The 41,778-nt window shown below is 46.5% G+C and carries 39 protein-coding genes, 1 tRNA gene and 1 pseudogene; 25 read left to right on the top strand and 16 right to left on the bottom strand.

The genetic code is table 11. The features are described 5' to 3' along the window. From QZ375_RS07065 to QZ375_RS07050, 6 genes and pseudogenes are all read left to right on the top strand, one after another. Positions 1–303: hypothetical protein (locus QZ375_RS07065; protein WP_295217334.1), on the top strand; the 303-nt coding region annotated here is incomplete at its 5' end. A gap of 223 nt (positions 304–526) precedes the next feature. Continuing rightward, the gene (locus QZ375_RS07060) at positions 527–862 is read left to right on the top strand and encodes a hypothetical protein (protein ID WP_295217332.1); all 336 of its coding nucleotides are present in this window, start codon (positions 527–529) and stop codon (positions 860–862) included. Positions 863–1,013: 151 nt separating this feature from the next. Further along, the gene (locus QZ375_RS07055) at positions 1,014–2,396 is read left to right on the top strand and encodes a recombinase family protein (protein ID WP_295217330.1); all 1,383 of its coding nucleotides are present in this window, start codon (positions 1,014–1,016) and stop codon (positions 2,394–2,396) included. After that, entirely contained in the window at positions 2,327–2,614 is a 288-nt protein-coding gene (locus QZ375_RS14270; protein WP_365728560.1) for a DUF4368 domain-containing protein, read from the top strand. Before QZ375_RS07055 ends, QZ375_RS14270 begins: the two co-directional genes overlap by 70 nt. A gap of 104 nt (positions 2,615–2,718) precedes the next feature. Continuing rightward, positions 2,719–2,886, top strand: a pseudogene (locus tag QZ375_RS14265) (hypothetical protein); the annotation flags it as partial. Positions 2,887–2,888: 2 nt separating this feature from the next. After that, positions 2,889–3,392 carry a hypothetical protein gene (locus QZ375_RS07050; protein ID WP_295217328.1) on the top strand — a complete coding sequence of 168 codons (504 nt, stop codon included), beginning with the start codon at positions 2,889–2,891 and terminating at the stop codon, positions 3,390–3,392. 205 nt (positions 3,393–3,597) lie between these two features. On the opposite strand, the gene QZ375_RS07045 is transcribed toward QZ375_RS07050, so the two are convergent. From QZ375_RS07045 to QZ375_RS07035, 3 genes are read right to left on the bottom strand one after another with little or no spacing between them, the layout of a single operon-like run. After that, positions 3,598–4,884, bottom strand: a complete 1,287-nt coding sequence (locus QZ375_RS07045) for a hypothetical protein (RefSeq protein WP_295217326.1) — start codon at positions 4,882–4,884, stop codon at positions 3,598–3,600. Between the two features lie 16 nt (positions 4,885–4,900). Next, positions 4,901–6,196, bottom strand: coding sequence for a dockerin type I repeat-containing protein (locus QZ375_RS07040; protein WP_295217323.1), 1,296 nt, complete (start codon positions 6,194–6,196; stop codon positions 4,901–4,903). 33 nt (positions 6,197–6,229) lie between these two features. Then, positions 6,230–7,159, bottom strand: coding sequence for a hypothetical protein (locus tag QZ375_RS07035; protein ID WP_295217320.1), 930 nt, complete (start codon positions 7,157–7,159; stop codon positions 6,230–6,232). A gap of 427 nt (positions 7,160–7,586) precedes the next feature. Here QZ375_RS07035 and QZ375_RS07030 point away from each other — a divergent pair, with 427 nt between their 5' ends. Together QZ375_RS07030 and QZ375_RS07025 are read left to right on the top strand one after the other, a co-directional pair. Then, complete coding sequence (locus tag QZ375_RS07030; protein WP_295217318.1) at positions 7,587–8,069, top strand: sigma-70 family RNA polymerase sigma factor; 483 nt, start codon at positions 7,587–7,589, stop codon at positions 8,067–8,069. Then, a complete protein-coding gene (locus QZ375_RS07025; RefSeq protein WP_295217316.1) occupies positions 8,066–9,544 on the top strand; it encodes a hypothetical protein in 1,479 nt (492 codons plus the stop codon). Before QZ375_RS07030 ends, QZ375_RS07025 begins: the two co-directional genes overlap by 4 nt. Positions 9,545–9,663: 119 nt before the next feature. Here the strand turns inward: QZ375_RS07025 and QZ375_RS07020 are convergent, their stop codons facing one another. Continuing rightward, entirely contained in the window at positions 9,664–9,810 is a 147-nt protein-coding gene (locus tag QZ375_RS07020; protein WP_295217314.1) for a hypothetical protein, read from the bottom strand. A gap of 49 nt (positions 9,811–9,859) precedes the next feature. Beyond that, positions 9,860–10,735, bottom strand: a complete 876-nt coding sequence (locus tag QZ375_RS07015; RefSeq protein WP_295217312.1) for a helix-turn-helix domain-containing protein — start codon at positions 10,733–10,735, stop codon at positions 9,860–9,862. Between the two features lie 141 nt (positions 10,736–10,876). Between QZ375_RS07015 and QZ375_RS07010 the strand changes: the two genes are divergently transcribed. Together QZ375_RS07010 and QZ375_RS07005 are read left to right on the top strand one after the other, a co-directional pair. Next, positions 10,877–12,232: a cellulase family glycosylhydrolase gene (locus QZ375_RS07010; protein WP_295217310.1), complete on the top strand. Its 1,356-nt coding sequence runs from the start codon at positions 10,877–10,879 to the stop codon at positions 12,230–12,232. 13 nt (positions 12,233–12,245) lie between these two features. Then, positions 12,246–13,415: a glycoside hydrolase family 5 protein gene (locus QZ375_RS07005; protein WP_295217308.1), complete on the top strand. Its 1,170-nt coding sequence runs from the start codon at positions 12,246–12,248 to the stop codon at positions 13,413–13,415. Positions 13,416–13,567: 152 nt separating this feature from the next. Here the strand turns inward: QZ375_RS07005 and ptsP are convergent, their stop codons facing one another. The 3 genes from ptsP to QZ375_RS06990 are packed head-to-tail and all read right to left on the bottom strand — an operon-like array spanning position 13,568 to position 17,623. Continuing rightward, positions 13,568–15,205: a phosphoenolpyruvate--protein phosphotransferase gene (gene ptsP / locus QZ375_RS07000; protein WP_295217306.1), complete on the bottom strand. Its 1,638-nt coding sequence runs from the start codon at positions 15,203–15,205 to the stop codon at positions 13,568–13,570. Between the two features lie 11 nt (positions 15,206–15,216). Next, positions 15,217–15,474 (bottom strand): HPr family phosphocarrier protein, encoded by a 258-nt coding sequence (locus QZ375_RS06995; RefSeq protein WP_295217303.1) that lies wholly within the window; start codon positions 15,472–15,474, stop codon positions 15,217–15,219. Between the two features lie 13 nt (positions 15,475–15,487). Then, on the bottom strand, positions 15,488–17,623 hold the full coding sequence (locus QZ375_RS06990; RefSeq protein ID WP_295217301.1) for a PTS transporter subunit IIABC: 2,136 nt from the start codon (positions 17,621–17,623) through the stop codon (positions 15,488–15,490). 209 nt (positions 17,624–17,832) lie between these two features. On the opposite strand from QZ375_RS06990, the gene QZ375_RS06985 reads away from it, so the two are divergent. Beyond that, positions 17,833–18,015: a hypothetical protein gene (locus QZ375_RS06985; RefSeq protein ID WP_295217299.1), complete on the top strand. Its 183-nt coding sequence runs from the start codon at positions 17,833–17,835 to the stop codon at positions 18,013–18,015. Positions 18,016–18,278: 263 nt separating this feature from the next. Further along, positions 18,279–21,140 (top strand): RICIN domain-containing protein, encoded by a 2,862-nt coding sequence (locus tag QZ375_RS06980; protein WP_295217297.1) that lies wholly within the window; start codon positions 18,279–18,281, stop codon positions 21,138–21,140. 257 nt (positions 21,141–21,397) lie between these two features. On the opposite strand, the gene QZ375_RS06975 is transcribed toward QZ375_RS06980, so the two are convergent. Together QZ375_RS06975 and QZ375_RS06970 are read right to left on the bottom strand one after the other, a co-directional pair. After that, positions 21,398–22,006 carry a hypothetical protein gene (locus QZ375_RS06975; RefSeq protein ID WP_295217295.1) on the bottom strand — a complete coding sequence of 203 codons (609 nt, stop codon included), beginning with the start codon at positions 22,004–22,006 and terminating at the stop codon, positions 21,398–21,400. Between the two features lie 173 nt (positions 22,007–22,179). Further along, entirely contained in the window at positions 22,180–23,520 is a 1,341-nt protein-coding gene (locus tag QZ375_RS06970; RefSeq protein ID WP_295217293.1) for a hemolysin family protein, read from the bottom strand. Between the two features lie 523 nt (positions 23,521–24,043). Between QZ375_RS06970 and QZ375_RS06965 the strand changes: the two genes are divergently transcribed. After that, the gene (locus QZ375_RS06965) at positions 24,044–26,098 is read left to right on the top strand and encodes an elongation factor G (protein WP_295217291.1); all 2,055 of its coding nucleotides are present in this window, start codon (positions 24,044–24,046) and stop codon (positions 26,096–26,098) included. Beyond that, positions 26,091–26,717: an AAA family ATPase gene (locus QZ375_RS06960; RefSeq protein WP_295217287.1), complete on the top strand. Its 627-nt coding sequence runs from the start codon at positions 26,091–26,093 to the stop codon at positions 26,715–26,717. The genes QZ375_RS06965 and QZ375_RS06960 overlap by 8 nt, the downstream gene beginning before the upstream one ends. A gap of 61 nt (positions 26,718–26,778) precedes the next feature. On the opposite strand, the gene QZ375_RS06955 is transcribed toward QZ375_RS06960, so the two are convergent. Continuing rightward, positions 26,779–27,492 (bottom strand): metallophosphoesterase, encoded by a 714-nt coding sequence (locus QZ375_RS06955; protein ID WP_295217285.1) that lies wholly within the window; start codon positions 27,490–27,492, stop codon positions 26,779–26,781. 214 nt (positions 27,493–27,706) lie between these two features. Here QZ375_RS06955 and QZ375_RS06950 point away from each other — a divergent pair, with 214 nt between their 5' ends. Continuing rightward, the gene (locus QZ375_RS06950) at positions 27,707–29,242 is read left to right on the top strand and encodes a D-alanyl-D-alanine carboxypeptidase (protein WP_295217283.1); all 1,536 of its coding nucleotides are present in this window, start codon (positions 27,707–27,709) and stop codon (positions 29,240–29,242) included. A gap of 18 nt (positions 29,243–29,260) precedes the next feature. Further along, complete coding sequence (locus QZ375_RS06945; protein ID WP_295217281.1) at positions 29,261–30,055, top strand: nitrilase-related carbon-nitrogen hydrolase; 795 nt, start codon at positions 29,261–29,263, stop codon at positions 30,053–30,055. A gap of 70 nt (positions 30,056–30,125) precedes the next feature. Here QZ375_RS06945 and QZ375_RS06940 read toward each other — a convergent pair whose 3' ends face one another. Then, positions 30,126–30,557, bottom strand: a complete 432-nt coding sequence (locus tag QZ375_RS06940) for an acyl-CoA thioesterase (protein WP_295217279.1) — start codon at positions 30,555–30,557, stop codon at positions 30,126–30,128. 227 nt (positions 30,558–30,784) lie between these two features. Beyond that, positions 30,785–32,572 (bottom strand): Na/Pi cotransporter family protein, encoded by a 1,788-nt coding sequence (locus tag QZ375_RS06935; protein ID WP_295217276.1) that lies wholly within the window; start codon positions 32,570–32,572, stop codon positions 30,785–30,787. 239 nt (positions 32,573–32,811) lie between these two features. Here QZ375_RS06935 and QZ375_RS06930 point away from each other — a divergent pair, with 239 nt between their 5' ends. From QZ375_RS06930 to QZ375_RS06895, 8 genes are read left to right on the top strand one after another with little or no spacing between them, the layout of a single operon-like run. Next, positions 32,812–33,078: a tautomerase family protein gene (locus QZ375_RS06930; protein WP_295217274.1), complete on the top strand. Its 267-nt coding sequence runs from the start codon at positions 32,812–32,814 to the stop codon at positions 33,076–33,078. After that, positions 33,078–33,665, top strand: coding sequence for a Maf family protein (locus QZ375_RS06925; RefSeq protein ID WP_295217272.1), 588 nt, complete (start codon positions 33,078–33,080; stop codon positions 33,663–33,665). The genes QZ375_RS06930 and QZ375_RS06925 overlap by 1 nt, the downstream gene beginning before the upstream one ends. Continuing rightward, positions 33,662–34,045 (top strand): hypothetical protein, encoded by a 384-nt coding sequence (locus QZ375_RS06920; RefSeq protein WP_295217270.1) that lies wholly within the window; start codon positions 33,662–33,664, stop codon positions 34,043–34,045. The genes QZ375_RS06925 and QZ375_RS06920 overlap by 4 nt, the downstream gene beginning before the upstream one ends. A gap of 23 nt (positions 34,046–34,068) precedes the next feature. After that, positions 34,069–34,596, top strand: coding sequence for an alpha/beta hydrolase (locus tag QZ375_RS06915; RefSeq protein ID WP_295217269.1), 528 nt, complete (start codon positions 34,069–34,071; stop codon positions 34,594–34,596). Between the two features lie 22 nt (positions 34,597–34,618). After that, positions 34,619–35,155, top strand: coding sequence for a flavodoxin family protein (locus QZ375_RS06910; protein WP_295217266.1), 537 nt, complete (start codon positions 34,619–34,621; stop codon positions 35,153–35,155). A gap of 23 nt (positions 35,156–35,178) precedes the next feature. Continuing rightward, entirely contained in the window at positions 35,179–35,661 is a 483-nt protein-coding gene (locus tag QZ375_RS06905) for an SMI1/KNR4 family protein (protein WP_295217264.1), read from the top strand. A gap of 41 nt (positions 35,662–35,702) precedes the next feature. After that, on the top strand, positions 35,703–36,983 hold the full coding sequence (locus QZ375_RS06900; protein WP_295217262.1) for a DUF4317 domain-containing protein: 1,281 nt from the start codon (positions 35,703–35,705) through the stop codon (positions 36,981–36,983). 3 nt (positions 36,984–36,986) lie between these two features. Beyond that, a complete protein-coding gene (locus tag QZ375_RS06895; RefSeq protein ID WP_295217260.1) occupies positions 36,987–37,877 on the top strand; it encodes a DUF4085 family protein in 891 nt (296 codons plus the stop codon). Positions 37,878–37,913: 36 nt separating this feature from the next. Here QZ375_RS06895 and QZ375_RS06890 read toward each other — a convergent pair whose 3' ends face one another. The 3 genes from QZ375_RS06890 to QZ375_RS06880 form a co-directional block, all read right to left on the bottom strand. Then, on the bottom strand, positions 37,914–39,086 hold the full coding sequence (locus QZ375_RS06890) for an Mbeg1-like protein (RefSeq protein WP_295217257.1): 1,173 nt from the start codon (positions 39,084–39,086) through the stop codon (positions 37,914–37,916). A gap of 22 nt (positions 39,087–39,108) precedes the next feature. Next, positions 39,109–40,452, bottom strand: coding sequence for an alpha/beta fold hydrolase (locus QZ375_RS06885; RefSeq protein ID WP_295217255.1), 1,344 nt, complete (start codon positions 40,450–40,452; stop codon positions 39,109–39,111). A gap of 80 nt (positions 40,453–40,532) precedes the next feature. Beyond that, positions 40,533–41,060, bottom strand: coding sequence for a hypothetical protein (locus tag QZ375_RS06880; RefSeq protein ID WP_295217253.1), 528 nt, complete (start codon positions 41,058–41,060; stop codon positions 40,533–40,535). Between the two features lie 461 nt (positions 41,061–41,521). Between QZ375_RS06880 and QZ375_RS06875 the strand changes: the two genes are divergently transcribed. Beyond that, a tRNA-Ser gene (locus tag QZ375_RS06875) sits at positions 41,522–41,611 on the top strand. Positions 41,612–41,778: the final 167 nt, after the last annotated feature.

The raw sequence follows: 41,778 nt of genomic DNA, 5'->3' as shown, positions 1-41,778 counted from the left end.
AGAACCTGTACACTTTTTGGCGGATTCCTGTATGTTTTATTATACTGCTTACAAGCGGTGCTTGAAAAAGATTTAGACGGATATATTGAATACAAAAAGAAAGTAAAAGGAACAAATTTTCAGACTGTCATCGTGGAAGTACGTAAGAAAATTTTGATTGACGCTATCAAAAACGGACTTACGATCAAAGAAATCTATCCTCTGCTGGGTTATCCTGAACCGTCTAATGTTTATTGGTTTTCTAAGCGGTTCTTGGGAATGCGTTTTAATGACTTTTATGATATGATTAAAAATGAAATATAATAATAGCTGCACCTGAACAGAGATGTTTGAGTGCAGCTTTTCTTTATCACGCAAAGTTCCACAAACCAAAAATGTCTGACGATTTGGGAACTTGAAAAAAGTGCCGATTTGCTTTTTCATTGCTTTTGTGCTATGCTGATTACAGCAAATTTACCAGCCTGTCTATGGATTCGGAGATGATGATATCGACAGACCATACACTGACTTCAAAACGCTGTATGCAGTGAACGATCAAATCAGAAAGATGATTCGTCATCAGGAGTATTCGGACAGACGTGAAAGACGAAGAATCATCACATATCATGATAATCTTTACATTCCGCCTGATCTGGAAGATGCACAGCTGCTTGCCATGCGGCAGGCACTTCTGAAATTCAAAGATCTGTATCTGGGTAAATTTGAAGTCCTGATCGGTTTCTATTGTGGAAACTATAAAACAATCAAAGCATACGCCGTAACATACGGCATATCCAGACAAGCAATGTCCAAAAAGCTGCATAAGGCTCTGGAACTGCTTCGTTTTCTGTGCTTTGAAGAACTTGAGAATCTTGAAAACTGAATATGAAGAACGCACCAAACCTGATTGCTGCAATTTTGTAACAAATTACGACGATTCAGCAACAGTTTTGCTTTTGTGGTTGTGTTTATTCCGCTTCTGCGCTAAAATAGAAAGAGCAATTTTAAGCCTGTCAGTATAGGAGGAAACAAGTATGCAGACAGGAAAAATCACTGCTCTATATACCCGATTTTCTTTTGATGACGGTATTGACACGGAAAGCGGAAGCATTGAGCATCAGAAAGCACTGCTTAAAAATTATGCAGAAACCAATGGCTTTACGAATCTTTCCTATTATGCGGATGACGGATATACAGGCACAAATTTCAACAGACCGGATTTTCAGCGTATGATGGATGACATCAGAAACGGCTTGGTCGGAACAGTAATTGTCAAGGATATGAGCCAACTGGGCAGAAATTATCTCATGGTAGGTCAGTATGTGGAAATTGACTTTCCGAAATACCATGTACGATTTATTGCGATAAGCGATAATGTAGACTCCGCCAAGGGAATGAATGAACTGCTGCCGATCAATAATCTGATGAATGAATGGTACAGCAGGGACATTTCCAAAAAGATTCGCTCTATGATGCGACAGAAAGGCAACAGTGGTCAGCACATCACTTCAAAATTGCCGTATGGGTATTACAATACACCGGAAAACAAGCAGGAGTGGCTGATCGATGGAGAAGCTGCTGAGGTAGTCAGAGAAATCTTTGAACTGTATGTTTATCATGCAATGGGAACAAAGCAGATCGCCATGCAGTTACAGGCTGAAAAACGTGTGGGAGTAGAATATCATAAGAAAATCCGTAAAGGCATTGCAGTCACTACTGAAAATATTTACTCCTGGTGCAGTGCGACTGTGGTTTCTATTCTCAAACGACAGGAATATGTCGGAGATACAGTCAATTTTCGTACAGAGCGAACCTCTTATAAGAATAAGACTGTGATCTACAATGGAAGCGATAAAATCAAGATCTTTCCGAATACGCACCCTGTAATCATCAGCCGTGAACTGTTTCAGATGGCACAGGACAGACGTGAAAAAACGATACGTCATCCGTCCAGACCGCACAAATACCTTTTTGGTGACTATCTGTATTGCATGGACTGTCATGCAAGAATGCACGGCAGACAGTGCGGTACAAAGCGTGAGAATACTCTTTATTGTTATGAATGTGCAACCTACCGAAAAAGCAAAGGGTGTTACTTTCACGGTGTTCCAGAAAAGTATCTTGAAGATGAAGTTCTGAGAGCTATTCAGAGAATCATCGGCGAGGCAAAATCTGATCCCGATGAATTTCACAGAATCATGCAGAAGCATTTAGAAAAGAAGTCTGATGACAGCAAAGCCGTTGTTTCAGCTGATCTTGAAAAGGCACAGCTTCGCATTGCAGAAATTGACAAGTACATTCAGGGCTTATTTGAAGCAAAAGTCAGAGGTGAAATAGATGGAGCTTTATTTGCAAGTCTGAAAAAACTTACGATGAAGAAAAAGAACAACTTAACGCATTCGTTGCAGAATTCATAGGCAAACTTCATAAGAAAAATGAATCTGCCAACAAGGTCAAACTGTTGATGCAGGCAATCAAAAAGTATGATGCCGTTACGGAACTCACTCCACAAATGTTGGTTGACTTTATCGAACATATTGAGGTTGGCAAATGTCAAAACACAAGCAAAAAGTTGCCGTTTTCAAAAAGAGATAACGCAATTTCGGTTTTTTTTCGGGGTATCGGCATCTTTTAATTAGCGAAGAGAGAGTTCCCTAAGCGTATTACGACCAGTATTTCGTGGAGCACAGTCACCCACCCATCATTGATCCGGAGGAATTTGAACTGGTGCAGGCAGAAATGCTGCGACGACAGAACCTGCGGCGGCAGTACAATGGAAAGAGCGTATTTGCTGCCCGGCTTGTCTGCGGAGACTGCGGAAATTTCTTCGGGGCAAAAGTTTGGCATTCCAACAGCAAATATCGCCGTGTGATCTGGCAATGCAATCACAAATTCCAAGGGGTGTGCAAATGCCAGACACCCCATTTGCAGGAGAGTGTCATACAGCAGCGGTTTCAGGCGGCAGTTCAGGAATTGCTGCAAAAGCGAAAAGCAATTCTGGAAAACTGTCAGGTAATGCTGGAACTGCTCACGGACTGTACGGATTTGGAGCATCAACTGCAGGACTGGAAACGCAGAAAATACGGATTTCGGAACAGGTACAGGGATATGTTCGGGAGAACAGTGAAATTGTGCAGGATCAGGAAAAGTATGAGAAACGGTATCAGGCACTGGTGGGACAATATGAACCGCTGCAGAAACAAGAAACCGCTCTGCAGGAACAACGAGCAGAGCGGTTGGCAAAACGAGAACAGATTCAGGACTTTCAAAGAGCATTGAGCGGACAAAATGGGATGCTGCTGGAATTTGACACACAGCTGTGGCTGGCTGCTGTAGAAAAAGCAGTGGTGCATCGAGATGGAAAAATCGTGTTTGTCTTGAAAGATGGGACGGAGTTGGTACAGAAAATTTGAGGGGAGTGGGGGTGCAGACTGCACTCCCTTTGCTTTGGGGTGTGCATTGTATCATTTGTGACGTGCGTTTCCAAATGTCCATTCGACACCGCCGTCTAGGATACCGCTTGTCTGGTCGAGATGCATATATCCTCCTGGCTGTGTTTATCTACAGGAGTATAGGGCAAAGCGTCTGTATCATTCAGATAAATTATATCGCTCACTTTCAGGAATTCTCCCTGCGTTCCGCGTAAAAATTGTTGAAAACATCTGGATTTCCTGTTAAAACTTCATATTCTTTTGCGAACGCACTATTGGCGTAGCAATACATGGTTTTTTCCGTAAAATTTGAATCTGATAATGCTACTCGAAAGACAAATGCATTATAGGTAACAGAATCAAGACTTGCTGTTTCTTCATTGGGAATCAAATTTTTTCCCCAAACAATAGATTCTGTACAATACCACACGTCGGAGGGGATTTGGTCGTCCAAATAAGGGATTTTGTTTATTGTACCGTTATCAAAAACCAGAGTACGGCTGCTGCAGTCAAATTCCCATGTTGCTCCGCCGTCAACTGTACCATATGTTTTTGTAAGATAAAGGTCTCCACCTGTGCCGGATTCCAGGAGAGTAACTGGATAGTGCTGATTGACCCAATCCTCATCTTTTCCGCTTTGATTTAGCTGATATGCATAAAATTTTTCGTATTCCGCTCCCATGACGCTGTTACGGTAGAGACAAACCTCAGGACCATCCTCACTTGTATATTGTGCGATACACGAATAAAGAAATAGATTCAGACCATTGGAATCTGTTCTGTCCGGCGGTTGAACGTCTCTTCCAAACACCACTTTTTCTGCTGATTGCCCGAAGTGTTCCATATATTCACTTTCGGCGATCATACCATTTCCGTCTACGGTGAGAGTTCGGGTTTCTATGTCATAGCTCCACGTTGCTCCGTCTGAATAAGTACCAGAAGTGGGAACATATTTTTCAGTAGCTGTACCTGTGGAGATAAAACGGTCTGTTTGATAAACCGAATAGTAAAACCAGGATTCCTTTTTTCCGTAGAAATAGACATTTTCGTTATTCAGCAGGCTTTCCAGATCCATGTTTTTGACGCTTTCGCTTACCTCCAGTTTTAAAGCACCAGCGGAACCGCCGAAGCAGTTTTCATAGAAACCCTCTCCAACGCCAGTGATACCATCTTCGATCACTGCATGAGTTGCTTCAAAAGGAATGCCATTTGCCATCCAGCCAGGGGTTTTGATGGTTGCACCATTTTCTACATATGCTTCAACTTTGCCCGTTCCGGAAATGGTCAGAGTTTCTGTTTCTGTATCATATGTCCATGTGACATCACTGCCCTTTGCACCGCATGTGCCGGAGTAGGTCGTCTGCTGCGTAACTGAGGTTGCAACAAGTGCAGTGCTGCCTGCTGCCTGAACTGTTCCGCCAAGCATGGAAACGGAAAGTAACAGTGCACTGAAAGTGATTATAGCTTTTTTCATTTTGACCTCCTTTCATCTAGGCAATGGGCAGAGAATCTTCCAGATGTACCAGATAGCGCAGGAGCGCAAGACCATCTTCCACAGAAATTGTACCATCACCGTTGCAGTCCATATTTTTTCTTTGGAGATCGTTCAGTGTGACACTGCCGTTTGCAACCTTATTCAGCAAAACAGCGTCAGTTACGTCAACTTTGCCATCCAGATTTGCATCGCCTACAAAGGATGTTTCCTCGTCAAGAAAGATGATATTTGCATTCAGACAATCTGTATTCAAATATTCGAGCTCTTCTTCGCTGAGTGTTTCCATATATGCTTGGAATTGCTGGATAAAAAGATCGTATTTTTCTGCAAAATCACTGTTTTTATAGCAGTAGATAGGCGCTTTTCTTGAGAGAAAATCACGCATGTATGTATTGTATCCAAGTTCTGTACTGCTTGGATCATCCGGAACAACAACATCAGCATTCAGTACATATGCATTTCGTGGTCCTAACACTGGGGTACTCATTAGATTAAAAATACCGCCGCTGATCGTCATGACTCCGCTTTGATAATCATATTCCCATGTAGCTTTGTTATTTGCAAAAATAGTGCTGCCGGAAGTTTCCCACAAAGGGTTTTTTGCTATATCAGTTACAACATACTTGTAGGAATGATAGGAAAAATATCTATATGCTTCAGAACCGTAAAGCACTTTGTAAGTACAATTGGCTAGTAAGGAAGCAGTGAGATTGGCTTCGGGTACGCTTTCGGGAATGGAAACGGTTCGGTTGGTCATAGGAACTTTATCATAGTTTGACCAACAGCTCAATTCAAATAAAGTTGTATCTATATATCCCAAATCGGTGATACCCTCTTCAAAAACAACATTTTGAATAATGCAATCTTCTGAAAGAATATGTTTCCAAACTCTTGATGCATAGTTATTTTCCTTATCAACCATAGAACCCGTACCTGAAAAGGTAAGCGTCCTTGTTGATTTATCATACTTCCATGAGATCAAATCGGAATCCTCCCAGAAAGTATTATATGTTCCTGTGTAGTAGGTGAATTCTGAGGGGGCGACATCTTCTGTAGAAAATGTGAGTTCTAAAGGAAGTGAGCCGTCTTCACGTACATCCCCGAATGCAAATGTATATGTAGCAGAAACTGTATCATTTCCACATGTGCCCGTATAAACCTCGTCATATCGGTAATCTGTTTCTTCTGTGGTGGAAGTGGCAACAGGTACGGCATTTGCTGCCTGAACTGTTCCGCCAAGCATGGATGCGGAAAGCAATATTGCTATAGAAGAAACAAAAGCTTTTTTCATTTTTTGCGCTCCTTTCCAGATAAGAGGATATGCTTAAATGTGCTGATTAATCCAGGTTACATCTGAAATATCAATAGTACCACTTTCGTTTGCATCTGCTGCCAGAACGCTAACAGGACCAGATACAGCATTATACTCGCTGCTGTTACTACCACCATAAGTAAAAGTAACGTCGTAACCAGTAAGCAATTCCAACAAATAAGAGGAATCTGCAGAATTGACAATACCATTGTGGTCATAATCGCCTAAAGCGTAAGTATGAATTTCAATATCGGAGTCTTGACCATTTGTAGAGTAAATTCCTCTAGTATCAATCATGAAAGCACTGTGAACAGACGATTCAGAAGTCGCTTCTGAAACTGCTTTTATTTTGAAAGAACAAACACTAGCAGAGTCACCAGCTGTATCAGTTGTTCTTTTTATTCTATCTTCGATCTTAATAAATTCATCCCCTGTGTCCTGATCGGTTTTCAAGGAAAATTCCATGTTGGAATAGTTACTAAAAAATTTGTACGGTTCCTTCTCGTCACATAAATACTTAACTTTATTATGATTCCATGAGATCTTTATAGATCCCTCCATGGTTGCCGCAGTATTCATTACAAGGATTACTGCTCGGTGAGGAGTGCTAGCAAGGTTGGATCCGCTATAATACGGACCACTGATTGCGTGCGTTTTTTTAGTCGACCTTGTAAGAGGCGTTGTTGTGCTTTCACTATCAATCAGCGAACGTCCCTCCATGTAGGTTTTCATGATTTCTCTTGCTTCATCCAATGTTGTACAGTTATCTACACAATACTGTGCAACATTATGAGCACGTTCGTCTTCAAAGGAATTCACAAATTCCTGCGCTTCCATGCTCTCAAATTCTGCCGCAAAAGCCGGTACAGAAGTAGCAGAGAGAGTTGCTGCCATTGCCAGTGCAGAAACACCAGCGGTCAATTTTTTCATTTTGTTTTTCATAAGAAATACATCCTTTCAATTTTATTTCAAGAAAAAACCATGTGCTGATTTTTTCTAATACTTATATAATAGCATACTTTTTTCTCGCCAAAATCAAAATGTCAAAAATAACGTGTTAAATGTAAAAATTAGCAAGGCATGAGGGAGTGCATTCCATATTTCTGATGTCTTTTTCTCCGTGAAGTATCATCCCTTATGCCCTTGCCGGACTTTGCGTGGAAAGCAGATTCTCCATTGTTTTCCTTTTTCTTCGACTTGGGGATAATTTATACAATTTATTTGACTTGAATTTGTGTATTCCTACAAAATTGTGCGGCTTTCGTTAGATTTTCTACTTTTTCAGTCGGTACTATATAGAAGGCTGTGATATAATAAAAATACTATCACGGCACTTCTGCCTACCATCATGATGAAATAGGATGAACTAATGAAAGATATCATAACAACGATAGTGGAACGATATTATGATTCCATCTATTATTACTGTGTTGCCAGGTTGGACGATGCAGATGCGGCTAAGGACTGCACCCAGGAGGTGTTCTGTGTCCTGGTAAAAAAGCAGTCTGTGTTGAAAGATCTGGAACATATCCGACCATGGCTGTACCGTGCGGCAGATATTGCGATAAAGGAATACCGCCGCAGTGAGGCACGCTGTGCTGCTGCACCGGAGGAAGTGCTGTCCAGGGAAAGTGTAACATCTGAGCCGGACTGGACAGACGACCATATCCGGGACATTCTGACCAAAGAGGAATATACCTTGTTATGGAAACATTACATGGAGGGATACACCATCCGTGAACTCGCCGGACAGCTCAGGATCTCAGAAGCGTCTGCTTATATGCGAATGACACGGCTTCGGCGTAAAGTTGCAAATGCAATGCAGGCAAAAGAGAGGAGGGAGTTTCCATGAAACGGAATCAAGATTCTCAGTTTGCCCGGCGCATACAGGAGAAATATCATAGAGATACAGTACGCTGTCATATGCTGGAGCAGCAGATGGACGAGGAATTGGGAAAGGCAGAACCGGATTTTGACAAGGTAGATGCACTTGTTCGTGAGATTGCCTTGCTGCGGGGACAGATGCAGGAACCGGAGTACATGAAACAGGAATACAGTGCACTTCTTCCTGTATTGTTCCGTAAAATGCGCTTTTTCCGCATAGAGTGGATCGGCATGATCACAGCAGCAGTTTTCCTGGGCTTGGGTCTGTCTATCTATCCCACCATCCAGGAGGGAAGAGGTACACTAGAGGTGGTCGAACCGACTCAGTTTGTTCAGACAGCGGAAGCAACTGTATCGGGAACATTAGAGGCTGCCGCTACCGTTTCTCAGAATCCCACGGAAACGCAAACAACAGCTGTGACGGAAAATGCCGGAGAAACCGATAGCATACTAACTGGTAGTGGGGATGCTTCTCCTGTGGAAACTGCACTGGAGCAGCCAGACACAAATACGGATATGGTGACAGAAACCAATTCTGCTGCATCGGTAAAGCAGACCACACCAGTTTTGACAGGCAACGCCGAAACTTCCGCCGGGACTACTATGTATACGACGCATAACACGCAGACAAGCAGAACTACTGTCAGCACAGCGGCTGTTGCTACAACAGATACACAGGATGAAGAAACCAATATCGTCACAACGGAAAAAACTTCTGCTCTGCCTGGGACAACCACTACAGTTATCCCAGGTACGACACAGACAACAACGACTTTTACAACTTTGACCACGACTCAAACTGCTACGCTGACTACCACACAGACGACAACGTTTTTTCCAACCCTGACCACGACTCAAACTACTATGCTGACTACCACACAGACAACAACAACGATATGGTCTACAGAGCAAACCACAATGAAGACTACGGATACCACGCAGACTACAACTGTTTTTGCTACAGATGTGACAACGACTACTCAGTCAGAAACAACAACTATTGATCCGCAACTAACTTCTTATCTTTTCCTCCACAGTTATCCGGACAAGATTGAATATCAGCCTGGAGAGGAAGTAGACTTTACTGGAACGAATATTTCCGCCGGTTACTGCTATACTGACGAAGATGGTGTGGAACGATATGAGCCTGAGGTGTATACCCAGGATCTGACTTCAGAAGCTGTCAGTGCACTCATAGAAAGCGGTGTGCTCACTGTGGACACTAGTCAGCTGGATATGAATACGCCTGGCATCTATCATGTTATATTGTGGTACACCTATAGGGATACCACTGCCAGGGCAAGTTTCCCCATTTTCGTAAATGACCCGGCGGAGAGTACTGCTGCATCAGAAACAAGCACAACTGTAAATGTGGTTACGTCTACAATTGCCTCATATGCACAGAAAAAGGATTCATTCTCTGAACAGGAGGGATCATTATGAAAAAATGAAATAAATTTTGTGACAAAGATAGCTGCATGTGTTATGAGCCTTGCAGTAGGACTGATTCGAAACATTTCCCCATACCACACCGCCTGTGATGATAAATGAAACTGCCAGAATCAACGAAGACTGCAATCAAAATCGGGAAATTGATCTGGATGGCAGTCTTTTGCTTCTGAAATTCCTGGTGCACCTGGAATCATCTCTTCCAGTGCAATGATACCTCGGTAGTGGAATAACACACACTGATACGATAGAATAAACATAAAACGGCATCCTCTGCCTGGACGATACAGGCAGAGGATGCCGCTTTTTTTATGAGATATTTTTTATTACTCTGGCACGGTATGCCGAGGGTGTCATACCGTTGTGCTTTTTGAAGATCCGGCTGAAATAATTGTTGTCGTGATAGCCGCACCGAGAGGCGATCTCTGCTATGGAGAGGTTTGTTGTCCGGAGCAATTCACACGCTTTCTGCATTCGCAGATTGGTGATATAGGTCATGGGAATACAGCCGAAGGCTTCTTTGAACAACCGGATAAACTGTCGCTCAGAATAGTTGGAAAGCCTTGCAAGCTGAGAGACAGAGATCGGTTCTGCATAGTTTTTTTGAATATAGGCAATGACACCTGCCAGTTGCAGGATCCCAGCATCGTCGGGAATCGCCTCGAAACGATACAGGCGTGACAGAGTGACGGTCAGCTTCAGAAATTCCGCCTTGAGTATGGTTTTCCAGCCGTCGGATTTTTCGGTGAATTCCTGGTGCAGTTGGTCGATCATGCGGTTTATCTGAAGAAAAGCGTCCATATCTAACTTGAGCCTGCTGGAAAAACGGCTTTTTCTGGAATAGCGGGGTTCCAGTACGAACAGTGCTTGGAATCCGGCAGATTCCGTAATATCCAGTTCCGGCGTAAAAAAGAAAGACGGACGGAACATGATATTGCAGATGCGGAAATCTCGGACATCTGTGTAGCCGTGCTCTGTCTCATCACTGATAACAAAGACATCGCCCTTGCGGATGCGGTATCGTTCGCTGTCCACAATGTGCTCTGCACTGCCGCTGAGTACAATGACTAGCTCGGAGAAATTGTCGTGGCTGTGGAGATAGAGAGGTTCTTTGTGGATGCCGTATTGTATGAAAAAGGGAAAGCTTTCATCCTGAAGAAAGGCGCTGAGAGGCATTCGGAACATGGGAGGCTCCTTTTTGTTGTCAGTTTTATGCTATTATTTGTCGAAATTATCCTGCTGATATGCAGGGAGATGTGCTATAATGGAAGTATAGCATATTTGGCACGTGAATGCAAGGCTTTTTCGGGAAAGGATGTGGCGCTTATGAAACATACAAAAATAACAGGACTATTGACAGCTGCTGTACTCTGCCTTTCAGCGGCAGGGGATCTTTCTGCTGGGGCAGCCCACGCATCCGATGGAACAATGCGGAATATCACTACCATGGAACTGGTGCGCGACATGGGCATTGGCATCAATTTGGGCAATACATACGAATCCTGCGGTGACTGGATCGCCCAGTGGGGTGATGGTACGCCGGAATCCTATGAAACTGCTTGGGGTAGTCCGATCATTACCCAGGAGATGATTCAGGGCTATGCAGATGAGGGTTTCGGGGCATTGCGTATTCCTGTGGCATGGTCGAATATGATGGAGGAAAATTATACTATCAGCGACGACTATCTTGGCGCAGTGTGGGAAGCAGTGGACTGGGCGCTGGACAGTGGCATGTATGTGATCCTCAATATCCATTACGATAACGGCTGGTTTGCCGGATTCTCAACGGACAAGGACGAGTGCATGAAAAAATACACCCGTATCTGGGAACAGCTGACTGATGCCTTTGCGGAATATGATGATTATCTCATGTTTGAATCCCTGAACGAGGAGGGATGCTGGGAGGATATTTGGAACCGATGGAGCGGTGACAACGACAGTAAGAAACAGGCATACGCTCTGTTGAACGAGATCAACCAGACTTTTGTGGATATCGTCCGTTCGTCCGGCGGCAATAATTCTCAGCGGCATCTTCTCATTGCCGGCTATGCCACGGATATTGACCTGACCTGCGACAGTCTGTTCCAGATGCCGGAGGATTCTGTGAACCGCTGTGCAGTATCAGTGCATTATTATACACCCTCAGACTTTGCCATTCTGGAAGAGGATGCAAGTTGGGGGACAGCGAGATCGACCTGGGGAACAGATTCTGACTTTGCCCAGCTGGAACACTACATGGATATGATGAAAACGAATTTTATTGACAAGGGTATCCCGGTGATCGTGGGCGAATTCGGCTGCCCTAAAAATAACAAGGATGCAGATTCCGTCCGGCTGTTCCTGACTTCGGTCTGCAAGGCGGCATATGACCGTCAGCTTTGCCCGGTGCTCTGGGATATTACGGGACTGCATTATGATCGCAGCAGCTGCCGGATGTATGACACGGAACTAAAAGCGGCATTCCAGGAGATCGTGGGGAGTACTGTCCAGCCAGAAAAGGGCGATGTGAATCTGGATGGTGCGATCAGTGTCAGTGATGTGGTGCTATTCCAGAAATATCTTCTGGGAACAGTTCCTCTGACGAAAGGACAGGCAGCGTGTGCCGATGTATTCGGGGACGGCAGATGGAATGGTCTCGATCTGGCAGTGCTCAGACAGATGTTGTTACAACAGACAGCATAAAGGAGATAGGAGCATGAGAAAAAAAGTGATTGCAATGGTATGTGTTCTGACGGGTGCAGTCAGTCTTGTCAGCGGATGTGGAACTGCTGCCGGGAACGGCAGTGAGACCTCTGAAACTGCCATACGGGATATGACTGCTACTGCCTATGCAAAGGATATGGGCGTGGGCATTAATCTGGGAAATACCATGGAGGCGTTTTGGGAGGATACTGCCAACGAGACTGGCGGCTGTATGACCATCGGAGAGAATACGCCGGAGAATTATGAGACCTGCTGGGGTGCCGTCCCGACTACAAAGGAGTGCATTGACGGCTATCAAGCGGCAGGATTCCGCACGGTGCGTATCCCTGTGTACTGGGGTAATATGATGGCGGACGACGGGACATATACCATCAGTCCGGACTACTTCCAGCGTGTGGATGAGCTTGTGGAATACTGTCTGGAGGATGGGCTGTATGCCGTTATCAATATTCACCACTACGACGAATTCCTCATCAAGAATCACGAAAAGGAAGAGGTACTCTCTATCACGGAACATCTGTGGATGCAGATTGCCGAACACTACAAGGACTATTCTGATTATCTGGTGTTTGAGGGCTTCAATGAGAATCTGGGTTCCCAGCAGGAGTCAGATTCCTACACGGATGACCAGCTGTATGACTATGTTAACGAGATGAACCAGACCTTTGTGGACGCTGTTCGGAAAACAGGAGGCAAGAATCAGGAGCGGCTGCTCATTGTCTCTGGCTATTGGACGAATATTGATAAAACTACGGATGCCAGATTCCGGATGCCGGAGGATACGGCAGAGGACAGGCTCATGGTCTCTGTGCATTATATTGACAATGCGAAATATTGGATGAACCAGGTGGGCAATCAGGCGTGGCTGGATTACAGCACAGATCAGTGTGAACTGCTGAAAACGGCGTTTACAGAAAAGGGTATCCCTGTGTTTGTGGGAGAGTGTACTTCCATTTATGAGAGTACTCATCTGGCACGGAATGCGGAATATACGGACTCGTCGGAATGTCTGCGCCTGATGCTGAATATGGCTGCGGAATACGGCTTTGTTCCCGTGCTTTGGGATGTCAATGATAATTTCTATTCCAGAACGGAATATCAGGTGAAATCGGAAAGTGATCAGCGTGTGATTACGGAGATTGCTGAGAAGATCGGTGAATAACGGAAATGGCTGGTGCACCATATGCGGTGTGCCAGCCATTTCTATGCAAGGGCTATTTCAACAACAATCCGTAAGGGCACGGCGTGCCGTGTTCTGAGACAAACGGTGCAATGGCAAATGTCGGGATGGATTATCATTCTGTAATTCCAAATTTAAGAACGCCGCAGGTCTGTTTTTCGCACGGCATCCCGTACCTTTAGCACAAAGGGCGGCGAGACTGAAAGCTCATCAATCCCCATGCGCAGAAAAGTCTCTGTCAGGGATGTGTCAGCGGCAAGTTCACCGCAGATGCCGATCCATGCACCGTTGGCATGGGCATTTTTAGCGGACAACTCAATGAGCCGGAGAATCGCCTCATGATGAGGATCGCAGAAGCGTTCCAGCTGGGGATTCTGCCTGTCACATGCCAGAGTGTACTGAGTCAGATCATTCGTGCCGACGCTGAAAAAATCCACCATGGGCGCAAGCCTGTCGCTGATAATTGCCGCCGCTGGAGTCTCGATCATAATGCCCACCTCCATGGTGTGGGAATATGCCAGGTGCTCATCTTCCAGTTGCTGCTTCACTTGTTGGCAGAGGGCAAGGACTTCTTTCAGTTCACTGACGCTGGTGATCATAGGGAACATGATACCCAGCCGCCCGAATGCCGATGCCCGGTACAGTGCCCGGAGCTGCGCCCGGAATATCTCAGGATGGGTCAGGCACAGCCGCACGGCTCGTAGTCCCAGCGCCGGATTTTCCTCCGGCTGCATGTGGAAATAGTCCGCCTGCTTGTCTGCACCGATGTCCAGAGTACGGATGATGACCTTTTTCGGCGCCATGCTTTCCAGAACTTTTTTGTATATCCGGAACTGCTCCTCTTCGGTGGGGTAGTCGTTCTTTTCCAGATAGAGAAACTCGCTGCGGAATAGACCTATGCCACCTGCGTCGTTGAGCAGTACTGCGCCTGTCTGGTCAGCACTGCCGATGTTGGCATATATCTTGATCTTCGTGCCGTCTAGGGTAACATTTTCCTTGTCCAGGAGCTTCTGGAGCAGTTCCTTTTTCTCCGTCTCCTCCTGCTGTTTTCGTGTATAGCGTGCGATTGTCTCCGGGTCGGGATCGACAAGGAATTCTCCGGTGAAACCGTCTGCGACAGCAAGCATACCGTCCTGGATCTGTTCCAGAAAATCGTCTCCCAACCCGATAATGGCAGGGATGTTTCGGTTTCTTGCCAGAATTGCCGTGTGGGAATTGGACGAGCCATGGGCTGTGACAAAGGCGAGCACCTTGTCTTTATCCAGGGAGACGGTTTCGCTGGGGGCAAGATCGTCTGCGCAGACAATAACCTTTTCCGCCGATGCAGATGTGTCGGCACTGCCGTCTGTGAGACAGGCAATGATCCGGTTGGAGATATCCTTTACATCGGTGGCTCTTGCCTGCATATAGCTGTCGTTCATGGCGGCGAACATTTCCGCAAAATGATCGCCAGTTACCCCCACAGCATATTCCGCATTGACATTTTGGGTGCGTATCATTTCTATAATGGCATCGCTGTAGTCCTCGTCCTCCACCATCATCATGTGGATCTCAAAGATCTGGGCATTGGCTTCGCCTACCTCTTTCAGCGCCTTTTTGTGGATCTTCTCCAGTTGTGCCAGCGTCTTTTCCTTTGCTTGTTCCAGGCGTTTCAGCTCTGAGGAGATATCCTGTATCTTTGTGCGCTTGATAGGAATATCCTGCCGACGGAACACGGCGATTTTTCCTATGGCAGATGCGCCATAAACGCCTTTTCCGGTAAATGTTATCATGCACCGTCACCTCACAGATTGGCTTCCAGAAACGACCGGATTCCCTGTTCTGCTGCCGCTTCATCGCCGCCGTTAATAGTAATCGTTACTGTATCTCCGTACTTTGCACCCAGCCCCATAAGTGCCATTAACTTTGTGCAGAGGACACTTTTTCCGTCCTTGGTGATGGTGATCTCGCTGTCATAGGCCTTTGCTGTTTTTGCTAGCATTCCTGCCGGCCGTGCGTGGATGCCCAGTTCGTCTTTGATGGTATAGGTGAATGTTTTCATGGTTTTTTCTCCTTTATTCATTGATTTCCAACAGCTTTGCTTCCGGTGTGATATGCCCGGATGCAACGGCATTGATATGGGTATAATCCTCTGTGTTGCAGATGATCATGGGTGTGGTGAGGCGATAGCCAGCATTTCGTATTCCGTCCATGTCAAAGGTGATCAGCAGATCGCCCTTGTGCACTTTTTGTCCGTCTGCCACATGTGCTTCGAAGAATTCGCCTTTCAGCTTTACAGTGTCAATGCCGATGTGCAAAAGCAGTTCGCATCCCTGATCGGATGTTAGATTGATGGCGTGTTTGGTGTCAAATACCATTTCCACTGTGCCATTACATGGTGCATAGAGTTTACCCTCTTCCGGCTCTATGGCAATGCCGTTTCCCAGCATTTCGGAAGAAAAGGCTTCGTCCGCCACATCTGCCAGGGGAACAACTTCACCTTGTATATGGGCATACAAGGAGATGGACTGGTTTTTTCCGGGGGATGGATTCTCGTGGGGAACAGACTCCAGCGGTATTGCTTCTTCTAGAAGTTCTGCCGCCCGGGCAGCCTCTGCTGTATCCAGAAAATCCTCCAACTGAGATTTCACCACGGAGACCTGGGGTCCGTATATGATCTGTACGCCGTTGCCCTTGTGAATGATACCGGATGCGCCGCTTTCTTTTAGCAGATTGTCTCTTACCAGTGCCGGGTTTGTTACCGTGACACGCAGTCTCGTGGCGCAGCAGTCTACATCAGAGAGGTTTGCCGCACCGCCCAGTCCTGCTACAATGCAGGCACTCACACGGTCGAAGCTGTCCTGTGTGTTATGGGAAGATGTTTTTTTCCGGGCATCCATATCCTTCCGGGTATAGAGCTTTGTCTCTTCGTCATCGGCTTCTCTGCCGGGAGTTTTGTAATGCAGCCGGGTGATCATAAAGTAGAACACGAAATAATACACCACTGCATAGACCAGTCCCACCACAATGATCCAGATCCAGTTGGTCTTGGCATTGCCCTGGAGAATACCGAAGAGGGTCAGGTCGATGGAACCGCCGGAAAAGGTCATGCCCACGCCTACATTCAGCATATGCATAAGCATATAGGACAGACCTGCCAGCACGCAGTGGACGGCATACATGGCAGGGGCAACGAAGAGGAAGGTGAATTCCAGGGGTTCGGTAATACCCGTGACCATGGACGTTAGAGCTGCGGAGAGGAGCAGACCGCCAACAGCTTTTTTCTTTTCCGGTCGGGCAGCACAATACATGGCAAATGCTGCCGCCGGAAGACCGAAGATCATAAAGGGGAATTTGCCCGACATAAACCGGGTAGCAGAAACGGAGAAGTGTTCTGTAGCTCTGGAAGCCAGCTCTGCAAAGAAAATATTCTGTGCACCCTGTACCGTAACCCCATCGATGACCATAGAACCGCCCAGCTCCGTCTGCCAGAATGGCATATAGAACACGTGGTGCAGCCCGAAGGGGATCAGGGCACGTTCTGCGATGCCATAGATCCATGTTCCCACATAGCCGGAATTCAGCACCAGCTGCCCCAGACGGGCAATGCCACCCTGTACTACCGGCCAAAGGTAGAACATACCGATGCCCACCAGCAGATAGACTACGCTGCAAATGATGGGCACAAACCGTGTTCCTCCGAAGAAAGAGAGTACCTGTGGCAGCCTGATCTGATAGAATCGGTTATGGAGAGCTGCAACGCCTAGCCCTACGATGATACCGCCGAACACGCCCATTTGCAGGGTAGTGATGCCAAGGGTAGTAGTGGTGGAATTTGCCGCCATGGCATCCACGCCCCCTTTTGCAGTGATCAGGGCACTGATGGCAGTGTTCATGATCAAATAGCTGATGGCACCGGCAAGGGCAGCTACTTCTTTTTCCTTTTTCGCCATACCTATGGCAACACCCATGGCAAACAGCAGCGCCAGGTTATCAAAGACAGCACTGCCCGCTTTGCGCATAATGTCCAGAATTGTGTAAAGCAGACCGCCCTCCTGGATGATGTCTGTGAGATGATAGGTCTCCAGGGTGGTTGGATTTGTGAAAGAACTGCCGATGCCCAGAAGCAGTCCGGCAACGGGCAGCAGTGCAATGGGAAGCATAAAGGAACGCCCCACACGCTGCAAGACCCCGAAGAGTTTGTCTTTCATGGATGATACCTCCGTTTTTTTCATTCGCCTTAGTATCTGACATTGCAGGGGAAATATGCATCCAGGTTTTATATTGGGAGGATCCGTTCTAAAATTTATGCTCGAAAAGACGTGTGCACTTCCTATGTGGGCAGTTTTTTAGAGATGCTTTATGGATAACCTTAGCACTTTCGGGCAGGATAATGATATCCTATATCTGGAGGTGAACTATGGAACCTTATGAAATTCCCCTTGGCTTTGGCATGGCGCTTGTGCAGAATCCGGAGGCACTGCTGAAATTCGCCGCACTTCCGGAACAGAAAAAACGGGAGATCATAAACGGCACGCATACGGTTTCTTCCAAGGAGGAGATGCGGCAGTATGTAGAACGTATTTTGTGTGCGACAGGATGATGATATAGGAGCGGATATTATCCGTTTGCAAATGAAACAGAAGTGATGGCAATGTATATACGGCGGCACCACACAATTTTTGTGTGATGTCGCCGTAATGTGCGTCCGATTTAAAAATGCTTGCATTTCACTTGAATTTATGATATACTTGAAAAAGAAAACGTCTGTTGATAGAACTTTGTGAAATATCACGAAACGCAAACCATGCATGACAGGCAAAAATGGGCGATATATGGCGATATATTTTGAGGAGGAAAATGATCATGAAAAAAGTGAAACGTATATGGCAGGCAGTTATTCTGTCGTTTGTCATGCTCACCGCATGGCTGCTTCCCATGTACAGCTACGGCAATGTCACAGTTCCAGTATGGGCGGCATCTGTGGATTATCCGGTGCAGCTGATGAATATTGCAACCAAGGATAATGGAAAGGTGTTGACGGAGACTGGAACAGCTGACGGCGCAGCAGTTACTGTACAGGCACTGGGCGGCGATCTTTCGGCATCTTGGCGGTTTGACCGGGTGGGGTCGAATACAATCGGTACTTTCTTCAAGCTTGTTAACGCACAGTCCGGCCGTCTCCTGACGCCATTGAACTACAATGTGTCAGCAGGTGCAAAGGTGATCATGTACGGCAGTGAATCTGCGCAGTCCCAGCATTGGTATGTGATCCCGGTGAAAAAAGACCATCTGGGAAATGATCTGTACTACAAAATCGTCAACTATGCCGACACATCCCTTGCACTGACACAGGGTACATCAGGTATGATGCTGTCGTCCTATACCGGTGCGGACAATCAGCTTTGGCTGTTGAATGCCGATGGATTACAAGGCTTTGCGGGTTATTGTTTCAATGACAATACCAATAACATCAAAGCTGGAGATATCGGTGGCTTGTTCGGGGAGACTGTAGAGGTTTCTACTTTTGATGACCTGAAGAAATATGCCGCATCTGACACGCCCTATACGATTGTTGTGACTGCGGATATTAAGGTAACAAGCCTGACAACGGACTCATCTGGACGGTATTATTGCCCAGACGGCAGAATTTATGTGCATAACAACAAAACCATTATTGGCAGCTATTCCGCACATACATTATACAACGTGCAATTCTGTACATCGTCCAAGAGCGGTACAGGAAACAATATTATCATTAAGAATTTTGACTTGCAGCACGATGCCGAATCGAACGGCAATGACTCCATTGTGGTTTATTTTGGATCCGGTCAGAATCTTTGGGTAGACCACTGCACATTTACCGGTCATGCCGATTATAACACTGCTTCTACGGGACTGGAGGATTGGGACAAATTCCTTGCCTGCTGCTATGATGCGGATTATTGTACCGTTTCAGATTGTTCTTTTGGTCTGCATGAATACGGTCTGATCCTGGGCTATCCAGCGGATGATGAGACTTCTTATAACAATTACAATAATTTCCCTCGTATGTCTCTGATCGGAAATAAATTCCACGAGACCCTGACGAGAGGTCCTGGCCTTATGCGTTACGGCTATTTCCATTCGCTCAATAACTATGTCAGCACATTCAGCATGGCGTATACGGTACATACAGCTTCGAAGGTTTTTGCGGAGAACTGCTGCTATGAGGACGGCGGCAATGTGATCTGCGACTGGAATACGGTGACATATCCAGGCTCCTATGCGGAAACCGGTTCCACATCTGTCGGATGTTCCCGCACTACGATTGAGGGCTATGCTACAGATTGTACCTGGCGTCCAACTTCTAATTATAGTTATACCTCACTTTCCGCAGTAAATGCAAAAACCTATTGCTCTACCTACAGCGGATGTCAGACCTCAAGGAGTAACATAATGTATTTGCGTTTTTCTGTAAAGGGTGTTCCCAGCGCAGGCTATACAGAAGCGCCCAGTGCACCAGTTGCTGCTAGCTTTACGGAAGGTGCGGCTTATCGAATTAAGAATGTCAACTCCGGTCTCTATCTCCAGGTAGCTGATGCGGCAGCGAAAAATGGTGCAAATGTACAGCAGTGGGGAACGAACGGAACTTCTGCGCACGATATTTGGAAGCTTTACAGTGCAGGTGATGGATATTATTATATTGCATCTGCGGTGGGAGATGGCGGTACATATGTGCTGGATATTGCCGGGAAAAAGACGGATAATGGGACAAACATTGATATCTATCAGTATAACGGCGGTACCAATCAGCAGTTTATGCTGACGGAAAATGCTGATGGCAGCTATAACATCTGTACGAGAATCACAGGTGAAAAATCAGTGATTGAGGTTGCAGATGCTTCAAAAACTTCTGGTGCAAATGTGCAGCAGTGGGAGATGAACGGCGCAGACTGTCAGAAGTGGATCTTGGAATCTGTGACAGACCCCGGCTGTGCAATGGATACCAACGTGATCTATACATTCCAGAATATGAACTCAGGTATGGTTATGGATATTGTGAATGGTGAAATGCAAGAAAATGTCAATGTGCAGCAGTGGGAGCAGAATAATACCAATGGTCAGAAATGGCTGCTCACTTCATTTGGTTCACAGAATTATTACTGGATTCGTTCAGTTCAAGATGAAGGCTATGCCCTTAAGGCGGATGGCAGCGGAAACGGCGGAAATATCGAACTCGCTGCATATTCTACAAAGGACAGTGCACAGCTGTTCCGCTTTACGAAAAATCTTGATGGTTCATACAGCATAATCAGCCATGCCTCAAAGGATACCTGCCTCGTTGAAGTAAGCAATGCTTCTGTAGCAGGCGGTGCCAATGTGCAGCAGTGGGAACCGACAAACCATACTTGTCAGCGGTGGAATCTTGCAACAGAGACGAAACCGGTTACGACAACCACTACAATAACAACTGCCGTAACCACAACTACTACTGCCTCCACGGCAGCAACTACATCTGGGAAAACAACAACTGCCATAACGACATCCACAGGATCACCTGACGAACAGGTTGCAGGTGATGTGAATAATGATGGTGTAACAAATGCAGCCGATCTCGTAATGCTGCAAAAGTGGCTCTTGTGTCAGGGTGACCTTGTTAACTGGAAAGCTGGAGACCTCTGCAAGGATGGGATTATCAATGGCTTTGATCTGTGTCTAATGCGGTGTATGCTCATTGAGTCCTGAGGGACTATCAAATCGGAATGGAAATCACTTATTTCGAAAATTTTTTAAAGCCTTAACAAATCTGGGTACACCCTGTTGGCCATCATAGCGTTTCGCTGTATTCAAACAACCCCCGGCTAGTTCACACTTTGCCGGGGGTTGTTTATTCATATGATGGAAAAGAAATCTATATAGGTGCAAACATTTTCTGCCCATATTTTTCTTCTACAAATGACATTTCTGTGGGTGGATAATATTTGTTTTTACGAAATGTTGGCTCAGGCAGCCGCTTCCACTGCTTGTTCTGCGGTATCCGGCTCCATATGCTGCTCCTGCCGCTTTTGGATATCCTTTCGGAACAATGCCTTGAATACGGTGCGGATCAGGGGTTGAATAAAGAACAGCTGGGAAAAAAATGCAAAGGGGAAGTTGAAGCAGACCAGCTTTACCCAGTTAGCAAGCAACGTGAAAATGTCGAATCCGGCGTAATAGGGGTAGTACAGAAAAGCAGCGATCAGACTCATGGAAGGGCACATGAGTCCCACAGTGGTACAAATAATGGCAGTCTCAAACAGTACCGGATGGGTGGTTCTGGGGTCGAATACCTTGCACGCCAGCCGGAAAGAACAAGGACTGCCCATGACAACTTCCAGGGCATAGGCAAAGCAGAATTCTACTAGAATAACCGCCCAGATGGGCATGAAACGGCCGAACATGTACACACCGCCTTGCATCCCAATGGCATCCAACACGCCCGATGCGCCTTCGTTGACGGCGAGCAGGGTGGAACCATTGACCACATACAGGCTGTAAAAGACATAGGCATGTACTGTCACCAGAACAGTGAGAAATGCGAATACCATTCGTTGAAACTGATTTCTTGGCATAATAAAAATCTCCTTTTCTGCGCAAAAAAAAAGAAGCGTGAAACCACTGAAGTGATCTCACGCTGAACCATTCTACGCATGATATATTTTCTGCTGTTTTTTTACAGCTTTATTATTTTACCAGATTTGCTGCTCTGCTGTCAAAGGCGATTTTGGACAAACTTTTTTCCACGTTACTGCTTTAATTCGGCAGTTTTATCCTCTGCGGCAGCATTTTCCTGTTCTGGAATGCGTACAATTGCCTTTTCCACGCAGTGCTGTCGGATGTTCAGAATGTATACTTGAAAACCGTCCACCTGCATTTTTAACTTTGTGCCGTCTTTGGGAATCTCGCCCAGTTTTCCGATGAGATAACCGCTGAACGTCTCATATTCCTCATCCTGAAACTCATGTTCCAGAGCCTTAGAGACATCGTTTAGGGAACATGTACCTCGGATTTTCCAACTCCTGGAGTCCAGGCGTTCCACTTCCGGTTCCTGCTGGGCTGTTTCGTCATCATCGAAATCACCCACCAATTGTTCCACCAGATCCGTTACAGTAATGATACCGCACATGCCGCCGTATTCGTCCAGCACTACAGCAAAGTGATCGGCGTGGCGCTTCATTTTGCTAAACAGTGCATCAGCTTTCAGGGTTTCATGGATAAAATACGGTGTGTGTACCGCATGTTCCATAACAAATTCCTTGGTGCGGTTCTGAAGCCGGAAGAAATCCTTTGCATTTAGAACACCCACGATCTGGTCAATACTGTCACCGCAGACCGGGTATACCGTATGTCGGGACTCGTGAATGGTCTGCTCCCATTCCGCAATGGTCTCATCCATCCACAGAACAGAGACCTCCTTCCGGTGGGTGCAGATCTCACCTACTGTCAGATCATCAAAGGCGAAAACATTTTTGATCATGTCGTTTTCCGTGGCATCAATGGTTCCTTTTTTGCGTCCGGCATCTGCCATGAGAAGCAGATCCTCTTCGGTGACGATCTCATCATCGCTGTTGGGATCAATACCACAGAGCCGGAGCACTGCATTGGTAGATTTTGTTAGCAGCCATACAAGCGGTGCAAAGAGCTTTGCAATTACTGTAATCGGCCCGGCCATGGTCAGGGAGAGTCGTTCTGCATTTTTCATGGCGATACGCTTGGGCACCATTTCTCCTAGAACGATAGAAAAATAGGACATGATAAGCGTTACCAGAATGACAGAAATGGTGTCCATGACGGAATCACTCAGTCCGATTCCAATTTTTTGCAGCCATTGGGAGAGGATTTCTGCAAAGCTGTCGGTGGCAAAAGCAGCACCCAAAAAGCCCGACAGCGTAATGGCGACTTGGATGGTCGCCAGAAATCTTGATGAATTCCGTATCATTTTCAGAAGCCATCGTGCACGTTTGTTGCCTGTCTCAACCTCTTTTTCCAGTTTGGTCTCATTGACAGAAATGACGGCGATCTCTGTCCCTGCGAAAATCGCATTCAATGCGATGAGAATGATTTGTAATAAAATCAGCCAGATCATATGGACTTTTTTTCCTCCTGTTATCATATCTATCTGTGAAGTCTGTTTGTGGTAAAAACGCAAAAAGACATAGCTAACACCGCATCTGGTGTAGACTATGCCTCTTATCCCAGTATATTCTCAAAAAAACATATTGATTTGTGTCGCTTTCATCGGCGGCATCCATGTTTGTTTCACACTCCGGTTCAAGATAAAAATTGATATAGTACATTCTACTTGATTTCGTGACTTTTGTCAAGAGATATGCTGCACATTTGGCGGAATATACAAAACAGGCAACGGATTTCGCAGAAAGAAAAGCATATTTTTCATGCGAATTCCGTGAAATTTCAATTTTATCATAGAAAGACCTCTAAAATCTGCAATTTTTTTCAAAAAAGACTTGCATGGAGATGTCAAATATGCTATAATTATAATATTCAGTGGAATAAATATTAGTCAATATGACTGTTCTGCCGAAAACGGCATAGGTATCATATGAGAAGAAGTTCTCAAAAATTTGGATGAATAGGAGCAATTACTTATGACAACAAAGAATATTGCATTGGCAGGTCACGCAGGCACCGGAAAAACCACGCTCATGGAAGCATTGTTGTACCAGGGCGGACGAATCGAACGGATGGGCAGTGTTGCCGCCGGGAATACGGTCTCCGATTATACTGCCGAGGAAATGAAACGGCATTCTTCCGTTTATACAGCAGTGGGCAGCATCATGCAAAATGGACAGAAGATCAATCTGTTGGATACGCCGGGCATGTTTGATTTCGCCGGCGGTATGGTACAGGGCATTTCGGCAGCAGACTGTGTTATGATCGCTGTGTCTGGAAAGTCCGGCGTGCGTGTAGGCACCAAAAAGGCGTATCGTGCTGCTGAGGGAAAGCCGCGGATGTTTGTGGTGACAAAGCTGGATGATGAAAATGCCAATTTCTATAATGTGCTGACGGATCTGAAATCTACCTTTGGTCCTACAGTCTGCCCGGTGGTTGTGCCCGTCATTGTGAATCGGGAAATCGATTCGTATATCAATCTCATTGAGATGAAAGCGTACCGTTATGACAAGGACGGTAAGGCGCAGGAGATTCCTATGCCCACCGCAGAGGTTTCCGAAAAGCTGAGTTATCGTGTAGATGGTTTGATTCAGGCATTTTCCGAGGCCATCGCCGAGACAGATGAGGAACTGTTCGAGAAGTTTTTCTCTGGTGAGGAGTTTACCCAGAAAGAACGGGTGGACGGTATCCACAAGGGCATGCGTGACGGTACGATCACTCCGGTGGCATGCGTTTCGGCAGCTGCCATGGAAGGTATCGACCTGTTGTGCAAGGAGTTGGAACTGTTGGTGCCGGCAGTAGAAGAGGCAGAGGAGATTCTTGCAGAAGATACAGTCGGCGAACCGGTTGCACTTCATACAGCAGCAGATGAACCGGTCTGTGTGCAGATATATCAGACCTTAGCAGATCCCTTCGTGGGAAAACTGTCTATGATGCGTGTGGTTTCGGGTACTTTGCGGGCTGGAGCAGAACTAGTGAACGCTGCCACAGGTATGACAGAAAAGATCGGTAAGCTGTTCTACCTCTGCGGTAAAAAGCAGCAGGAGACGGATTCTTGTGCGGCAGGAGATCTGGTAGCAACCACAAAGCTTTCTGCCAATACAGGGGATACTTTGTGTGATCCATCCCGTGTGGTATCCCTCTCCAGAGCTGTTTTCCCGAAGCCCTGTTATCCCATGGCAGTTCGTCCGGCAGCCAGAGGAGACGAGGCGAAGGTCGCATCGGCGATCCAGAAGCTGCTGGAAGAGGATCAGACTCTTTCTTATACACAGAATCCGTTAACACGGGAGATGATCTTGTCTGGATTGGGCGAACAGCATCTCAGTGCTGTAATTTCCAAGCTGAAATACGATTTCGGGGTAGATGTAACGCTGTCTGTACCGAAAATTGCTTATCGGGAGACCATCCGTAAAAAGGTCAAGGTACAGGGCAAGCACAAGAAACAGTCCGGCGGTCATGGACAGTACGGCGATGTGTGGATCGAGTTTGAACCCTATCCCTCTGACGAACTTGTTTTTGAGGAAAAGGTGTTCGGCGGTGCCGTACCGAAGAATTTCTTCCCGGCAGTGGAAAAAGGCTTGCAGGAATCGGTGACAAAGGGCGTTCTCGCCGGATTTCCGGTTGTAGGCGTTAAGGCAATCCTGGTAGATGGTTCTTACCACCCGGTGGATTCGTCGGAAATGGCGTTCAAGACGGCTGCGTCTATTGCTTATAAAGAAGGCATGAAGCAGGCAGAACCCACGCTTCTGGAGCCTATTGGTTCTCTGGAGGTATCCATTCCGGATGACAATACCGGCGATATTATGGGTGATCTGAACAAGCGCCGGGGCAGAGTCCTGGGCATGAATCCGTCGGAGGAAGAGGGTATGACCGTGATCCTGGCAGAAGTACCTATGCGTGAAATGGCAGATTTTGCAATGCAGCTGCGGCAGATGACCCAGGGCGAGGGAACATTTACCCTGGAGCCAGTGCGCTATGAGCAGCTCCCGGCAAATCTCATGACGGAGGTTATTGCTTCGGCGAGTGAGTAAGGCATATGGATATAAAAAACTATCTGAACATATCACCGCAAAGGCTGATGCTAGGAAAATTTTAATTGTCGGCATTGATGGACTGGGCGGCGCTGGAAAAAGTACGCTGTCTGGGGAATTGAAAACCATGCTCCGGAAAGTGGGATTGCAGACAATTGTTTTGCACATTGATGATTTCATTCACCCAAAAATTGTGCGATATCGTGATGACGTTCCGGCGTGGGAATGTTATTACAATTTACAGTGGAGATATGACTATTTTCTCCATGACATTCTTACACCCATGCGGAAAAATCATGCTTTTCATGGAATCATTGAAATCTATGACAAAGAACAGGATTCCTATACGCTGCAAACGCTGGATGCAGAACCGGGAACGATTCTTCTCGTAGAAGGTATTTTCTTACAGCGACAAGAATTGCAAGGATTTTTTGACACAATGATTTACCTGGATGTACCAGAGAAGATACGGCTGCAGAGAGTGTTGCATCGAGATTATTATATTGGAGACACTTCGCAAATTGCAGCAAAATACGAGACTCGTTACTTTCCGGCAGAACGACATTACGTCAAAACGTGCGAGCCGGCAAAGCATGCGGATTTTATTGTGACAGACTAGCTCCTCTTATTCAATATAACAACAACCGACTGCCTTATGATTTTGGCAGTCGGTTGTTTTGTTACGTTTCGTCTGTTTCTCTTATTGGTTTTTGCCTGCGCCGCCGTTCCGTTTCTACGGGCAGCACGTCCTCAAACATGGCGTAAAATTTCATGGGGATGAATCGATCCATGTGGCATTTTCCAAAAAACCACTTCCGGTAGTCGCACTGTTTGATGATATCCTCAAAAAATGTGTGGATCTCTAGCCGCTGCTGCATGTCCACCCCCAGGCAGTCTTTTAGAGAAGCCGGCGGTTCGTGGGTAATGATGTAGTCCACCTTGGCATCATAGCGGTTCAGATTGTGGATGGCACGGCGAATCTCGGCATGAGTAGGCTGCTCTCGCTGCCACCAGTTCCGTCCTTGCCGGAATTCGAAATCCTGGCTGTGTCCGCCGCCAAAGGCGAAAAATGTTCTGTCATCAATGGTGAAAATCTCCCCTCGCATCATGTGGAAGATATTGGGCGCGATCAGATGTGCCATGCCTCCGCGCCATTTTACTGTGCGGAAATTCTGCTCTAGAATGTCAAAATTCTCGTGGCATCCGTCCACAAAGGCAATGGTAAAGGGCTTTTCCCGCAGCTTGTGCAGGATCTGTTTTTCCTGCCGGGAGCCGTCCCAGATGAAGCCAAAGTCACCGCAGACGATTAGAACGTCACCGGCTTTCAATTTTTTAAAAATCGGGTCTTTGAACCGTGAAATATCTCCGTGCATATCTCCTGTAATATATACCAAAGGTGTTACCTCCCTAAAAAACAAAAATTCACCTTGCCCGAAACCGCAGTTTTGTCGGTTTCAGGGGCGTTCTATTTTATTTTATCATATTTTCAGGAAAAGGTAAATAAAATTTTGAAAAAAGTCTTTTCGAATCACTTTTTTTTTGCTATAATAGTAGTAAAGCACACTTAAACTTTCAGGAATTAAGAAATTATCGGGAGGAATGCAATTTATGCACCTGTTCCATTGGATAAAACGACTCAGTGTTATAGTAATGACATTTACAGTCGGCATTGTTTTTGTCTGCGGCAATACTTTGCCTGTTCAGGCATATACTTTTACGCCAGATACTACTATCCGCAGCCAGGCAGCGATTTTATATAACCGGGATACTGGACAAATCCTGTACGAAAAAAATGCAGACCAGCAGCAGATGCCTGGACATCTGGCACAGATCATGACCGCTATTGTGGTTATGGAGGAATGCGGTGATCTGGACGGCACGACAATCACTGCCAACGACGAATTATACGCACCTCTGTACCGCTATGAAGCGGTGGACGATCTGCGCTATGCGGATATTTACAATGGCGACACTCTGACGGTGCGAGAATATCTCTACGCACTGATGCTCACTTCGTCCTGTGAGGCAGCGCTGATTCTGGCGGATCAGTTTGGAGGCACAGATGCCTTTGTAGCGAAAATGAACGAAACTGCTCAGGAGATCGGTTGTACCGCAACGACCTTTGCCAACCCTACGGGATTGTATGATGCCAGGCAAATGACCACTGCACGGGATATGCTCACCATCACTAACTATGCCCTCAGTCTGGATGGTTTCGAGGAGATTGCAACCACAACTTCATTCTCGCCGTCTTCGTCCAATCTTGCAAATCATTCCGATGCGGCTGCCTGGTCCTGGACGCATGCCAACCCCATGATGCTGGAGACAAGCGACTATTATTACAACGGCGCAATGGGAATCAAGACCGGCAACCTGGACAAGGCAGGGAGAAGTATCATTACCGAAGCCACCAAAGACGGGAATACATATCTGGTGATCCTCATGAATGCGCCCTTTTATGATGAGGATGGAGAATTGCAATTCTACCATTTGGAGGATGCGGCATCTCTGTTGAATTGGGCATTTTCCTCTTTTTCTTATGTGACGCTTCTGGAGGATAACGAGGAGACCGCCGAGGCGGAGGTTATGAATTCTGATGGCAATTCCTATGTGTTGGTGCATCCCCAGGAGGATTGTATTCTCCTTTGGTGTAATAATGTGGATACCACGGCAGTGCAGAAGGTTATTCACCTGGATGAGAATGTCCAGGCTCCTGTAAAAGCCGGGGATGAGTTGGGCAGCATGGAGTTGAAATTTTCCGGAGAAGTCATTGCCACTGTCCCTCTGGTAGCAGTCAGCGATGTGGATCGCTCTTTTATGAAATTCAATCTCTATGCTTTGCAGAATTTTCCCAACTCACCATGGTTTCGCTATGGCATCATTGCCGGATGCGTACTCACCGGGTTGTATATTATTCTGTGTATTTATGCAGCATATCTTGCCAAGAAAAATGTGACTCCAGAGGATCCGATTCACCTGGTACCCCATGCCACACAGTTCAAGGATCGTCCCAGACAGAACTGGAAACGTTCTGATACTGTGTTCTATCACGGTCCAGATTCCCGACAAACGGAGGATACACATGATCAGCGAGATGAACAGAAAGAACGAGAACACGAAATGTCCGGCAGTTCCCGACAATAAATATAAGAGGTGAATAGGTTGAAGATCGCCATTGCACAGACTAGGATCGCCTTTGAAAAGCCCCTGGATAATCTTGCGCTGGCAGAAAGTTGGATCGGCCGAGCGGCAGGGGAACGCTGTGACTGTATTGTCTTTCCGGAAATGAGCTTCACTGGATTTTCCATGCATGTTTCTCAGATCGCACCTTATAGCCCGGAGATCCGACAGAAGATGATGCAATTGGCACAGCAGTACCGAATCGCCATTGGCTTTGGATGGGTTTCCGAGGAACTGGACGGCAAAGGGAAAAACCACTACACCCTTCTGGACAGCACAGGAGAGACTGTGCTGGATTATGTAAAGATCCACCCCTTTTCCTACGGGAATGAAGATCAATTCTATGACAGCAGTGATAAAATTGTCTCTGGGCCGGTCTGCGGCATACCGGTGAGTACGCTCATTTGCTATGACCTGCGGTTTCCCGAAGTGTTCCGATTGGCGGCACGTCGCAGTTCTCTGGTATTTGTGCCGGCGAACTGGCTGGAACAGCGCAGTTCTCATTGGCAGACGCTGCTCCGGGCACGTGCCATTGAAAATCAGATTTACGTGCTGGGCGTGAACTGTGTGGGTACACAGCAAACATATGGTTTTGTGGGCGGCAGCTGTCTGGTTGACCCAGAGGGAATGATTCTTGCAGATTGCGGCAGGGAAGAGGCGCTGGTCTATGCGGAATTTGCCGATGATACGGCAGAATACCGGAAGGCGTTTCCTACATACCAGGATGTAAAGCTTTCGTTGTATGCAAATTTGTATCGAGAAGAAACTAAAAATTAAGACAACAAAAAACACCGCAGGATGTCATGTAAGGTATCCTATGCGGTGCTTTTTTATTGAATTTTTCCACTTAATCGGAATAGGTCACTTCCATTGCTTCCAAGAAAAAGTTGTGCATTTCCGGGTACTTGTCCCGGATGCGCATGGGCTTGATCTTCGTATCCGTGAAGCAGTGGGACGATGTGGCAACTGCACAGAGCTTTCCAGTCTCTACACAGCGGATCTCATAGGACAGCTCTAGTTTGAAACCGTTGTACCTGGTGATGTGGGAGTAGACGGCAAGATGTTCACCAAAATGAAGAGAGTTCTTGTATTCACAGGTAACGCCTAGCACTGGGAGCATTACTCCCAGAGATTCCATTTTTTCGTAACCCACACCGATCTTTCCCATAAAATTTACACGTGCTTCTTCTGTCATATGAATGTAATTGGAATGATTCACAATATCCATCCGGTCTGTTTCATGGTAAAATACCATGCGTGTATACGGTGTAATCTGCATGTTCCATGCTTCCTTTCTGCGCATCCATCGGGAATCCAGAAGATTCCCAGCACACGCTCAGTATAACATAATTTATGCAAAAAAGCTGTCACATTTTGTGAATTTACGGTAAAATACAGGAATAAAAAAGAAGCGGTGCTTTTGCGGATGGCGAGAAATGGCTGTTGTTACCTTGTTAAAAAAGGACTGTTTTTACAACAATCCTTTTTTCATATTTAGATTATTTTTTAGGTTTCTGCTGATTTGGATTCTGGTTGACCCAGTTCCAGATAATAGTGGTTCAGATATTCGTGGTAAGATTCCTGGAATTCCTCATCATTTTTCTTAAGCTTGTACAGATACTTGTGGATGTTCTGCTGTTCGTCGATTTCAATGAGTACTCCGGCGATATTGGAGCAATGATCGGAGATCCGCTCAATGTTAGTGAGAAGATCCTGGTAAATGTATCCCAGTTCTACTGTGCAGGATTCGTTTTGCAGTCGCTTGATGTGTCGGTTTTTCAGTTCCAGATTCAGGGTGTCAATAACTTCTTCCAAAGGTTCCACTTGGTGTGCAATAGACAGATCATCCTTTTCAAATGCTTCAAATGCCATGTGCAGGGTTTTCAACAGTGCATCACACAAAATACGCAGTTCCTTTGCGGCGTCTCCGGAGAAATGGAGATTCTTTTCATGAAGCTCATGTGCAGATTCCATAATATTCACAGCATGGTCGCCGATACGCTCAAAATTGCCGATGCAGTGCAGCATTTTGGAAACTGTGCGGCTGTCTTTGGATGCAATGCTGTGCTTGCTGATGCGCACCAGGTAAGCATTGAGCTTGTCTTCATATTTGTCGATCCTGTTTTCGTTTTCTTGGACTTGTTCTTCTGTTTTCTTGTCATATTCGAACAGCATCCCAATGGCAAGCTCCATGGTTTTCTTGGACAGTTCTGCCATTTCTACTGTTACGCCTCTGCATACCTCAATGGCAACTGCCGGTGTATTCAGCAGACGTTCGTCCAGAAGAGCACGCTTTTCCTTTTCTTTCTGTTCCTTTTTGCTGTCCTGGATCAAGAAGTATGCCAGTTTTTCCAGCTGTTTTGTAAAGGGCAGCAGGATCACTGTTGTGACAATATTGAAGATCGTGTGCACCAGAGCGATTCCAGCAGGATCGATAGCCGATTTCACAAAAGCAAAATCCAACAGCCAGTACAGCAAGTAGAAGATGGGCAAAATGATCAGAGTGCCCAGAAGATTGAAGCAGATATGCACCGCAGCCACGCGCTTCGCACTGCGGTTCACGCCGATACTGGAGATCAAGGCGGTGACGCAGGTACCGATATTTTGTCCCATAATAATGGGGATCGCCATGCCATAGGTGACTTGTCCGGTCAGAGACAATGCCTGTAAGATACCTACAGAAGCAGCCGAGCTCTGGATAACGCCAGTGAAAACGGCACCCACCAGAACGCCCATGAGGGGATTCTGAAACGCTGTGAGCAGATTAGAAAATTGAGGCGAATCTGCCAGAGGACTGACCGCATCACTCATGAGGGACATGCCTGTCATCAGCACCGAAAATCCCACCATAATGCGTCCGATGTCCTTGGTACGGTTGTGCTTTGCCATCATGATCATAATGACGCCGATGAGGGCAACAATAGGAGAGAAAGATTCCGGCTTTAGCATCCGCAGAAAGACATTGTCGCTTTCGATGCCCGAAAGACTCAGGATCCAAGCTGTCAGGGTTGTGCCGATATTGGAGCCCATCAGTACGCCGATGGTCTGGCTCAGTGCCATGATACCGGAGTTCACCAATCCCACCAGCATGACAGTCAATGCAGAAGAGGACTGGATCGCAATAGTAATGCCCATCCCAAGAAGCAAACTCTTGAACTTGTTGGAGGTCATTTTTTTCAGAACGATTTCCAATTTACCGCCAGCGAGTTTTTCCAGCCCGGAGGACATGACATTCATGCCATACAGAAAGAATGCCAGTCCTCCGAGAAGGGTGATCACAGAGAAAATATCCATGGTTCTCATACTCCTTACATTTGCACCGCATGATACGGCGTTTTTACCAATTGATATTATAACGGGATAATGTAAAGTCTAAAGGGCGGCTATGTAAAATCTGTGTAAAATATAGGGAATGATGTCGAGAAGAATGAAACTGCCGGGAATGACAGCATTGTCCTAACCACGATTCCTCAATTTATAAACTCAGCCCTTGCTTTTTCGCTGAAAATATGGTATGATAGGAGAAACGGTGTATGCACCGGAAAAAATTGCAGGAGGAATGGAATATGCCGCATATTACCATAAAAATGCTAAAAGGAAGAACGGATGAGCAGAAACAGCTGGCTGCCGAGAAGGTTGCCGCAGCTCTGGTAGATGCTATTGGCTGCAATGGAGATCATATTTCCGTGGCGGTGGAAGATTTCACACCCCAGGAATGGCAGGGTGTATTTCGGGAGGAAGTCACCGAAAGCAATCACATCTTCAAAGAACCCAACTATGACCCGAAGGATGTGCTCTGATGGGGCTGATCTTAGCGTCAGCTTCGCCGCGGCGGCAGGAATTGCTGCGGCTGATCCGGTCGGACTTTGCGGTTTGCCCGGCAGCTGTGGACGAGTCCCTGCCGCCGGCGTTGTCTGTACGGAAAGCGGCACAATACCTGGCACGGAAAAAGGCTATGGCAGTGGCAGCAGAGCATCCGGATGCAGTGGTGCTGGGGTCGGATACTGTGGTAATTCTGGGAGATATGATTCTGGGAAAGCCGGGGACACCAGAGCGTGCTGTAGAAATGCTGAGGCTGCTGTCTGGGAAAACGCATGAAGTTATTACCGGCGTGGCACTGGCGCAGGGGAACAAGGTCAGTTCCTTTCAGACGGAGACAAAGGTGACCTTTTATCCCCTGACAGAGGAACAGATCCGGGATTATGCTGCCACTGGTGAACCACTGGACAAGGCTGGCGGCTATGGCATACAAGGTTATGGTGCGCTTCTGGTGGAAAAGATCGAAGGGGATTATTACGGTGTGGTGGGATTGCCGGTTGCGCCGACGGCGAGAGCATTGGCAGAGTGGCGTATTCCTGATGAAATATCAGTAAGGAGATCAACATGAACCAAAAAAGAAAAGCGATTATTAAAGCAAATGAAATTTCCGATTTGAGAACGGTCTCTCTCGGCGGCTATCCCCAGAAAATTCTTATAGAAGGGAAGTACAGAACGAATCCAATTTTCATCACTCTGCACGGCGGTCCCGGCAGTCCTTTTCCATTTAATGAAGGATGCCGAGGCTTATTCCCGGAACTGACAGAACATTTTATTATGGTGTATTGGGATCAGCTGGGGTGCGGCATCAATAACTGTACGATAGATGATTCCTTTACCATTTCTCATTTTGTCCATATGACAGCCGATTTGATTCGGGAAATGCACAAGGAGTTTCCTGGGGATCTATTCTTGCAGCAAAGGCGGCGGAAGCAGTTCCAGAACTACTGAATAAAGTCATGGTATAAGGACAGGTGCTGAAAAACCTTGTTTATAACGAAATGGTACATGATGCTTTGAAAGGGTCATCCCTGCCCGATAAACAGAAACAACAGCTGGAACGGATGATGCAGGAAAAACATCCGGAGGAACAGCGAACGATCATGAAGTGGATTCAGAAATACACTGAGGGATATCAATGTAAAGCTGGCGGAAAAACGCCAATGGGTAGTATTATTCGTGGGCTTCTGACCAGTCCAGATTATTCCCTTAAAGATTTTAAAGCTATGGTTTTTAACGGTACTCTAAAGAATGGTTCTCTTATGAAAGAATTGATGGAAATTGATTTATCCGATACGCTTCAACATATCACGATTCCGTATCTGATCTTGCAGGGGAATACTGATCTTGTCACACCTACAAAGATAATGCAGTTATATATTGCAGATTCTGCAAATAAGAATCTGCGGCTTCATTTGGTGGCAAACAGCGGTTATATGCCCAGTGCCAGCGATATGGATGCGATAATGAAGATGGGACTTGATTTTTTACTTGCTGTGTAATACATAGAAAATGAGGTGTTCTATGAGCAACATCATTATTCTCACTGGCAGTGTTCGCAGAAACGGCAACACGGACCTGTTGGCGAAAGCATTTGCAGATGGGGCAAAGCTGCACCATCATGTGGAGACTCTATCTATTGCCGATTATCATGTGTATCCTTGCATGGGCTGCAATGCTTGTTTTCAGCGGGAGGGAAATACCTGTGTGCAGCAGGATGATATGCAGAAGCTCTATCCGAAGCTGGCGGCGGCAGATGTCATTGTCCTTGCAACGCCGGTCTATTTTTACGGTGTCAGCGCTCAACTGAAAGCGGTCATTGACCGGCTGCATACACCCATGCGCAATACGTTCCAGGTGAAAAAGCTGGTATTGCTGGCGGTAGCCGGGGCAGAACTCCCGGCGGTATTTGATGCGATCCTCACGCAGTATCAACTGGTGCTGGATTTCTTTCATCTGGAAAATGCCGGGACAGTTCTGGTCAGGGGCGTCCGGGAAATGGGCGCAATTGAGGGGAATCTGGCGTTGGATGAAGCGTATACGTTGGGACAGTCTCTTTGACGATAAACAGGAGGAAATATCAAATGGAACTAAAAGAAACTATAAAGATCCTTGTAGAATGTACTTACCGTTTTTCTGAAATATACGGCTTTGAATTTGGAGAACCAACAGAAGAACGAGAAATCACAGCATGGGAGAATACCACCGGGATCACCATCCCGGCGCAGTATAAAGAATGGCTGCGTTTCACCAGCCGCTATGAATGCGGCGCATGGTTTGTGGAACTGCGTTCTCCGTCCCATTTCAGATATGATCAGCCATGGTTATCGGACGATCTGGTGATCATCGGTTCTTGTGTGGGAGACGGGGAAGCGATTTGTTTTTCCAAAACGACCGGGGACATCATTTGTGATGATCATGGGGAATTGAGCACAGGCTGTACTTTTCAGGAATTCTTAGAAGAATTGATCGAGCATTATCATGACACCGGAGAAATGCTGCCGCCGGATGAGATTGACGAGGCGTATCTCCCGGAAATGCGTGAAATACTGAATCGACTTTCTTAAAACATACCGATATTTATTATGAAAGAAAGGGTATACCCATTATGAACAAAAAAGAACTAGCTGAGATACGCAAGAATTTTTCAGAGACAAGCGACCTGTTTGTCTTGAATCACGTGGCAACGGCGTTTGTGGATTCGGACAAGAATATCCGCTGCCAGAACAGTCGTGCCTATCACAATATTCCGTCCGAGGAAAGCGAATGCCTTATGGCGACCCTCAAGCGTGTCCTCGCCGGCACACTGGGAAAGGGATTGTTGGAATATGAATTTCCAAATGAAGCATATGAAGAGGGCGGCAGCCAGGCGATTCTCTATGAGGCGCTGAATACCAAGCTGGAGGACGAAAATGCTGTTACCCAGCTTATGGAACAAGTGGTGCACAATATGGATTATATCTCCACCTATGCCGTTCTGGTAGGGCACTGTACATATACCGTATTCCAGAAGTCTAAGAGTGACGAGATAGACCCTTACCAGAGCCACGAATACCACTTCTTGATTATAGCTATTTGTCCGGTAGAAGTGCGTGTGGACGGGCTGATCTACAACGAGGACGAGAATGCCATTGAAAAGAAAAATGTTTATGACCGCATTGTGGCGGAAATTCCCACAGACGGCTTTTTGTATCCTACCTTTACCGGCAGAGGACCTGATGTGAACCATGTGCTGTACTCTGCTCACAAGCCCAAGGATGTGAACATTAGTATTGTGGAACGTGTGTTAGGCTGCAATTTCACCCAGACTGCCCAGGAACAGAAGGAAACATTCCAGAGCATGATGCAGGAGATCGTGGCGGACGAGCTGAGTTATTCTGTGATTACCGGTGTCAACGAAAAGCTTCGGGATATTGCGGCGGAATATGCCAACGAGCCGGATCTGCCCATTGTGGATGATATCCATGTACGGGATATCCTGCTGGATTCTGGTGTTAGCCAGGAAAAGGCAGAGGAAATGCAGATGGCATACCGGGAGGCGACCCACGACAAGCCCATTACTGTCAACAATCTGGTGGAGAACAAAACCACCATCAGCATGGACGGCATTACCGTTTCCATCGGTAAGGATGCTACGGACAAGGTACGCACCCAGTGTGTCAATGGCAGACGATATCTCCTCATTGACCTGGATGACCCGGCAGTGGAGATCAATGGACTGACGGCACGTGTGGCAGAACAGATCACACCTTCTGCAAAGCCGGAGGCGTCTGCTGCGGAGTCTGTAGAGGGTGAATCGCTTCTGGAGACAGAAACAGAGACGGAAGAACCAGAGATGCAGCTAGATGACTCCATGTTGGAGGGCACGGTGGATGTGATGGGAGTATAAAACGTGAAACATTTCACCAAAGAATGGTATCAGCTTATGCAAAAAAACTCTCTGCATCTGAATTTGCAGGAATCGGAACAAGCGACGGTGTTTTCTGAAAAATTTTTTCAGGCAGTATTTGATGCCAGATTGCAGGAATTGCTGAAACTGGATAGAGATATGGAACAAGTCAACTTTGACGATTTGTATCCGGAAGAGTGCCCTTATGCACAGACTCAGAAATATTTTACATTGGATGAAAACGGAAACCAATTGTGGGAAACACAAGTGCTGTCTGAAGAAGAATATGCGCAGGTGAAAGCGAATTATGATGCAGAACGGGAACGTATGTGTGCTGCATGGAAACCGCATATTTCTGATCCGAAAAAAATCAGGCAGAACTGTGAAAGAAATTTGCAGACAAAAGTTTCGCAATTGAAGCAGGACTTACCGACAGAGATTTTAAATGAAGTCGCTGACATCCGGGTGTTGGCGTTAGGCGTTACTACATCAGAAATTATGAAAAAAATCACCTCGTTTTGTGAAGAAAACGAGGTGATAGAAAAAGCAATTGCAAAGCAATATTACGAAGATTATCTTCAGGAATACCAGACACGTGCCGGACGGGAATTTGTTCAGGAACTGGACTTCCACGACTGTAAGATCCTATCTCTGGAATGGTGCGGCAATGACCTGGTCATTCACTTGGACAATCAAAGTGGTTTTACAGCGTACAGCACTATTTTTCTGCGAGATGCAGAAGTGCTGCAATGTGAGGGAGATCTGGAAAATTCCTGGTGGCTCTATGAAGAAATCTATGATGCGGACGGTGGCTTTGAACTGCATGTTTTATTGCAAGGTAAGGAAACGCTATTGTATTTCACTGCTCATGTATCGGAACTCTATTTCTCATAACGCAGGATTTTTCCAAAATTCCCTTTCGCATGGATATCATTGTTTCTTTTGTTCGTGCTGATGCTGTTCAATGGCAGCATAGATCTCTTCTGGAGACTGTCCACGGCGCTGTGCTGCCACAAGATCACGCACCGTCAGGAGCAGTTCTAAAAGCATTTTTTGCATGAATCGTCTTGTTTCCGGTGGTGTATCACCCCAGGCACGAAGCACGGCGGTAATGGTATTTTTTCCGCCGTCTACCAGATCCTGTACTGTATGTGCATTGGTTTCGCTTTGGAGCACATGGAAAATGCCGTCCGTCAGTTTTTCCCGTTCCTCCGGTTTCATGCCTAGGATCCACTTTTTCAATGAGGTATCCATGAGCTTGCTCGCTGCTGTAATTTCCTGTAAATAATACCAGTCATTGCGTACCACACACCAGGAATAGGGATCATGCTGCAAAAAGCCTTTCTGGGTGCTGTAAACAACTCGATATTCCTCATCGTGCTCCAGGAGCATTCCCACAAGGGATGCCTGGGGCACAAATGTATGTACACGTGTTTGCAGCAGGGCATACTGGGGCTGCTGGAATACATCGCTGACGAAACCAGGACCGTCATTGTTATAGACCGCTCGGATGCGAGGAAGAAATGCTGGCTGAGCGTGGACAGCCGCATAGACTGCCAGGTTGCCGCCTTTGGAATGCCCACCCACATAGACATTGGGAAAGTCCATTTCCAGCACGCTGCGCAGATATGCCGCCGCCGTCTCCTGTGAGGGAATCGTCTGCAGAAAGGACATGTTAAAATCTTCACGCCAGCCCGTCAGCGTGGCGTCTGTGCCCCGGAACGCCACATAAACAGTTTCTTCGTCCAGTAGAAATGTCACGGCAGAAAACTGCTCCTGTCGTTCTTCACTGAATCGTTCTGTATAACGGAACAGGCGGATCTCACCAAAGCGTCTACTTTCCGCAGCAACGGTCAGAAGCTCCTGGTCTGTAGGCACACGTACCACCTGTTGATTCGGAGGGAGATTTTTCCATGCGGCAGCGGCATCTGCCAAAGAAATCGATTCCCGAGCTGTACGCCCTTCGGCAATGCCATCCCAGTTCAGATAGGAAAGGCAGCAGAAAATCAAGCTGTCAATATGGCAGAAGGGAGACTGCACCATGGACAGATCGCCGCGCCATTGGAGGTAGGTCAGTACATTGGCATCGTATTGCGGTTTCATAGATGCTCCTTTCGTTTTTTAGTTAAAAACCATTGCGTTTCAACTGTTGTACCAATTGGCTGTACCATTCCCGTACGTCAAAACCGGGGATATTTTCCCGCATGAGGTCAATCATATCGCCGTGAGAAACACCGCGTTTTTTTGTCTCCGGAATCATGGCAAAAGGAACGCCCTCCAGCCGAGCGGATTCTACCGGTACAAGTCCGTCATTGTCACCGCCACGACGTTTATTCAACAGATATCCTAACCAGAGAGGAAATGGTGCAGAGCGGGCACTTTTCATTTTGGACATCATTGCAAGATAGGCGACGCCCGGCTGGCATGGATGATTCCTGTGGAATGCCAGGCAGCTTTCCTCTGTCAGTTCCTGCACACCGCCCAGAAAATCCGGACTGATGTCGCCAAGCTTTTTAAATATGGCATTATACCGACGGGCAATCCACTGGGCAGCGCCGGATGGAACTTTCTTCAGCAGATCGTCTACAAAGCCGCAGCCGTGATGAGGCGTGTTAATGGTGGTCAGGGATGCCACATACTTCGCCGCACCGTATTCCTGCATGGCACAGCGGCAGTCTAGTCCGCCTTTGGAATGGGCAATGATATTCAGTTTTTCTGCACCAGTCGTCTCACAGATCGTTCGGATCTGTACAGCAAGTTCCCGGGCACTTCCGGAAATAGACTGGGCAGATTGTTGATTTCCGTAGAAAATCGTGGCACCATTCCGGATCAACTCTGCCGGAATACGCCCCCAATAATTGAAAAATTGCCAGTCCCGGAAAAAGATGCCGTGCACCATGAGAATTGGGTATCGTGTTTTGCATACCTCGGATTCTTTCCGCACTTGGTTCAGCTCCGCCTTTGCGCATTCAAAGTGTAGTTCTCGCTGGGCAGTGCGGTAAATATGTACTATCAGAAACAGGTTGAGCACCGGCATCCACCAGCAGAAAAACAATGTCACATGCCAGGGAAGTTTTACCTGCGCGGAACGCATCGCCACGTGGAGCAGACCGATAAATAGCCAGAACCAGCAGAGCAACAGGAATACACCCACATTGCAGAGTTGAATGACTAGACTGCACGGTGACCATAGGGCAAGAGTGGTGACTGCAAGAATCTCCAGGCAGAACCAGGCTGCACACGTCCGGAGAAGACTGCATCCATGCGCAAGGGACGCTAATTTTTTCTCTCCTGCCAGTGTATGCGGATGGGCGAAACAGAAGAACAAAAAGAGAACACCGCTTATCACCCCGAGAGAGATTTTCCAGCCAAGCCCGCCCCGCCAGAGTGCAAACAGCGCGATACAATTTCCGGCAGCCAGTAAAAATACTAAGCGCACCGCTCGAAACCAGACAGATTGTGTGTTCATGTAACATGCTCCTTTTCTTTACTTGCAAAATTTGCAAAAAACCGGATCTGTCAATGCAGATCCGGTCAATTTGACTTTTCTCAATCGTAAGAAGCTGCGTCATCCGGAATGGGAAGCGTTTCTTCCGGTACTTGTGCCGGTGGGTCTGTTACCACAGGCGAATCTGTTTGTGCAGGTGCTTGTGGCTCAGTGACGGGTTGGGTGACAATCGGTGCCGTGGTACTGCGGTATGCTCGTGTGGTTGTGACAGGAACATATGCGGGAGTGTCTTGTTCTTCATACGCAGGCGTATCATACTCGTCGTTATCGTAGTCGGCAGCTTCTGTTTTTACCGTCCGTGACGAAGAAGTCGCAGTTGTTTTTCGTTTGGCATCGGTAGTTTTCCGGGTGAACTGCGTTGTTTCTGCCGTTTCTTCTGTAGCAAGGGTATTTTCTGTCATAGCAGTAGTCACAACAAGAGATTCGTTGACATAATTGGCAGAACTGCTCTCCTGGATGGGGCAGAGCATCAGAAAAATCAGGATCAGCATGGTTAGCATCACAAAACAGCCGCAGGTGATCAATGTGATCTTAGCACTGTGGGACAAACTTGCAAAAAACTTTTTCATTATCAAAACCCTTTCTCCGCAGAACTGGGAACACTTGTGACATTCTGTCGGGATAGAAAAATACACTTTATTATAATCCTTTTCGACAAATAAGTCAAGCTATCGACCTGAAATTTGCAAAAAACAACAAACAGAACAAATCCAGACTAAGATTATTTCTTGATTTTGTGCAAGACGACAATTTCAAAAAAAGGCTTGCAATTTGAAATCGAATGTGTTATAATAATTGATGTAATTTTGTGGTTTCCTAAAGGTGCGGAAAATATACAATGGATTTCATGAAATGTTATTGGAGTGGTCATAGCGAGCTTGACTCGAAAACAAATGACCATTTTGGAAGCACTCTTCTGAAAAAACCTTGATTTTACAGGGATTTTCAAGTATCATTAACAATTGAATAGTTCTTAGTTCTCTCCCTTTTCCGAAGTGTTTTTTGAGGGCTGATGTTGAAAATAAAATACGGAGAGTTATCGAAGTGGTCATAACGAGCCTGACTCGAAATCAGGTAGCCCTTCACGGGCTCGTGGGTTCGAATCCCACACTCTCCGCCAAAAAGCCTTGAAAACGCTATGTTTTCAAGGCTTTTCCTTCTGCGGTGTCTTCCAGCACCGCCTTTTTTGTATTTAGAAAACCCCCGGCTAGGCCGGGGGGTTCAGAAAAGCCTATAGCTATGAGTCTTGAAAAAATAACTCCTTTTGATTATAATAAGTTTGCGGCT

Source organism: Ruminococcus sp., from assembly GCF_019417665.1.
GTDB lineage: Bacteria > Bacillota > Clostridia > Oscillospirales > Ruminococcaceae > Ruminococcus_C.
Note: the sequence above shows the minus strand (reverse complement) of the source record. Positions and strands in the feature narration are given on the sequence as shown.

Bases quoted from the DNA above. Each gene is read 5' to 3' on its own strand.
- QZ375_RS06930 (WP_295217274.1), top strand. From the start codon at position 32,812: ATGCACCGGAAAAAATTGCAGGAGGAATGGAATATGCCGCATATTACC.
- QZ375_RS07020 (WP_295217314.1), bottom strand. From the start codon at position 9,810: ATGTTTATTCTATCGTATCAGTGTGTGTTATTCCACTACCGAGGTATC.
- QZ375_RS06920 (WP_295217270.1), top strand. From the start codon at position 33,662: ATGAACCAAAAAAGAAAAGCGATTATTAAAGCAAATGAAATTTCCGAT.
- QZ375_RS07050 (WP_295217328.1), top strand. From the start codon at position 2,889: ATGCCAGACACCCCATTTGCAGGAGAGTGTCATACAGCAGCGGTTTCA.
- QZ375_RS07010 (WP_295217310.1), top strand. From the start codon at position 10,877: ATGAAACATACAAAAATAACAGGACTATTGACAGCTGCTGTACTCTGC.
- QZ375_RS06995 (WP_295217303.1), bottom strand. From the start codon at position 15,474: ATGAAAACATTCACCTATACCATCAAAGACGAACTGGGCATCCACGCA.
- QZ375_RS06940 (WP_295217279.1), bottom strand. From the start codon at position 30,557: ATGCAGATTACACCGTATACACGCATGGTATTTTACCATGAAACAGAC.
- QZ375_RS06990 (WP_295217301.1), bottom strand. From the start codon at position 17,623: ATGAAAGACAAACTCTTCGGGGTCTTGCAGCGTGTGGGGCGTTCCTTT.
- QZ375_RS06890 (WP_295217257.1), bottom strand. From the start codon at position 39,086: ATGAAACCGCAATACGATGCCAATGTACTGACCTACCTCCAATGGCGC.
- QZ375_RS07040 (WP_295217323.1), bottom strand. From the start codon at position 6,196: ATGAAAAAAGCTTTTGTTTCTTCTATAGCAATATTGCTTTCCGCATCC.
- QZ375_RS06965 (WP_295217291.1), top strand. From the start codon at position 24,044: ATGACAACAAAGAATATTGCATTGGCAGGTCACGCAGGCACCGGAAAA.
- QZ375_RS06970 (WP_295217293.1), bottom strand. From the start codon at position 23,520: ATGATCTGGCTGATTTTATTACAAATCATTCTCATCGCATTGAATGCG.
- ptsP (WP_295217306.1), bottom strand. From the start codon at position 15,205: ATGATAACATTTACCGGAAAAGGCGTTTATGGCGCATCTGCCATAGGA.
- QZ375_RS06880 (WP_295217253.1), bottom strand. From the start codon at position 41,060: ATGAAAAAGTTTTTTGCAAGTTTGTCCCACAGTGCTAAGATCACATTG.
- QZ375_RS07055 (WP_295217330.1), top strand. From the start codon at position 1,014: ATGCAGACAGGAAAAATCACTGCTCTATATACCCGATTTTCTTTTGAT.
- QZ375_RS06885 (WP_295217255.1), bottom strand. From the start codon at position 40,452: ATGAACACACAATCTGTCTGGTTTCGAGCGGTGCGCTTAGTATTTTTA.
- QZ375_RS06900 (WP_295217262.1), top strand. From the start codon at position 35,703: ATGAACAAAAAAGAACTAGCTGAGATACGCAAGAATTTTTCAGAGACA.
- QZ375_RS06905 (WP_295217264.1), top strand. From the start codon at position 35,179: ATGGAACTAAAAGAAACTATAAAGATCCTTGTAGAATGTACTTACCGT.
- QZ375_RS07015 (WP_295217312.1), bottom strand. From the start codon at position 10,735: ATGTTCCGAATGCCTCTCAGCGCCTTTCTTCAGGATGAAAGCTTTCCC.
- QZ375_RS06925 (WP_295217272.1), top strand. From the start codon at position 33,078: ATGGGGCTGATCTTAGCGTCAGCTTCGCCGCGGCGGCAGGAATTGCTG.
- QZ375_RS06935 (WP_295217276.1), bottom strand. From the start codon at position 32,572: ATGGATATTTTCTCTGTGATCACCCTTCTCGGAGGACTGGCATTCTTT.
- QZ375_RS06975 (WP_295217295.1), bottom strand. From the start codon at position 22,006: ATGCCAAGAAATCAGTTTCAACGAATGGTATTCGCATTTCTCACTGTT.
- QZ375_RS06980 (WP_295217297.1), top strand. From the start codon at position 18,279: ATGAAAAAAGTGAAACGTATATGGCAGGCAGTTATTCTGTCGTTTGTC.
- QZ375_RS07035 (WP_295217320.1), bottom strand. From the start codon at position 7,159: ATGAAAAACAAAATGAAAAAATTGACCGCTGGTGTTTCTGCACTGGCA.
- QZ375_RS06950 (WP_295217283.1), top strand. From the start codon at position 27,707: ATGCACCTGTTCCATTGGATAAAACGACTCAGTGTTATAGTAATGACA.
- QZ375_RS06910 (WP_295217266.1), top strand. From the start codon at position 34,619: ATGAGCAACATCATTATTCTCACTGGCAGTGTTCGCAGAAACGGCAAC.
- QZ375_RS07045 (WP_295217326.1), bottom strand. From the start codon at position 4,884: ATGAAAAAAGCTATAATCACTTTCAGTGCACTGTTACTTTCCGTTTCC.
- QZ375_RS07005 (WP_295217308.1), top strand. From the start codon at position 12,246: ATGAGAAAAAAAGTGATTGCAATGGTATGTGTTCTGACGGGTGCAGTC.
- QZ375_RS07025 (WP_295217316.1), top strand. From the start codon at position 8,066: ATGAAACGGAATCAAGATTCTCAGTTTGCCCGGCGCATACAGGAGAAA.
- QZ375_RS06985 (WP_295217299.1), top strand. From the start codon at position 17,833: ATGGAACCTTATGAAATTCCCCTTGGCTTTGGCATGGCGCTTGTGCAG.
- QZ375_RS07030 (WP_295217318.1), top strand. From the start codon at position 7,587: ATGAAAGATATCATAACAACGATAGTGGAACGATATTATGATTCCATC.